54 protein-coding genes (2 of these 54 cut by a window edge) are annotated in these 55594 nt (G+C 72.1%); 34 read left to right on the top strand and 20 right to left on the bottom strand.

The genetic code is table 11. The features are described from left to right. Positions 1–742, bottom strand: partial view of a carotenoid oxygenase family protein gene (locus tag HD595_RS15270; RefSeq protein WP_253769532.1) — the 5' portion only. Its footprint begins 599 nt before the window's first position; the window shows 742 of its 1341 coding nt (coding positions 1–742); it begins with the start codon at positions 740–742; its stop codon lies beyond the left edge, outside the window. Beyond that, entirely contained in the window at positions 739–1974 is a 1236-nt protein-coding gene (locus tag HD595_RS15275) for an MFS transporter (RefSeq protein WP_253769533.1), read from the bottom strand. The genes HD595_RS15270 and HD595_RS15275 overlap by 4 nt, the downstream gene beginning before the upstream one ends. A gap of 73 nt (positions 1975–2047) precedes the next feature. Between HD595_RS15275 and HD595_RS15280 the strand changes: the two genes are divergently transcribed. After that, positions 2048–4702, top strand: a complete 2655-nt coding sequence (locus HD595_RS15280; RefSeq protein WP_253769534.1) for an AAA family ATPase — start codon at positions 2048–2050, stop codon at positions 4700–4702. Positions 4703–4885: 183 nt separating this feature from the next. Next, positions 4886–5356 (top strand): hypothetical protein, encoded by a 471-nt coding sequence (locus HD595_RS15285; protein ID WP_253769536.1) that lies wholly within the window; start codon positions 4886–4888, stop codon positions 5354–5356. Positions 5357–5368: 12 nt separating this feature from the next. On the opposite strand, the gene HD595_RS15290 is transcribed toward HD595_RS15285, so the two are convergent. Then, a complete protein-coding gene (locus tag HD595_RS15290; RefSeq protein WP_253769538.1) occupies positions 5369–5998 on the bottom strand; it encodes a GAP family protein in 630 nt (209 codons plus the stop codon). A gap of 93 nt (positions 5999–6091) precedes the next feature. On the opposite strand from HD595_RS15290, the gene HD595_RS15295 reads away from it, so the two are divergent. Genes HD595_RS15295 through HD595_RS15305 form a run of 3 tightly spaced genes read left to right on the top strand, consistent with a single transcriptional unit; the run spans position 6092 to position 8593 of the window. Continuing rightward, positions 6092–6883 (top strand): alpha/beta fold hydrolase, encoded by a 792-nt coding sequence (locus HD595_RS15295; RefSeq protein WP_253769540.1) that lies wholly within the window; start codon positions 6092–6094, stop codon positions 6881–6883. Positions 6884–6902: 19 nt separating this feature from the next. Further along, a complete protein-coding gene (locus HD595_RS15300) occupies positions 6903–8072 on the top strand; it encodes a PP2C family protein-serine/threonine phosphatase (protein ID WP_253769542.1) in 1170 nt (389 codons plus the stop codon). After that, on the top strand, positions 8069–8593 hold the full coding sequence (locus HD595_RS15305) for an AAA family ATPase (RefSeq protein ID WP_253769544.1): 525 nt from the start codon (positions 8069–8071) through the stop codon (positions 8591–8593). The genes HD595_RS15300 and HD595_RS15305 overlap by 4 nt, the downstream gene beginning before the upstream one ends. Positions 8594–8610: 17 nt before the next feature. Here the strand turns inward: HD595_RS15305 and HD595_RS15310 are convergent, their stop codons facing one another. Further along, positions 8611–9108 (bottom strand): Lrp/AsnC family transcriptional regulator, encoded by a 498-nt coding sequence (locus tag HD595_RS15310; RefSeq protein WP_253769546.1) that lies wholly within the window; start codon positions 9106–9108, stop codon positions 8611–8613. A 113-nt stretch (positions 9109–9221) separates the two neighbouring features. Here HD595_RS15310 and HD595_RS15315 point away from each other — a divergent pair, with 113 nt between their 5' ends. The 5 genes from HD595_RS15315 to HD595_RS15335 all read left to right on the top strand — a co-directional run bounded on the left by HD595_RS15315 (position 9222) and on the right by HD595_RS15335 (position 14559). After that, positions 9222–9680 carry a DUF2000 domain-containing protein gene (locus HD595_RS15315; RefSeq protein ID WP_253769548.1) on the top strand — a complete coding sequence of 153 codons (459 nt, stop codon included), beginning with the start codon at positions 9222–9224 and terminating at the stop codon, positions 9678–9680. A gap of 176 nt (positions 9681–9856) precedes the next feature. Beyond that, positions 9857–10582, top strand: a complete 726-nt coding sequence (locus HD595_RS15320) for a glycosyltransferase family 2 protein (protein WP_253769550.1) — start codon at positions 9857–9859, stop codon at positions 10580–10582. Positions 10583–10684: 102 nt separating this feature from the next. Beyond that, a complete protein-coding gene (locus HD595_RS15325) occupies positions 10685–11656 on the top strand; it encodes a ketopantoate reductase family protein (RefSeq protein WP_253769552.1) in 972 nt (323 codons plus the stop codon). Positions 11657–11836: 180 nt separating this feature from the next. Beyond that, positions 11837–12487 (top strand): hypothetical protein, encoded by a 651-nt coding sequence (locus HD595_RS15330; RefSeq protein ID WP_253769554.1) that lies wholly within the window; start codon positions 11837–11839, stop codon positions 12485–12487. A 170-nt stretch (positions 12488–12657) separates the two neighbouring features. Next, positions 12658–14559: a sensor histidine kinase gene (locus HD595_RS15335; RefSeq protein ID WP_253769556.1), complete on the top strand. Its 1902-nt coding sequence runs from the start codon at positions 12658–12660 to the stop codon at positions 14557–14559. An 18-nt stretch (positions 14560–14577) separates the two neighbouring features. Here HD595_RS15335 and HD595_RS15340 read toward each other — a convergent pair whose 3' ends face one another. Next, positions 14578–15321, bottom strand: a complete 744-nt coding sequence (locus HD595_RS15340) for an MBL fold metallo-hydrolase (protein ID WP_253769558.1) — start codon at positions 15319–15321, stop codon at positions 14578–14580. Between the two features lie 45 nt (positions 15322–15366). Between HD595_RS15340 and HD595_RS15345 the strand changes: the two genes are divergently transcribed. Next, complete coding sequence (locus HD595_RS15345; protein ID WP_253769560.1) at positions 15367–15771, top strand: DUF4440 domain-containing protein; 405 nt, start codon at positions 15367–15369, stop codon at positions 15769–15771. A 107-nt stretch (positions 15772–15878) separates the two neighbouring features. Here HD595_RS15345 and HD595_RS15350 read toward each other — a convergent pair whose 3' ends face one another. Then, on the bottom strand, positions 15879–16022 hold the full coding sequence (locus HD595_RS15350; RefSeq protein WP_175604221.1) for a hypothetical protein: 144 nt from the start codon (positions 16020–16022) through the stop codon (positions 15879–15881). A 463-nt stretch (positions 16023–16485) separates the two neighbouring features. Between HD595_RS15350 and rho the strand changes: the two genes are divergently transcribed. From rho to HD595_RS15365, 3 genes are all read left to right on the top strand, one after another. Beyond that, positions 16486–17622: a transcription termination factor Rho gene (rho, locus tag HD595_RS15355; RefSeq protein ID WP_308211153.1), complete on the top strand. Its 1137-nt coding sequence runs from the start codon at positions 16486–16488 to the stop codon at positions 17620–17622. Positions 17623–17671: 49 nt separating this feature from the next. Continuing rightward, positions 17672–18712, top strand: a complete 1041-nt coding sequence (locus HD595_RS15360) for a putative RNA methyltransferase (protein WP_253769562.1) — start codon at positions 17672–17674, stop codon at positions 18710–18712. Between the two features lie 138 nt (positions 18713–18850). Next, the gene (locus HD595_RS15365; RefSeq protein WP_253769564.1) at positions 18851–20614 is read left to right on the top strand and encodes a S9 family peptidase; all 1764 of its coding nucleotides are present in this window, start codon (positions 18851–18853) and stop codon (positions 20612–20614) included. 19 nt (positions 20615–20633) lie between these two features. On the opposite strand, the gene HD595_RS15370 is transcribed toward HD595_RS15365, so the two are convergent. Then, positions 20634–22178, bottom strand: coding sequence for a PP2C family protein-serine/threonine phosphatase (locus HD595_RS15370; RefSeq protein ID WP_253769566.1), 1545 nt, complete (start codon positions 22176–22178; stop codon positions 20634–20636). A gap of 119 nt (positions 22179–22297) precedes the next feature. Here HD595_RS15370 and HD595_RS15375 point away from each other — a divergent pair, with 119 nt between their 5' ends. The 3 genes from HD595_RS15375 (at position 22298) to HD595_RS15385 (ending at position 28375) form a co-directional block, all read left to right on the top strand. Then, the gene (locus HD595_RS15375) at positions 22298–26458 is read left to right on the top strand and encodes a HAMP domain-containing protein (protein ID WP_253769568.1); all 4161 of its coding nucleotides are present in this window, start codon (positions 22298–22300) and stop codon (positions 26456–26458) included. Positions 26459–26461: 3 nt separating this feature from the next. Then, the gene (locus HD595_RS15380) at positions 26462–27091 is read left to right on the top strand and encodes a response regulator (protein WP_253769569.1); all 630 of its coding nucleotides are present in this window, start codon (positions 26462–26464) and stop codon (positions 27089–27091) included. 129 nt (positions 27092–27220) lie between these two features. Continuing rightward, entirely contained in the window at positions 27221–28375 is a 1155-nt protein-coding gene (locus HD595_RS15385; RefSeq protein ID WP_253769571.1) for a VLRF1 family aeRF1-type release factor, read from the top strand. Positions 28376–28397: 22 nt separating this feature from the next. On the opposite strand, the gene HD595_RS15390 is transcribed toward HD595_RS15385, so the two are convergent. Both HD595_RS15390 and HD595_RS15395 read right to left on the bottom strand, forming a co-directional pair. Beyond that, on the bottom strand, positions 28398–29663 hold the full coding sequence (locus HD595_RS15390) for an NYN domain-containing protein (protein WP_253769573.1): 1266 nt from the start codon (positions 29661–29663) through the stop codon (positions 28398–28400). A gap of 187 nt (positions 29664–29850) precedes the next feature. Further along, the gene (locus HD595_RS15395; RefSeq protein WP_253781182.1) at positions 29851–33024 is read right to left on the bottom strand and encodes an RNA polymerase sigma factor; all 3174 of its coding nucleotides are present in this window, start codon (positions 33022–33024) and stop codon (positions 29851–29853) included. Positions 33025–33155: 131 nt separating this feature from the next. Between HD595_RS15395 and pyrE the strand changes: the two genes are divergently transcribed. Further along, a complete protein-coding gene (pyrE, locus tag HD595_RS15400) occupies positions 33156–33689 on the top strand; it encodes an orotate phosphoribosyltransferase (protein WP_253769576.1) in 534 nt (177 codons plus the stop codon). A gap of 57 nt (positions 33690–33746) precedes the next feature. On the opposite strand, the gene HD595_RS15405 is transcribed toward pyrE, so the two are convergent. Both HD595_RS15405 and HD595_RS15410 read right to left on the bottom strand, forming a co-directional pair. Further along, positions 33747–34163 (bottom strand): hypothetical protein, encoded by a 417-nt coding sequence (locus HD595_RS15405; protein ID WP_253769578.1) that lies wholly within the window; start codon positions 34161–34163, stop codon positions 33747–33749. 36 nt (positions 34164–34199) lie between these two features. Continuing rightward, a complete protein-coding gene (locus HD595_RS15410) occupies positions 34200–34910 on the bottom strand; it encodes a DedA family protein (protein ID WP_253769580.1) in 711 nt (236 codons plus the stop codon). Positions 34911–35033: 123 nt separating this feature from the next. On the opposite strand from HD595_RS15410, the gene fbaA reads away from it, so the two are divergent. The 3 genes from fbaA (at position 35034) to HD595_RS15425 (ending at position 37886) form a co-directional block, all read left to right on the top strand. Beyond that, a complete protein-coding gene (gene fbaA / locus HD595_RS15415; RefSeq protein WP_253769582.1) occupies positions 35034–36056 on the top strand; it encodes a class II fructose-bisphosphate aldolase in 1023 nt (340 codons plus the stop codon). Between the two features lie 34 nt (positions 36057–36090). Then, a complete protein-coding gene (locus HD595_RS15420) occupies positions 36091–36501 on the top strand; it encodes a DUF3151 domain-containing protein (protein WP_253769584.1) in 411 nt (136 codons plus the stop codon). A gap of 101 nt (positions 36502–36602) precedes the next feature. Then, positions 36603–37886, top strand: a complete 1284-nt coding sequence (locus HD595_RS15425) for an adenylosuccinate synthase (RefSeq protein ID WP_253769586.1) — start codon at positions 36603–36605, stop codon at positions 37884–37886. 19 nt (positions 37887–37905) lie between these two features. On the opposite strand, the gene HD595_RS15430 is transcribed toward HD595_RS15425, so the two are convergent. Further along, positions 37906–38598: a GNAT family N-acetyltransferase gene (locus HD595_RS15430; RefSeq protein ID WP_253769588.1), complete on the bottom strand. Its 693-nt coding sequence runs from the start codon at positions 38596–38598 to the stop codon at positions 37906–37908. An 86-nt stretch (positions 38599–38684) separates the two neighbouring features. On the opposite strand from HD595_RS15430, the gene HD595_RS15435 reads away from it, so the two are divergent. Beyond that, positions 38685–39107 (top strand): GNAT family N-acetyltransferase, encoded by a 423-nt coding sequence (locus tag HD595_RS15435; RefSeq protein WP_253769590.1) that lies wholly within the window; start codon positions 38685–38687, stop codon positions 39105–39107. Positions 39108–39197: 90 nt separating this feature from the next. Then, positions 39198–40103, top strand: coding sequence for a glycerophosphodiester phosphodiesterase family protein (locus HD595_RS15440; protein ID WP_308211155.1), 906 nt, complete (start codon positions 39198–39200; stop codon positions 40101–40103). Between the two features lie 19 nt (positions 40104–40122). Here the strand turns inward: HD595_RS15440 and HD595_RS15445 are convergent, their stop codons facing one another. Continuing rightward, on the bottom strand, positions 40123–41085 hold the full coding sequence (locus HD595_RS15445; protein ID WP_253769594.1) for an Lrp/AsnC family transcriptional regulator: 963 nt from the start codon (positions 41083–41085) through the stop codon (positions 40123–40125). A gap of 81 nt (positions 41086–41166) precedes the next feature. On the opposite strand from HD595_RS15445, the gene HD595_RS15450 reads away from it, so the two are divergent. Together HD595_RS15450 and HD595_RS15455 are read left to right on the top strand one after the other, a co-directional pair. Then, positions 41167–42030, top strand: coding sequence for an SDR family oxidoreductase (locus HD595_RS15450; protein WP_253769596.1), 864 nt, complete (start codon positions 41167–41169; stop codon positions 42028–42030). Then, positions 42027–43118 carry an FAD-dependent oxidoreductase gene (locus tag HD595_RS15455; protein ID WP_253769598.1) on the top strand — a complete coding sequence of 364 codons (1092 nt, stop codon included), beginning with the start codon at positions 42027–42029 and terminating at the stop codon, positions 43116–43118. The genes HD595_RS15450 and HD595_RS15455 overlap by 4 nt, the downstream gene beginning before the upstream one ends. Here the strand turns inward: HD595_RS15455 and HD595_RS15460 are convergent. Beyond that, a complete protein-coding gene (locus HD595_RS15460; protein ID WP_253769600.1) occupies positions 43099–43572 on the bottom strand; it encodes a hypothetical protein in 474 nt (157 codons plus the stop codon). The genes HD595_RS15455 and HD595_RS15460 overlap by 20 nt on opposite strands. Before the next feature lie 83 nt (positions 43573–43655). Here HD595_RS15460 and HD595_RS15465 point away from each other — a divergent pair, with 83 nt between their 5' ends. Together HD595_RS15465 and HD595_RS15470 are read left to right on the top strand one after the other, a co-directional pair. After that, complete coding sequence (locus tag HD595_RS15465) at positions 43656–44234, top strand: MarR family winged helix-turn-helix transcriptional regulator (RefSeq protein WP_253769602.1); 579 nt, start codon at positions 43656–43658, stop codon at positions 44232–44234. Continuing rightward, positions 44231–44614 carry a nuclear transport factor 2-like protein gene (locus tag HD595_RS15470; protein ID WP_253769604.1) on the top strand — a complete coding sequence of 128 codons (384 nt, stop codon included), beginning with the start codon at positions 44231–44233 and terminating at the stop codon, positions 44612–44614. Before HD595_RS15465 ends, HD595_RS15470 begins: the two co-directional genes overlap by 4 nt. 19 nt (positions 44615–44633) lie before the next feature. On the opposite strand, the gene HD595_RS15475 is transcribed toward HD595_RS15470, so the two are convergent. Then, positions 44634–45452: an SDR family oxidoreductase gene (locus HD595_RS15475; RefSeq protein WP_253769606.1), complete on the bottom strand. Its 819-nt coding sequence runs from the start codon at positions 45450–45452 to the stop codon at positions 44634–44636. A gap of 177 nt (positions 45453–45629) precedes the next feature. Here HD595_RS15475 and HD595_RS15480 point away from each other — a divergent pair, with 177 nt between their 5' ends. Further along, on the top strand, positions 45630–46259 hold the full coding sequence (locus HD595_RS15480) for a LysE family translocator (RefSeq protein WP_253769608.1): 630 nt from the start codon (positions 45630–45632) through the stop codon (positions 46257–46259). On the opposite strand, the gene HD595_RS15485 is transcribed toward HD595_RS15480, so the two are convergent. Both HD595_RS15485 and HD595_RS15490 read right to left on the bottom strand, forming a co-directional pair. Beyond that, on the bottom strand, positions 46256–46741 hold the full coding sequence (locus tag HD595_RS15485; protein WP_253769610.1) for a hypothetical protein: 486 nt from the start codon (positions 46739–46741) through the stop codon (positions 46256–46258). The genes HD595_RS15480 and HD595_RS15485 overlap by 4 nt on opposite strands. Before the next feature lie 155 nt (positions 46742–46896). Continuing rightward, entirely contained in the window at positions 46897–47595 is a 699-nt protein-coding gene (locus HD595_RS15490; protein ID WP_253769612.1) for a GbsR/MarR family transcriptional regulator, read from the bottom strand. A 227-nt stretch (positions 47596–47822) separates the two neighbouring features. Here HD595_RS15490 and HD595_RS15495 point away from each other — a divergent pair, with 227 nt between their 5' ends. The 5 genes from HD595_RS15495 to HD595_RS15510 all read left to right on the top strand — a co-directional run bounded on the left by HD595_RS15495 (position 47823) and on the right by HD595_RS15510 (position 51429). Continuing rightward, on the top strand, positions 47823–48794 hold the full coding sequence (locus HD595_RS15495; protein WP_253769614.1) for a hypothetical protein: 972 nt from the start codon (positions 47823–47825) through the stop codon (positions 48792–48794). Then, entirely contained in the window at positions 48791–49954 is a 1164-nt protein-coding gene (locus HD595_RS15500) for a serine hydrolase domain-containing protein (protein ID WP_253769616.1), read from the top strand. The genes HD595_RS15495 and HD595_RS15500 overlap by 4 nt, the downstream gene beginning before the upstream one ends. A gap of 81 nt (positions 49955–50035) precedes the next feature. Further along, a complete protein-coding gene (locus tag HD595_RS47235) occupies positions 50036–50323 on the top strand; it encodes a TetR family transcriptional regulator (protein WP_420540708.1) in 288 nt (95 codons plus the stop codon). A gap of 15 nt (positions 50324–50338) precedes the next feature. Next, positions 50339–50752, top strand: coding sequence for a hypothetical protein (locus tag HD595_RS15505; protein ID WP_253769623.1), 414 nt, complete (start codon positions 50339–50341; stop codon positions 50750–50752). A 128-nt stretch (positions 50753–50880) separates the two neighbouring features. Then, the gene (locus HD595_RS15510) at positions 50881–51429 is read left to right on the top strand and encodes a GNAT family N-acetyltransferase (protein ID WP_253769624.1); all 549 of its coding nucleotides are present in this window, start codon (positions 50881–50883) and stop codon (positions 51427–51429) included. A 178-nt stretch (positions 51430–51607) separates the two neighbouring features. On the opposite strand, the gene HD595_RS15515 is transcribed toward HD595_RS15510, so the two are convergent. The 3 genes from HD595_RS15515 to HD595_RS15525 form a co-directional block, all read right to left on the bottom strand. Next, complete coding sequence (locus HD595_RS15515; protein ID WP_253769625.1) at positions 51608–51907, bottom strand: helix-turn-helix domain-containing protein; 300 nt, start codon at positions 51905–51907, stop codon at positions 51608–51610. Positions 51908–52033: 126 nt separating this feature from the next. After that, entirely contained in the window at positions 52034–52840 is an 807-nt protein-coding gene (locus tag HD595_RS15520; protein ID WP_253769626.1) for a UTRA domain-containing protein, read from the bottom strand. 1362 nt (positions 52841–54202) lie between these two features. After that, complete coding sequence (locus tag HD595_RS15525; RefSeq protein ID WP_253769627.1) at positions 54203–55318, bottom strand: FAD-dependent oxidoreductase; 1116 nt, start codon at positions 55316–55318, stop codon at positions 54203–54205. A 62-nt stretch (positions 55319–55380) separates the two neighbouring features. Between HD595_RS15525 and HD595_RS15530 the strand changes: the two genes are divergently transcribed. Then, a protein-coding gene (locus HD595_RS15530; RefSeq protein ID WP_253769628.1) for a MarR family winged helix-turn-helix transcriptional regulator crosses the window boundary here: on the top strand, positions 55381–55594 show its beginning. Its footprint extends 239 nt past the window's final position; only the first 214 of its 453 coding nucleotides appear in the window; it begins with the start codon at positions 55381–55383; its stop codon lies beyond the right edge, outside the window.

A 55594-nucleotide genomic window follows, 5' to 3' on the forward strand; every position in this document is an offset into this window, starting at 1 on the left:
TCTCGAACCAGGTGACCGGCGCCGGTCCGGTCCGCGGCATGACGCCGATGCGGAAGGGCACGTCGTCGTGCCAGCGGTACGGGATGCCGGAGTGCTCGGCGTGGTCGAAGACCACCGGGGAGTTGATGAAGACGGCGTGCTCGCGGGTGATCGCGAAGTCGTGCATCAGCGACGGCCCGGAGCCGTCCACCACCTGCGACCGGACGATCTCGCCGGCGGCGTCGGCGACGTGATAGGTCAGGTAGGGCGGGAAGGGGCTGTAGGAGAAGAAGTGCAGCTCGCCGGTGACCGGGTCCTCCTTCGGGTGGGCGGTCATCGCGCTGGTCAGCTTGCCGCCGAAGTCGTGCACGCCGACCGTGTCCAGCTCGCCGGTGACCTCCCAGGGCAGGTTGGCCTCCTGGAGGGCGAGGTAGCGGCCGCCGTGGAAGATGATGTTGGTGGCGGCGGCGCTGACGTCCAGCTCGGTCCCGGTGAACGGCACGCCGTCCAGGAACGGGGTCCTGACCCAGCGGTTGCGGTACCACTCGGCGCGCCCGTCCGCCAGGCGCACGCCGTGGAGCATGCCCTCGCCGCGGAACCAGTGGCCGGGCGTGACGCCGGGCTTCGGGTTGTGGCCGTTGCGGAAGTAGCGGCCGTTCAGCTCCGGCGGCAGGCTGCCGCGCACGGTCAGCTCGTGTGCCGTGATCTCGTCGGTGACGGGTGCGAAGTGATCGCTGATGTACGGTTTGGCCCGTTCGTTCACGACAGTGTCGCCTTTCCGATCATGAGAAGGGTGATGACGGCGCAGGCCAGGAAGGCTCCGCCGTACGTGGGGAGAAGGGTCAGGGCGGACAGGCCGACGGCGCCGCCGACCTGCCGGGAGGCGTTGACCAGGCCCCCGGCCAGCCCGCTGTCCTCGGCCGGCACCCCGGCGGACGACAGCGCGGTTATCCGCACGAAGGCCACGCCCAATCCCGCGCCGATCAGGAGCGTCGGGCCGAGCACGTCGGCGAGGAAGGTCCCGTGGGCGGGCGTGCGGGCCAGCCAGGCGAGGCCGGCGGCCAGCACGAGCAGCCCGGCGGGCAACACGGCCCGGCCGGCCAGTCTGGCCGTCGCCCACGACGAGATGGTGATCATCAGGGCGAGGGGAAGCTGGGTGAGCCCGGCCTGCATCGGCGTGTACCCCAGGGTGCGCTGCTGGTAGAGGGGCAGGAAGTAGAACAAGCCCAGCCAGACCGCGCCCAGCATCGCCATCAACGCGTTGGGCAGCGCCACCCGCGCCATCCGGGACGGGAGCAGCGGGTCGCGGGAGCGGCGTTGCAGCACCGCGAACACCGCCAGCAGCGCCACCCCCGCGAGGGCCACCGGCCAGGCACTCGTCACGCCGTAGGTGAGCGCGACCAGGCCGCCGATGACGGTGACCGCGCCGGGCACGTCCAGCCGCCCGCCGCGGGGCGGGGTCGGCTCGACGAGGCGCCAGGTGGCGAGCAGGACGACCAGCGCGAAGGGGACGAGGACGGCGAACACCGAGCGCCAGCCGTACAGGTCCGTGAGCAGGCCGCCCAGCAGCACGCCCGCCGCGCCGCCGGCGCCGGAGACCGCGCCCCACACTCCCAGCGCCCGGCCGCCGGGGTAGAGGGTGAGGACCAGTCCCAGCGCGGTCGGGGCCAGCAACGCCGCGCCGAGCCCCTGCAGCGCCCTGGCGGTGATCAACGCCGCGTCGCCCGGGGCGACGGCCGCGGCCAGCGAGGCGAGCGCGAACAGGCCGGTTCCGATGAGGAAGACGCGGCGCAGGCCGTGCACGTCGCCGGCGCGCCCGCCCAGGAGCAGCAGCGCGCCGAAGACCAGCACGTACGCGTTGACCACCCACGACAGCCCGGCCTCGGACACGCCCAGCCCCGTGCGGATCGCCGGGAGGGCGACGTTCACGATCGACGTGCTCAGCACCACGAGGAACTGGGCCGTGGCCAGGGCCACCAGGGGCATGCGCTTCATGCCGCCACGGTCGCAGCGGGCCGGGCTCGTTCGCGTCGGTGGTTTTCACCTACCTGCGGCATGCTGTGGACATATGTTGATGGGTCGGGATCAGGAGGTCGCACGGCTGGAGGCGCTGCTCGCGGCGGCCAGGCAGGGCCGCGGGGGCGCGCTGGTGCTGCGCGGCGAGCCCGGCATCGGCAAGAGCGCGCTGCTGGAGCATGTGACGCGGGCCGCCGCGGATTTCCAGGTCATGCGGGCGTCGGGCGCCGAGTTCGAGATGGAGCTGCCGTTCGCGGCGCTGCACCAGCTGTGCGCGCCGGTGCTCGAACACCTGCCGGCGTTGCCGGCGCGGCACCGCCAGGCCCTGGAGGTGGCCTTCGGCCTGGACGCGGGCGCCCCCGACCCGTTCCTGGTGGGCGTGGCGACGCTGGGGCTCCTGGTCGAGCGGGACGGGCCGCTGCTGTGCGTCGTCGACGACGCACAGTGGCTGGACCATGCCTCGGCCCAGGCGCTGGTCTTCCTGGCCAGGAGGGTGAGCGCGGAGCGCGTGGCCGTGGTGTTCGCCGTACGGGAGCCGGCCGGGCCGGGCGTCCCGCCGGAACTGGCCGGGCTGCCCGGGTTGTCCCTCGGCGCGCTGCGTGAGGCCGATGCCCGCAGCCTGCTGCGCCAGGCGCTCCGGGCCCCGCTGGACGAACGGGTTCTCGACCGCATCCTGGCCGAGGCCCGTGGCAACCCGCTGGCCCTGCTGGAGCTGCCGAGGACCGCGGGCCTGGCCGGCATGGCCGGCGGCTTCGACCTCCCGCCGCCCGGCGCCGTCGAGCAGAGCTTCCGCTCCCGGCTGGAGAAGCTGCCGCCCGAGGCCAGGCTCTTGCTGACGATCGCCGCCGCCGACCCCGTGGGCGATCCGGGGGTGCTGTGGCGGGCGGCGGCGCTGCTGGGCGTCGAGGACGGGGCCACCGCCGCGGCCGCCGCGCTGCCGGGCACCGAGGACGGCGCCGCGCTGGTCGAGTTCGGCGCCCGGATCCGCTTCAGCCACCCGCTGGCCCGCTCGGCGGTCTACCGGACCGCCTCGGCCGAGGAGCGCCGGCGGGCGCACGCGGCGCTGGCGGCGGTGAGCGACCCGGCCGCCGACCCCGACCGGGTCGCCTGGCACCGCGCGCAGGCCAGCCCGGGGCCAGACGAGGAGGTCGCCGCCGAGCTGGTCCGCTCCGCCACGCGCGCCCAGGCCCGGGGAGGCGTGGCCGCCGCCGCCGCGTTCCTCGAACGCGCCGCGGCGCTCACCCTCGATCCGGGTCTGCGGGCCGACCGGGTGCTCGCCGCCGCCGAGGCCAAGCTGTCGGTCGGCGCCTTCGACGTGGCCGCCGAGCTGCTCTCGACCCTCGATCCCGGCGATCCCCGCGTCGACCTGCTGCGCGGCCGGCTCTCGTTCGTGCGCCACCGGGGCGGCGACCGGCCGGCCGGCTACCTGCTGCGCGCCGCGGGACGCCTGGCCGCCACCGATCCGGCCCGGTCACGTGCCTGTTATCTCGACGCGATCGAGATGGGCGTCTTCGCCGGCGGCCTGGACGAGGTGATCGCCGCCGCGCGGCAGGCGCCGCCCGCCCCGTCGGAGCGCTCCAGCTCCGACGTGGTTCTGGACGGCCTGGTCACGCTGGCCACCGAAGGGCATCGGGCCGCCGCCGGCATCCTGGGCCCCGTCGTGGGGGACGCCGACGCCGACGTGTGGATCAGGAGGCCCTCGCTCGGCTTCATGCTCGCCGTCGAGCTGTGGGACTTCGACGCGCTCCACGGCATCGCCACCCGCGTCGCCGCGGCCGGCCGCCGCTCCGGCTCGTTCCACATGCTGCCGATCGGGCTGGCCATGCTGGCCACCGCGACCGTGTACACCGGAGACCTCGGCGCGGCCATGGAGCTGATCTCCGAGGAGGAGGCGATCGCCGCGGCCACCGGCGCGGCCCCGCTGGTCTACCCGCGCATCCACCTGACCGCGCTGCGCGGCCGGCGCGAGGAGGCGGCCGAGCTGTTCGCCACGGTGGGCCCGCACATGACGCTCAGCGCGCAGTGGGCGACCGCCGTGCTCAACAACGGCCTGGCCGACTACGCGACGGCGATGAAGGCCGCCGAACGGGCCGCCGGGCACGGCGACCTCGGGCTGGCCGGGCTGGCGCTGCCCGAGCTGATCGAGGCGGCCGTGCGGTGCGGCGAGACGGAGAGGGCCCGCTCGGCGCTCGCGACGCTGAGCGAGCGGGCCCGGGCGGGCGGCCGGGCCTGGGGGCTGGGGGTCGAGGCTTACGCGCGGGCCCTGGTCCACGACGACGAGGAGTCCTACCGCGAGGCGACGTCCCTGCTGGAACCCACGCCCCTGGCGCTCTACCGGGCCCGCGCCCACCTGCTGTACGGGGAGTGGCTGCGGCGGCGGGGACGCCGCCGTGAGGCCCGCGCCGAGCTGCGCACGGCCCACGACCTGCTGTCCGGGTGCGGCGCCGAGTCCTTCGCGGAACGGGCGGCCGGCGAGCTGCGCGCGACCGGTGAGCACGCGCGCGGCCGGTCGGCGCGGACCTCCGACCACCTGACCGTGCAGGAGGTGCACATCGCCCGGCTGGTCGCGGAAGGCGCCACGTCCAAGGAGGTCGCGGCCAGGCTGTTCCTCAGCCCGCGGACCGTGGACGCGCACCTGCGCAACATCTTCCGCAAGCTCGGGCTCACCTCCCGCAGGCAGCTCCGCGGCCTCCCGGAGATCCGTTAGCGCCGTGAGGGGACCGTGTGCAAGCGGGCGGCCAGCGGATCACAAGCGCGGTTGCGTAGCTTGCCCGACATGAGAAAGCGCTTCGCCGCCCTTGCCCTGATTTCGGCCACTTCTATGCTCACAACAGCCCCGGCCTTCGCCGACTCGGCCGCCGAACAGACCCGGACCCTGTCCTTCCGGGGGATGACCCTGAAGATCCCCGCCGACTGGAAGGTGCACCGCAAGGGCGACACGGTCGTCGTGGTGACCGGGTTGCTGTGCGCCAAGCCGGAGGCGTTCGCCCCGGACTGCGAGAGCTTCTGGATCTTCGGCCCGAAGGCGTACGCGAACGTCCCCGTCGGCGGCGGCTCGATCACCTACACCGGCGAGCGCCAGTTCCACCCCTTCAGCGGCGTGATCCCCTGCCCGTACAACTCCCGGCTGAGCTGGATGCACGGCGAGAAGGCGTCCTACCGGGGGCTGCGCCAGGTGGGTCCCGGCCACAAGGCGCAGTACACCGTCTGGCCGAACACGTGCGTGACGAACGACACCGGGCGGGTGAAGTCGAAGTGGGACCAGCGGGAGTGGTTCCTGCCCAAGTCCAGGATCCTGGTGGTGGACGCCTGGAACACGTACGGGCTGCCGACCGTGCTCAAGCGGGCCACCTGGAGCTGACGCGCGCGGGGCTCACGCGAGGATGAGCACGATGAAGATCAGGCAGGCGAGGATGTTGATGAGCCAGCCGTGGGTGTTCGCCCACGTCCGCACCTGGGGCATGACCTTCCTCGCCCGCCGGTGGAAGATCAGCAGGGCCAGGAGGGGCAGCGCGGCGATCAGCACCGTGGCCGCGAGGAACGGCACGGCCGCCGCCAGGCTCTCGTGGGACTGCGCCAGGCGGGCGCCCACGGTGGCCATCACCATGAGGTCCGAGGGCATGAGCAGGATCAGCAGGAACCCGGTCGTGAAGGCCTTGCCCGGTCCGGCGTCCATGAGGGCGCCCAGCCACTTCGGCGGCTCGGCGCTCGCCCGGGTGACGTAGTTCTTGACCGCGAGGGCGGCCAGCAGGAGGACCAGCGCGATCTGGATGATCGTGCCGAGCGACCCGTGGTCGGAGGCGTGCCCGAGCCGTCCGCCCCCGCCGAACAGCAGGAAGACCCCGCGCAGGATCGCCACGCCGATCGTCGCGGCGAGGGCGACTCCCGCGAGGAACGCCAGCGACGCCCGTACGGGCCGCTCGGTGGTCGCCAGGATGATGGCCGACATGATCTGCGGCCCCATCATCATCGTGACGGCGAGCGGGAGAATCGCGAGATCCACGTCGTGGAGATGCCCATCGGGCGCGGGCTGATCGCACCCTTTGCCATCACCTGACAAGATTTGAGCGATTTTGATGGCCTATGCTCGGGAATCATGAGCGTGCTGGTGCGCAACCACGTCAAGGTCTCGGGCCGTCCGGACGGCAGGCCGCTGGTGTTCGCCCACGGCTTCGGCTGCGACCAGAACATGTGGCGCCTCGTCGCGCCCGCCTTCGAGGACACGTACAAGGTCGTGCTCTTCGACTACGTCGGCGCGGGACGCTCCGACCTGTCGGCCTACGACCCGCAGCGCTACTCCAGCCTCCACGGCTACGCGCAGGACGTCCTCGACATCTGCCACGAGCTGGACCTGACCGACGTGAGCTTCGTGGGCCACTCCGTGAGCTCCCTCGTCGGCGTGCTGGCCGCCAACGCCGAGCCGGACCGCTTCGCCGACCTCGTGCTCGTCGGCCCCTCCCCCCGCTACATCGACGACGACGGCTACGTCGGCGGCTTCAGCGCCCAGGACATCGAGGAGCTGCTGGAGTCGCTCGACAGCAACTACCTCGGCTGGTCCAGCCAGATGGCGCCGGTCATCATGGGCAACCCGGAGCGACCGGAGCTCGGCGAGGAGCTGGCCAACAGCTTCTGCCGCACCGACCCGGACATCGCCCGGCGCTTCGCCCGCGTCACGTTCATGTCGGACAACCGCGCCGACCTGGACAAGTGCCGCACGCGGGCGCTCGTCCTCCAGTGCGCGAACGACGTGATCGCCCCCGAGGCGGTCGGCCGGTACGTCCACGCGGCCCTTCCCGGCAGCGAGCTGGTGCTGATGCGCGCCACCGGCCACTGCCCGAACCTCAGTGCCCCCGAGGAGACGATCGCGGCGATCAAGGCGTTCCTGTGACGCGGGCTCCGGGGCCCCCGTGGACCTGACGAGCGGCTTCGAGGAGCTGTTCGAGGACGCGCCGTGCGGCTTCCTCGTGACGGACGCCGACGGCGCCATCCGCCGGGCCAACCGGACCTTCCTCACCATGACCGGGCACCGCGCCGAGGACCTGGTCGGCCGGGCGCGCGTCCAGGACCTGCTGCCCGTGGGCGACCGGATCTTCTACGAGACGCACTTCGCCCCGTTGCTCGCCCTCCAGTCCTCCGCCCGCGAGATCGCCGTCGACTTCCGCCGCGCCGCCGGCGACCGGCTGCCCGTCCTGCTCAACGCCGTCATGAAGGGCGACCCCGGCGGGCCCCGTGAGATCTGGATCTGCGTCTTCGCCGCCACCGACAGGCGCAGCTACGAGCAGGAGCTCCTGCTCGCCCGGCAACGGGCCGAACACTCCGAGAAGGAGGCCCGCGAGCTGGCGGGCATCCTGCAGGCCAGCTTCATACCGCCCGGCCTGCCCCACGTCGACGGCCTCGACCTGGCGGGCGTCTACCGGCCCGCCGGCCTCGGCGACGAGGTGGGCGGCGACTTCTACGACATGTACGAGACCCGCGACGGCTGGGCCCTGGTCATCGGGGACGTGTCGGGCAAGGGCGCGGAGGCGGCGGTGGTCACCAGCCTGGCCCGCTACACCCTGCGCGCCGCGCCCGCCCGCGAGCCGACCCCGTCGGCCATCCTGGCGTCGCTGCACCACGCGGTGGTCAGGGAGCGGACCGACCGCTTCGTCACGGTCGCCTACGCCCAGGTGTCGCTCGCGCCCGGCGGCGGCTGCCTGCTCACGCTGAGCCTGGGCGGGCACCCGCAGCCGGTCCACCTCACCGGGGGCGGCGCGTCCCGCGTGGGCCGGCCCGGCTCGCTGCTCGGCATGCTGCGCCGGCTGAACCTCAGCGACGTCACCGTGGAGGTGCGTCCCGGCGAGAGCGTCGTGTTCTTCACCGACGGCGTGATCGAGGCACGGCGCGACAGCGACCTGTTCGGCGAGGACCGGCTGGAGCGGGTGCTGCTGGAGACACGCGACGAGAGCGCCTCGGACATCGCGGGCCGGCTCCTCCAGGAGGTGTCCGCCTACCAGTCCGGCGTGCTCAGCGACGACGTCGCCATCGTGGTGCTGAAGGTGCCGAACGAGGCGACGGCGGTGGAGGGAGCGGGTTCGTGAAGGGCGTCGTGCTCATCACCGGGATCATGGCCGCGGGCAAGTCGACGGTCGCGCAGGCGCTGGCGGAGCGGTTGCCCCGCTCCGTGCACGTCCGCGGCGACCTGTTCCGTCGCATGATCGTCAACGGCCGGGCCGACATGGCGCCGGGCGACGCCGGGGAGGCGACGCGCCAGCTCCGGCTGAGGTATCGGATCGCGGCCGCCGCGGCCGATCTGTACGCCGGGGAAGGGTTCACGGCGGTCGTGCAGGATGTGGCGCTGGGTGAGGATCTGGGGCACCTCGTGTCGCTGATCACGGCCCGGCCGCTGCGGGTGGTCGTGCTCGCGCCGGACGCGGCCTCGGTGGAGCGGCGTGAGCGGGAGCGCCCCAAGACCGGGTACGGCGCGTGGACGGTCGCCGACCTCGACGGCGCGCTGCGGAACGGGACGCCGCGGGTCGGCCTGTGGCTGGACAGCTCGCGCCAGAGCCCGGCCGAGACGGTGGAGGAGATCCTGGCCCGCGCGGACGAGGCCCTGGTCTGATCCCGTGGACACCTGGGTCAGCGGGGCTTGCGGCCCGTGCGGGGGCGGCTCGGGAGCTCCGGCTCCAGCACCTCCAGGGATGTCCTGCGGATGTGGTCGTAGACGAGCGAGGTGCGCACGTCGGCGATGTTGCGGTGCCGCGACACGTGGTCGAGGACGAAGTCGCGCAGGTGCCCGGTGTCGCGCACGGCCACCTGGATGATGAAGTCGTCGCCGCCCGACACCACGAAGATCGCGACCGTCTCGGGCAGCGCCGTGATGTACTCGCGGAACCCCTCGACCGCCTCCCGGATCTTCGGGTGCAGCCGTACGTTGATCAGCGCCTGGACCGGGCGGCCGATCGCGGCCAGGTTGACCTCGGCGTGGAACCCCTCGATCACCCCGTTGGCGCGCAGCGAGCGCACCCGCTCCAGGCAGGTCGAGGCGGCGATGCCGATGCGCTCGGCCAGTTCCCTGTTGGTCTGGCGGCCGTCGCGCTGGAGCTCGGCCAGGATGGCCGTATCAAGTTCGTCCACGTACGCGCTCCCTGACGAATTTCCGAACTTCCTTCGGAAAGAGCGTATCTGCTTTGTCAGCTCAGCGGCGATGCTGTGAAACTCGCTTCACTAGTTCGGAGAAGGGAGCCTTCATGACCGCGCTCGCGCACCTCGACCACCGTCCCGACCTGCCGACCAAGGAGCTCCCGGTCAAGTGGGTCATCGTGATGGACCGCGACCTGCCCCGCGGGCTGCAGGCCAACGCGGCGGCGTGTCTGGCCGCGTCCACCAGCCGGGCGGTGCCGTCCATCATGGGCTCGGGCGGCGAGGACGCCTCCGGCGGGGCGCACGCCGGGCTGCCGTGGACCGGATGCACGGTGCTGGCCGCGCCGTCCGCGATCGTCCGCCGGATACGGGACGACGCCGCCCTCACGGCCGGCGTGGTGATCGCGGACATGGCGGCCATCGCGCAGCGGACCAACGTCTACGACGACTACCTCGCGGAGCTGGCCCGTACGGGGGCGCAGGATCTGGCGTACCTCGCCGTGAGCATCCTCGGACCCCGCGCGGACGTGGACCGCCTGACCGGCCGCCTGCCGCTCCTCCGCTAGAGACACACATTCGGGCGGGGAAGTCAAGGTCGCCGCACCGGGGCCGCGCAACCCCCCGCCGCGAGTGTGTCACCAGGTCACAGGATGGTGAACATGCCCTGATCGGGCATGGACTACCATGATCTCTTTAAGGCGAAGTCAAGCGGCTTGCATGCGCCGAGTTGCACCGTCTAGGCATGAACAAGGGGCCATTCACCGCCAGCGTCACCGTCGTCGTCCCCGCGATGAACGAGGCCGACAACCTGCCACACGTGTTCGCGACCCTGCCCGCCTGGATCGACGAGGTCGTGCTCGTCGACGGAAACTCCAGCGACGACACCGTCGCCGTGGCCCGCCGGCTGCGCCCCGACCTCCGGGTGGTCGCCCAGACCGGGCGGGGCAAGGGAAACGCCCTCATCGAAGGCTTCGCGGCCGCCTCCGGCGACATCATCGTCATGATCGACGCCGACGGCTCGACCGACGGCCGGGAGATCTTCTCGTTCGTGGCCGCCCTGGAGGACGGCGCCGACTTCGCCAAGGGCTCCCGGTACGCCCCTGGCGGCGGCTCCGACGACATCAGCCCGCTGCGCTCCCTCGGCAACCGGGCGCTGACGGGGCTCACCAACTGGCTGTACGGCACCCGCTACACCGACCTGTGCTACGGCTACAACGCCTTCTGGGCCCGGCACCTGGACGCGATGAGCCTCGACTGCGACGGTTTCGAGATCGAGACGCTCATGAACGTCCGCGCCGCCCAGGCCGGCCTGATCATCGCCGAGGTCCCCAGCCACGAGCGCAGCCGCATCCACGGCGAGAGCAACCTGCACGCCGTCCGCGACGGCTGGCGGGTGCTCAGGACGATCGTGCGCGAGCGCTTCCGCGGCGCGGCCATCCCCCGCACCCAGGTCGCCCTCGCGAAGTAGTCCCGAACGGGAGTCAGGAACGTCGCAGGGAAGCGGTCGCGAAGGCGCTCGCGCGGCGGCCCGGTCGACGGCCGCCCGGCCGACAGTGGCATCCTCGGAGCCATGCGCTACATCGTGATCGGAGCGGGAGCGGTCGGCGGCACCATCGGGGCCCGTCTCTTCCAGGCGGGGCACGAGGTGCTGCTGATCGCCAGAGGCGCCCACTACGAGGCGCTCAGGACCCGCGGCCTGCGCCTGCTCACCCCCGAGTCCGACGACACCCTCCCCATCCCCGCCGCCGACGGCCCGGTCGCCACGCGCGACGACGACGTGCTGGTCCTGGCTACCAAGTCGCAGGACACCGTCGCCGCGCTCGACCCCTGGCCGCGCCACCTGCCGGTGCTCTGCGCGCAGAACGGCGTCGACAACGAGCGGACCGTCCTGCGCAGGTTCGAGCGCGTCTACGGCATGTGCGTGTGGCTGCCCGCCCTGCACCTCGAACCCGGCACGGTCGCCGCCTACGGCATGCCGCACTCCGGGATGTTCCACGTCGGCCGTTATCCCCAGGGTGTGGACGACCTGGCCCGCCAGATGGTCGCCGACCTGAGCAAGAGCGACTTCGTGGCCCTGGCCCAGCCCGACGTGATGCGCTGGAAGTACGGCAAGCTGCTCGGCAACCTCGGCAACGCCGTCGAGGCCCTGTGCGGCCACGAGCCCGGCGCCGACGCGCTGCACGAGCGGGCCCGGGCGGAGGGCGCCGCGGTGCTGGAGGAGGCGGGCATCGCGTACACCTCCCAGGAGGAGGAGAGCGCGCTGCGCGGCCACCAGGTCGACGTGCGGCCCATCGGCGGCGCCCAGCGCGGCGGCGGCTCGTCCTGGCAGAGCCTCGCCCGCTCCAGCGGCACCATCGAGACCGACTACCTCAACGGCGAGATCGTGCTGCTCGGCCGCGAGTACGGCCTGCCGACCCCGGTCAACGAGGTGCTCCAGCGCGAGGCCGGCCGGTTCGCCCGGGAGAAGCTGCCGCCCGGGTCGATGCCGGTCGAGCGCCTGACCGCCCTCATCGACGAGCGTTCCGCAGCCGGATCCCGCTGAACCCGAGCGTGCCGGACGTCACCTCGTCCCAGAACGGCCAGAGCCGGTCGAGACCTGGCCGGGATCGGGGCTCATGACCGCCATCCTCACCTGGAACCCCTACCGGACAGGGCCTGCGGCGCATATCGGCCGCGCCGATGGGCAGAGGGGAGTCGCTCAGACGACAAGGGGTGAGTTCGGATGACCTTGCTAGGCCTGGTCCTGGTCCTTCTCGCCGGTGGTGCCGTCGTCCTGGTGGCCACCGAGGAGACGTCCAGGTACATCCTGTTCGGCTACACGTTACAGCTCGACCATGTCCAGATGTTCGCGGCCGGGGCGGTCACCGCCGTGGTGCTGCTTCTGGGCCTGTGGATGATGGTGGCGGGCACGCGCAGGTCCGCGCGACGCCGCCGGCGGATGCGCGCCGACCAGGCGCAGACCTCCGACCGGGTGGCCCGCCTGGAGGACGAGAAGCGGGAGCTGGAGCAGCGGCTCGAACGTGAGCGCGCCGCCGAGCACGCCGCGACCGACCGTGCGGCTGTCCAGCACGCCGTCGCCGACCGTGCCACCGCCGACCGCGTCGCGGCCGAGCGCGGTGCCGCCCGTGAGGCGGCCGGACGCACCGCCGCCCGTGAGGCCGGCCGTGCGGACGCCCGCGCCGCCGTCCGCGACGCCCGCGCGGCGGAGCGGGACGAGGACCGCGACACCGCGCCCTTCCCGCGCGACGGCGCGGACCGGGAGCCGGCGTACACGCAGGGGCGCACGCGGGGCCCGGCGCACGCCCGGGTGCCGGGCGCGCGGGTGCCGGGCGACCGCCTGGTGGCGCGCGGCCCCGAGGACACGCTGCCCTGACCGGCGGCGGTCCGGAGGACACACACGAAGGACACAGGTGAGCCGTGGCGGGCGTCCAGGACGCGCCCGCCACGGCTCACCGCTGTGCGGGCCGGCTCCTCGCACACCGGAGAAATCCCCCAGAAGGGGTGTACTCTGCGAGGCGATCTCACCATGCCTCCGGAGGTCGCATGCCCCCCACACGTGGCCGTCCCATCGCGCTCAAGCTGCTGGTCCTGCTGCTCGTCCCGCTCACCTCGCTGGTGGGCCTGTGGGCGTTCGCCGCGGCGCTGACCGGCGGCGACGGGCTGCGCCTCCTCCAGGTGAACGAGCTGGTCACCAACCTGTCCAACCCCGCCGAGCAGATCAACGTGCAGCTCCAGAACGAGCGCCTGGCCTCGGTGGAGTACCTGACGAGCCGGCAGGGCCGCCAGCTCCTGACCACGCAGCGCGCCCTCACCGACCGGACCGTGGCCGCCTTCCGGCAGCTCGCCGCCCGCGAGCGCGACCTCTCGCCGCAGATGGCCACGCAGCTCGACGCCCTGTACCGGGAGCTCGACGAGCTGCCCCGGCTGCGCCGCAAGGTGGACGGGACCGACCCCGCGCCGCTCCAGGTGATCGACGGCTACAGCCGGATCGCGGACGCCACGTTCCGCATGTTCGACGCCATGGTGCTGGTGCCCGAGCAGTCGCTCTACCGGCAGGCCAGGGCCGTGACCATGCTCGGCGAGGCCAAGGACATCCTGTCCCGTGAACGCGCGGTGATCGCGGTGGTGCTGGCCCGGGGGCGGATCACCAAGGCCGAGCGCGAGGCGTTCATCGGCATGGTGGGCACCCGGCGGCTGCTCTACACGCAGGCGCTCTCCCAGCTCGACGGCCGGCTGCGCGGCCCGTTCGAGGAGCTGGTGGCCTCCCCCGCGTACCAGGAGTTCCTGAAGGCCGAGGACGCCGTCAGGGGGCAGGCCGCGATGAACGGGCTGCCCGCGGCGGCGGCCACCTGGCCCGTCGACGGCGACAACCTGTGGGCGGCGACCGAGCGCAACCAGTTCCAGGCGGTGCGGGGCGTCCTTCGCCGGGTCACGCCCGCCGCCGACGGCATCCTCACCAAGATCGGCGTGGCGGGCGGCGCGGGCCTGCTCGCGGTCCTCACCTCGATCCTGCTGTCGCTGCGCTTCCGCCGCCGCCTCGGCGAGGAGCTGGCCAGCCTGCGCGACGCGGCCACCGAGCTGGCCGAGGTGCGGCTGACCGGGCTGGTCAAGCGGCTGCGCGCCGGCGGCGACGGGCCCACGGAGGAGGAGCTCGCGCCCTTGGAGGTCAAGGCCGACACCGCCGAGGTACGCGACATCGTCACGGCGTTCAACAGCGTGCAGCGCACCGCCGTCGAGGCGGCCGTGGACCAGGCGCGGCTGCGGCACGGCGTCAGCCAGGTCTTCGTCAACCTGGCCCGGCGCAACCAGACGCTGCTGCACCGCCAGCTCATGCAGCTCGACAGCATGGAGCGCCACACCGAGCAGCCCGAGATGCTGGCCGACCTGTTCAAGCTCGACCACCTCACCACCCGCATGCGCCGGCATGCCGAGAGCCTGATCATCCTGTCGGACCAGGCCCCGGGGCGCGGCTGGCGCAACCCGGTGCCGCTCGTGGACGTGCTGCGGGCCGCCGTGGCCGAGGTGGAGGAGTACCCGCGGGTGGAGGTGCTGCAGCCGCCGCAGGTGGCGGTGCTGGGCGGCGCGGTCACCGACGTCGCCCACCTCGTGGCCGAGCTGGTCGAGAACGCCACGCTGTTCTCGCCGCCGCAGACGCGGGTGGACGTCCGCTCGGCTCTCACGCCCCACGGGGTCACGGTGGAGATCGAGGACCGCGGGCTCGGGCTCGTGCGCGCCGAGCTGGAGGAGCTGAACGCCCGGCTGGAGGAGGTGCCGGAGTTCGACCTGGCGCAGAGCGACCGGCTCGGGCTGTTCGTGGTCAGCCGGCTGGCGGCCCGGCACGGCATCCGGGTCAGGCTCGGGCCGTCGCCGTACGGGGGGCTGACCGCGATGGTCGCGCTGCCCGCGTCGCTGCTGTCCGACCAGCCGGCCCTGGCCGGACGCTGACGCCCCCGCTTCGACGGCTCAGAGCTGGATGAACGGGTCGGCGAAGTGGGCCGTGGCGAGCACAGCGCGGGCGGCGCGCAGCTCGCCGAGGGCCCTCGCGCGCGTGGCCGCCGCCAGCTCCTGGTCGTCGTCGTAGACGTACGGCACGGCCGGGTCGGCGAGCTGCGCCGGGTGGAGCACCAGGTCACCGGTCACGGCGACGTCGCCGACGCGGACGATCTGGTGGCCCGGCGTGTGACCGGCGGTCAGGTGGACCCGCACGCCCGGCGCGACCTCCGTGTCCCCCTCCACGACGTGGAGGAGGTCCTTGAGCGGGGTGATCACCTGGTCGCGCATCGCGCCGCCGACGACGTCGAGGTCGGCGCGTTGCAGGACGTGGCGGGCGTTGACGAACACGGGCGCGCCGTCGTCGCCGACCGCGCCACTGGCGTGGTCGCTGTGCAGGTGGGTGAGGATCACGGTGCCGACGTCGGCGGGTGAGACGCCCGCCGCGGCCAGCTCGCCGGCCAGCGACCCGGGCACCGGCGCCCAGCTCGACGCCGGTGAGCCGGCGGCGCCGATGCCGGTGTCGACGAGCGTCAGCCGGCCGGCCGCGTCGCGGATCAGGAAGCAGTGGAAGTGGAGGACCCACGGCTCTTCCGCGAGGCCCGCTCCCGGGAACATCTCGGCCATGGGCCGCAGGATGGCCGCGCCCATGGGGCCGACCGCGTCGCAGAGAGGCGTCACCTCGACGCCCGAGACGATGAGGGGCTGGTGTGGCACCCGTCCAGACTAGAGTGAGGCGTTCCGTCCGCGAGAGGGGTGCCCGTGCCGGAGTCCAAGGCCGAGATCGACCGGCTCATGCGCGCTTTCATGGGGGCGTTCACCAACACCGGCGGCGCGCGGCCGGACGTCGGCGTCGTCCGCGAGCTGTTCATCCCCCAGGGGATGATCATCAAGAACGTCGGTGACGAGCTGGTGGTCTACGATCTCGACGCGTTCATCGCCCCACGGGAGAAGATCCTCACCGACGGGACGCTCACCGGGTTCTCCGAATGGGAGGTCGCCGAGCGGACCGAGATCTTCGGGTCGATCGCCCACCGGTTCAGCGAATACCGGAAGTCGGGCTTCCTGGACGGCGAGTGGTTCGAGGGCTCCGGCCACAAGACGACCCAGTTCGTCCGGACCCCCGCCGGCTGGCGGATGAGCTCGATGGCCTGGGACGACGTGTAGCTTCGCGGACCAGGGCGGGCCGGAGGGCGACGCCCGGCGCGCTCGTGGAGGGGGGCGCGGGACGACTCTGACGGGCCCTGGTCACGTACGGTCGCGGACGGCTGCTCCTAGGCGGCGACCGGGGTGCGCGGCACGTACTCGTTGTCGAGGTCGGCGGCGTAGACAGTGCGGCAGCAGTGCGCGCAGCGGTACATGATCGGGCCTTCGTCGAGCTCGTGGTGGCACCGAGGGCAACGGGTGCTGGTCTTCATGGGATCCCCCTATGGAATGCTGCTTGCCTACAGGAAAACCTGGCCGGATTGCAGGAGCCCTGCATCACGCTTGACACGATGACGCGGCGCGGCCGGGCGCTCCATGTCGTTGCGCGCGCCGCCCGTGTGTCCTTCGACGGCCTCGCGAGAAGAACATTGTGACGACCGCGCGGGGGCTCCCGCGTGCTACGACACGAGAACAGCCCGGGAATAGCCCATGCGGGCTAGGTGTTGCATGGCTCAGAACGTGTGATACGTTCCGAACGGCGTCGAGCTTCCGCTCCGCCGATCTTGTCCAGCGAACCACCTGCTTGTGCGGGGCCGGCTCGCTTCCATCACAGCCGGGTCATCCGCCCTTGGCGTACCGGTTCGCGGCATTCGCACTCAGCGATTCCCTGTGCGTGCCCTCACGGCCGCCCGCCGCCGCATCCTTCCTCGGCCTGCCCTTCGAAAGGGACCCATCATGTCTGTTCAGACCATCTCCCAGCAGCACACCACTTCTCGGCCCGCCGTCCCCCGGCAGCGTTCCGGGGCGCCCGCACGGCGGGTCGCCGGCCTGCTCGACCTGCGGGAGCGCGGCGCGTTCATCCGCGCCGGGCACCTGGCCGGTCCCGACGACGTCCGCGTCCCGCCGGACCGGGCCAGGCAGCTCGGGCTGCGCCCCGGCGACCACGTCGTCGCCGACGTCGCGGGCGGCAAGCTCGTGAGCGTCGAGTCGGTCAACGGCGCCGCCGAGTGGCGCGACCGGCCCGCGTTCGCCGACCTGACGCCCGTGTACCCCGACGAGCGGCTGCGCATCGAGACCGAGTCGCTGAGCACCCGGCTCGTCGATCTGTTCGCGCCGATCGGCAAGGGCCAGCGCGGGCTCGTCGTGGCCCCGCCGAAGGCCGGCAAGACCATGGTCCTGCAGGCCCTGGCCGCCGCCGTGGCCCGCAACCACCCGGAGGTCCACCTCATGGTGGTGCTCGTCGGCGAGCGGCCCGAGGAGGTCACCGAGATGCGCGCCTCCGTGCGCGGCGAGGTCTTCGCCTCCACCTTCGACCACCCCGACCGCGACCACGCCGCCGTCGCGGAACTGGCCGTCGAGCGCGCCAAGCGGCTCGTGGAGCAGGGCCGGGACGTCGTTCTGCTGCTCGACTCGCTGACGCGGCTCGGCCGCGCCTACAACAACCTGGCGCCGGGCGGCGGGCGCGTGCTCACCGGCGGCATCGACGCCTCCGCCCTCTACCCGCCCAAGCGCTTCTTCGGTGCCGCGCGCAACGTGCGGGACGGCGGCTCCCTGACGATCCTCGCCACCGCGCTCGTGGACACGGGCTCGCGCATGGACAACAGCCTGTACGAGGAGTTCAAGGGCACCGGCAACATGGAGCTCCACCTGGCCAGGGACCTGGCGGAGCGCCGCCTGTTCCCCGCGGTGGACCTGGAGGCGTCCGGCACGCGGCGCGAGGAGATCCTGCTGCCCGCCGGGGAGCGCGAGGTGGTGTGGCGGCTGCGCCGCATGCTCGCCGCGCTCGACCGGCACCAGGCGCTGGAGCTGCTGCTCGGCAAGCTCCGCGAGTCGAGGAGCAACGCCGACTTCCTCCGGGCCGCCGCGGCGTGACCCGGAGACCGGCCGACGGCCCCGGCCGGGCCCCCGGAAGAATAGGGGCATGCTCGCTGACATCATCGAATTTCTGGTCTGCCCTATTTGCCGAGAAAGGGTGACCATTGACCAAAACGCCGTACGGTGCGGCGACGGGCACGCGTTCGACATCGCCAAGCAGGGATACGTGAGCCTGCTCGTGGGATCGCGAGTGCCCGGGACGGCGGACAGCGCCGAGATGGTCGCCGCACGAGCTGATTTCTTGAGCAATGGGCATTTTGCACCGCTTGTCGAGGCTGTCGCCGAAAGTGTCGCGGCGCGCATTCTGCCCGGCCGTAGGAGCGCAGGAACGGCGATTCGTGAGAAAAGCTTCGCTGTCCCGGAAGACGGCGCGGGCACGAAGGCGTACGGTGGTCCCGGAGTGGATCCCGGCCGCCGGGCGGGGCCGTCCGGGCACGAGCCGGGCGCCGCGCGGAGACCGGTGATCGTGGACGCCGGAGCGGGCACCGGTCACTACCTGGCCGGCGTGCTCCAGGCGGTGGACGGAGGCATCGGGGTGGCGTTCGATGTGTCCAAGCACGCCGTTCGGCGGGCGGCGCGCGCGCATCCGAGGCTGGGCGCGTTCGTGGCCGACGTGTGGCGCCCGCTGCCCATCAGGAGCGGGGTGGCCGACGTGGTGATGGACGTCTTCGCGCCCAGGAACTCCGCCGAGTTCCGGCGCGTCCTGCGGCCCGGAGGCGCGGTGGTCGTCGTCACGCCCGCGCCCGAGCACCTCAGCCCCCTCGTCGGGGACCTGGGACTGCTGTCGGTGGACGAGGACAAGGAGCGGCGGCTGGCCCGCGGCATGGAGGGGTTCACCGAGGTGGAGCGGCGCTCCATCGCGTTCGACATGGAGCTGGACCAAGACGGGGTCACCGAGGTGGTGCGGATGGGCCCGAGCGCCTGGCACACCGATCCCGCCGAGCTCGCCGGCCGAATCGCCACATATATCGCGCGCGGCCCCGCGACGCCATCAGGAGCCCCAACAAAGCCGCGAAAAGTGAAAACCCGCGCCGCCTTTCACCTGTCTATCTTCGAGACCGTACCGCAGGCAAGGACCATTCCTTGACGGGCAAGTGGGGCTGGTGTTACTGATGAGGCATTTAGCCCGAAATTCCCCCACATTCCGCGAGTATTTCCGCGAGACAGGCGCAATACTGGACGGCAACCCGTGGCCGGAGGCGGGCGGCAAAGGGAGGCGCGCCGGATGAAGGCCGAGGAACGCTGGCAGGCCAGGTTCCGAGCGTCGCGCATGACGCTGCCGAACTGGGCGCGCCAGGCACCGAACAGGTCGATCTACCGCTCCAACGCCACCGGCACCTGGGAGGTCTACGCCTGGGACCGGGCCACCGGCGCCACCCGGCAGGTCACCGAGCGCCCCAAGGGCACCGCCCACGCCACCATCGACCCCACCGGCCAGTGGATCTACTGGTTCGCCGACACCGAGGGCGACGAGTTCGGCGTGTGGTGGCGCCAGCCGTTCGGCGGCGGCACCAGCGAGTTAGCCGCGCCCGACCTGGCGCCCGGCCAGCCGGGCGGGATCGCGCTGTCGGCCACCGGCCAGGCCGCGATCAGCCTGGCCAGCGAGGGCTCCTTCCGCATCCACCTCGTACGCCCCGGCGAGCCCTCACGCCTGCTCTACGAGCACCCCGACGCCGCCTGGGTGGCGGACATGTCCCTCGACGGCCAGCTCATCGCCATCAACCACGGCGAGTACGGCGACTTCCGGCACCCGGCGCTCCGGGTGGTGCGCCAGTCCGGCGACACCGTCCGCGAGCTGTACGACGGGCCCGGCAAGGGCGTCCTCGGTCTGCGCTTCGCCCCCGTGCCCGGCGACCGCCGGCTGCTCGCCCTGCACGAGCGCCGCGAACGGCAGGAGCCCCTGGTCTGGGACCCCGTCACCGGCGAGCAGCGCGAGATCTGGCTGCGCGACTCGGGCGACCTGACCGCCGAGTGGTACCACGACGGCCGCGGCCTGCTGATCCTGCGCGACAACCGGGCCCGCACCCACCTGCACCGCTACGACCTCGGAGGCGGCGGCCTCACGCTGATCGAGACGCCGCACGGCGTGATCGAGGAGGCCGCGCCGCGGCCCGCCGGGCACGTCGAGTACTCCTGGTCCAGCGCCTCGCGCCCGCCGGTCATCAAGTCGAGCAACGGCCAGGTCGTCATCAACGCCGGCGGCCCGCCCGCGCCGCCCAGCGTGCCCGTGGAGGACCTCGACGTCCCCGGCCCCGGCGGCCGGATCCACGCGCTGATCTCGCGGCCCGAGCACGGCGGCGGGCCGTTCCCGACGGTCTTCATGCTGCACGGCGGCCCCACGGCGCACGACCACGACGCCTTCTCCCCCGAGGTCGCGGCCTGGGTGGACGCCGGGTTCGCCGTGGTGCGGGTCAACTACCGCGGCTCCACCGGCTACGGCTCCGCCTGGCGCGACGCGCTGCGCGGCGACGTGGGCCACATCGAGCTGCAGGACGTGGCGGCCGTGCGCCGGACGGTCGTCGAGCGCGGCATCGCCGATCCCGAACGCGTCATGCTGACCGGCACCGCGTGGGGCGGCTACCTCACGCTGCTCGGCCTCGGCACCCAGCCCGACCTGTGGGCCGCCGGCATCGCGGCCGTGCCGATCGCCTGCCACCAGACCTCGTACGAGGACGAGGCCGAGAGCCTGCGCGCCTACCACCGGGCCCTGCTCGGCGGCTCGCCCGACGAGCAGCCCGAGCGCTACGCCGCCAGCTCCCCCATCACGTACGTGGACCGGGTCCGCGCCCCGGTGCTCATCCTGGCCGGGGAGAACGACACGCGTTGCCCGCTGCGCCAGATCGAGAAGTACGTGGGCAGGCTGGCCGCGCACGGGCACCCGTACGAGGTGTACACCTACGACGCGATCCGCGGCTCGCTGGTGGTGGCCGAGCGGATCGCGCAGATGAGCCTGCAACTGGAGTTCGCCCGCAAGCACCTGCGCCACTGAGGACGCCCTGGAGAGAGGGTCAGCGGGCGCGCAGGACCACGATCGCGAGGTCGTCGGCGCTCGGCTCGCTGGCGAAGTCGGCGACGCCCCGGCGGATGCGCTCCGCCACCGCCCGCGCCGACAGCCCGGCGCACTCGGCCAGCAGCTTCGCCAGGCCGCCGTCGTCGTCGAGCAGCCGGTCGCCGGAGCGGCGCTCGGTCACGCCGTCGGTGACCGCGAGCAGCACGTCGCCGTGGTCGAGGTGCACGGTGTCGGCCTCGAACACCACCTCGGGGAAGACCCCCAGCAGCGACTGCGGGGTGCTCACCGACTCGACCTCGCCACTGGCCTTGAGCCGCAGCGCCTCGGGGTGACCGGCCGACACCATCCGCAGCTCCAGGCCCGTCGCCACCGGCGTGATGTCGCCGTGCAGCAGGGTCAGGAACCTCGCCCGCTCCCCCTCCTCCAGGATCGCCTGGTTGAGCCGGCCGAGCACCGCGGCCACGCCGTACCCCTCGCGGGCGAGCAGCCGCAACGTGTGGCGGGCCAGGCCGGTCACGGCCGCCGCCTCCGGGCCGGTGCCGCACACGTCGCCGATCGCGAAGCGCCACGAGTCGTCGCCGGCCTTGAACAGGTCGTAGAAGTCGCCGCCGACCTCGTTGAACTCGCCGGCCGCCTCGTAGATGACGCCGTAGTCGAGGCCGGGCACCTCGGGCTCGTTGGGGGGCAGCAGGCTGCGCTGCAGCGCCCGGTTGGCGGCGGCCTGCTGCGCGTACAGGCGGGCGTTGTCCATGGCGAGCGCGGCGCGCCGGCCGATGTCCTCGGCGAGCTGGATGACCTCGTCGGGGAACCGGTCGGAGCGGCCGAGGAACATCACGCCGAGGCCGCGCCCGCGCGCGGTCAGCGGGACCGTCAGCACCTGCGAGTCGGCCGTGTGCATGATGGACGGCTGCTCCTCGACCGCCTCCGCGTCGATCTCCTCCAGCTCCTGGCGCAGCCCGTCGATGCGGGCCTCGTCGGCGTGCCACACGTAGACCAGGCGCATGGGCCCGTCGGCGTTGTCGGAGGTGTAGACGGCGCACCAGCTCGACAGCCTGGGCACCACGACCTGGGCGATGATGGCCGGCACCATGTCGGGGTTGAGCGTGCCCGCGAGCAGGTCGCTGGCGTCGGCCAGGAACCCCAGCCAGTGCGGGCCGCGCGAGGTCTCGGCCTGCCGATCGGGTACGACTGTTTCCATGGAGCCGGGTAGCGTGAGACGTGCCCAGTGGACGTGCCCGTCGCGAGAGAAGGTGATCCCCCATTCCGCCACCGTCACAGAGGGGGCCTTCGGATCGCCCTGGGGCGCGTTGCGCTGCCTCAGCTCCACCTGGACGGCGTCGCCGTGGTGCTTCCACACCACCTCGAACGGCTCGTCGACCACCTGCTCCGCCAGATCACCCGTGACCTGCTCCGCGGTGTGCAGCAACAGCCCGCCCACGGCCCACGCGGTCATCACCTCGCGCGTGAACCGCATCGCGGCCGGCACAGCGGTCTCTCCGGGCGCGAAGGTGGCGGCGAGCACCGCCTGAGGAGAAGCAGTCATCCCACCGTGCCTACCACACTTCCTACTGACTTGGGGTAAATCCAAGGACAGGACTACGAGCTACACAACGTGACAGACTTGAACCACTCAAGCGGCACCCCGCGCGTCAAGGAGGGCCCATGACCACGGTCAGGACCGCACCCGTATCCGAGGAGAAGGTCTACAGCGAGGCCGATCTCGTGCCCATCCTGGAGACGCTCTTCTCCTGGCGCGACGGTGACTTCCGGCGTCGGGTGCCCCACGCCAAGCCCGGCATCCTGAGCGAGGTCCGGCTGCTCCTCAACGAGGTCGCCGACCGCCGTGAGCATCTGGCCAACGAGCTCAACCGGGTGCGCAAGGAGGTCGTCAAGGAGGGCCGGTTCGGCGAGCGGCTGACGCCAGGCCCCGGAGTCGGCGCCTGGTCCGAGGGCGTCGAGTCGGTCAACATGCTGATCGACGCCCTGGTGAGCCCGGTGAGCGGCGCGGCCGACGTGATCGACGCCGTGGCCAAGGGCGACCTGTCGCGGCGCATCGACCTCGACCGGTCGGCCCGCGGCGAGGTGCGCCGCCTGGGCAAGGCGATCAACGGCATGGTGGACCAGCTCGCCCTGTTCAACTCCGAGGTGACCAGGGTGGCGCGCGAGGCGGGCACGGAGGGCCGGCTGGGCGGTAGCGCCAACCTGCGCGGCATGTCCGGGAGCTGGCGCGACCTGACCGAGGCCGTGAACACGATGTCGTCGCGGGTGGCCGCGCAGGTGCGCGACATCGCCGTGGTGACCACCGCCGTGGCCAAGGGCGACCTGAGCCGCAAGGTGACGGTCGACGCCGTGGGCGAGATGTTCGAGCTGAAGAACACCGTCAACACCATGGTCGACCAGCTCTCCGGGTTCGCCGAGGAGGTCACCCGCGTGGCCCGCGAGGTGGGCACGGAGGGCCAGCTCGGCGGCCAGGCGCAGGTGACCGGCGTGTCGGGCGTCTGGAAGGACCTCACCGACAACGTCAACTTCATGGCCAACAACCTCACCAGCCAGGTGCGCAGCATCGCCACCGTGGCGACCGCGGTGGCCCAGGGCAACCTGTCGAAGAAGATCACTGTTGACGCGCAGGGCGAGATCCTCCAGCTCAAGGACACCCTCAACACCATGGTCGACCAGCTCTCGTCGTTCGCCGACGAGGTCACCCGGGTGGCCCGCGAGGTGGGCACCGAGGGCAAGCTGGGCGGCCGGGCCGAGGTCAAGGGCGTCTCCGGCGTCTGGAAGGACCTCACCGACAACGTCAACTCGATGGCCGCCAACCTGACGTACCAGGTGCGCAACATCGCCCAGGTGACCACCGCGGTCGCCAACGGCGACCTCACCCGCAAGATCGACGTGGACGCCCAGGGCGAGATCCTGGAGCTCAAGTCCACGATGAACACGATGGTGGACCAGCTCTCGTCGTTCGCCTCCGAGGTGACCCGCGTGGCCCGCGAGGTCGGCACCGAGGGCCAGCTCGGCGGCCAGGCGCAGGTGCGCGGCGTGTCGGGCGTCTGGAAGGACCTCACCGACAACGTCAACTCGATGGCCAACAACCTGACCTCGCAGGTGCGCCAGATCGCGGCCGTGTCGTCGGCGGTGGCCCAGGGCAACCTGTCGAAGAAGATCACCGTTGACGCGCAGGGCGAGATCCTCCAGCTCAAGGACACCCTCAACACCATGGTCGACCAGCTCTCGTCGTTCGCCGACGAGGTGACCCGCGTGGCCCGCGAGGTGGGCACGCAGGGCGAGCTCGGCGGCCAGGCGCGGGTGCAGGGCGTGTCGGGCGTCTGGAAGGACCTCACCGACAACGTCAACTTCATGGCCAACAACCTGACGTACCAGGTGCGCAACATCGCCGAGGTGACCACGGCGGTCGCCAACGGCGACCTGACCCGCAAGATCGACGTGGACGCGCAGGGCGAGATCCTCGCCCTGAAGACCACCATCAACCGCATGGTGGACCAGCTCTCCTCGTTCGCCTCCGAGGTGACCCGCGTGGCCCGCGAGGTGGGCTCGGAGGGCCAGCTCGGCGGTCAGGCCCGCGTCGAGGGCGTCGAGGGCACCTGGAAGCGCCTCACCGAGAGCGTCAACGAGCTGGCCGGCAACCTCACCACGCAGGTGCGCGCCATCGCGACCGTGACCAGCGCCGTGGCCCGGGGCGACCTGACCCGCTCGATCGCCGTCGAGGCCCAGGGCGAGCTGGCCGAGCTCAAGGACAACATCAACTCCATGGTGGCCAACCTGCGCGAGACCACGCAGGCCAACCAGGAGCAGGACTGGCTCAAGTCCAACCTGGCCCGCATCTCGCGGCTGATGCAGGGCCACCGCGACCTGTTCGAGGTGGCCAAGCTGACGATGAGCGAGCTGACGCCGCTCGTCTCGGCCCGCTACGGGGCCTTCTACAGCGTCGATCCCGAGGGCGACCACGAGCTGCTGCTGATCGGCGGCTACGGCGTGCGTCCCGATCGTGGCCCCCGCCAGCGGTTCGCGGTCGGCGAGGGCATCGTCGGCCAGGCCGCGGCCGAGGGCCGGCACATCGTGCTCGACGACGTGCCGCCCGGCTACATCACCATCGACAGCGGGCTCAGCTCCTCGACGCCGGCGCAGATCGTGGTGCTGCCGATCCTGTTCGAGAACCGTGTGCTGGGCGTGCTGGAGCTGGCCTCGTTCACGCCGTTCGGCGAGGTCCACCTCGACTTCCTGACGCAGCTCGTCGAGACCATCGGCGTCACCATGAACACGATCATCGCCAACTCCCGCACCGAGGACCTGCTGACCGAGTCGCAGCGGCTCACCCGCGAGCTCCAGGAGCGCTCCGACGAGCTCCAGCGGCAGCAGGAGGAGCTGCGCCGCTCCAACGCCGAGCTGGAGGACAAGGCGGCGCTGCTGGCCAAGCAGAACCGCGCGATCGAGATCCAGAACTTCCAGATCGAGCAGGCCCGCCGCACGCTGGAGGAGCGGGCCGAGCAGCTCGCCGTGTCCTCGCGCTACAAGTCCGAGTTCCTCGCGAACATGTCGCACGAGCTGCGCACGCCGCTCAACAGCCTGCTGGTGCTGGCCAAGCTGCTGACCGAGAACGCCGAGGGCAACCTGACGCCGCAGCAGGTCGAGTTCGCCCGCACGATCCACGGGGCCGGCTCGGCGCTGCTCCAGCTCATCAACGACATGCTCGACCTGTCCAAGGTCGAGGCGGGCCGCATGGACATCCACCCGATCCAGGTGTCGCTGCCGAAGATGGTGGACCTGCTGGAGGCGGCGTTCTCGCCGCTGGCCGCCGACAAGGGGCTGTCGTTCAGCGTGGACGTGGCCGCCGACGTGCCGCAGGAGCTGCGGGCCGACGAGCAGCGCCTCCAGCAGGTGCTGCGCAACCTGCTGTCCAACGCGGTGAAGTTCACCCCGCGGGGCGAGGTCAAGCTGCGGGTCGCGCCCGCGCCGCCCGGAGTCGCCTACGACGACGAGACGCTGCACGACGCGACCGACCTGCTCGCGTTCCAGGTGATCGACACCGGCATCGGCATCGCGCCGGACAAGCGGGAGCTGATCTTCGAGGCGTTCCGGCAGGCCGACGGCACGACCAGCCGCAAGTACGGCGGCACGGGGCTCGGCCTGGCGATCTGCCGCGACATCGCCCGGCTGCTGGGCGGCGAGATCCACGTGGACAGCGAGCTGGGCAAGGGCAGCACGTTCACGCTGTACCTGCCGGCCTCCTACAGCGGGCCGCTGGCCGCCGCCGAGGGCGACGCCGGCCGGCGCCAGCTCATGACCAGCCCGGTCGAGGAGCCGGCCGCGCCGGAGCCGCCCATGCCGATGGACCTGCCGGAGCTGGTCGAGACGCCGACGGAGACGCCGCAGTGGCAGGGCGAGGACCCGCTCAACGGCGCCAAGATCCTCATCGTGGACGACGACATCCGCAACGTGTTCGCGCTCACCAGCGTGCTGGAGCGGCACGGCTCGACGGTCGTCTACGCCGAGAACGGCCGAGAGGGCATCGAGCAGCTCGAACGCAACGAGGACGTCGCGCTGGTGCTGATGGACATCATGATGCCGGAGATGGACGGCTGGGCCACCACGTCGGCGATCCGCCGCATGCCGCAGTTCGCCGATCTGCCGATCATCGCGTTGACCGCTAAGGTCATGCGGGGCGATCGTGAGAAGAGCATCGCCTCGGGCGCGTCCGACTACGTGCCCAAGCCGGTCGACGTGGACCGTCTGCTCGAACGACTGCGCGGTTGGCTCAGCCGTGGGCGGGTGTCGACCACCACGGACCCAGCCGAAGGGGCGTGATCCATGACGGATCGAGCCAAGATCCTCCTGGTCGACGACCGCGAGGAGAACCTGATCGCCCTTGAGGCCATCCTGAGCTCGCTCGACCTGGTGCCGGTGCGTGCCCGGTCGGGCGAGGAGGCGCTCAAGGCCCTGCTCAACACCGAGTTCGCGCTCATCCTGCTCGACGTGCGCATGCCGGGCATGGACGGCTTCGAGACGGCCGCGCACATCAAGCGGCGCGAGCGCACCCGCAACATCCCGATCATCTTCCTGACCGTGGTCGACAGCGCCCCCGACTACGCCTTCCGCGGCTACGCGGCGGGGGCCGTCGACTACCTCACCAAGCCGTTCGACCCGTGGGTGCTGCGGGCCAAGGTGTCGGTGTTCATCGAGCTGTACAACATGAACAAGCGGCTGGCCGAGCAGTCCGCGCTGCTGCGCGAGCGGGTGACGGGCGAGCTGCCGCCGGGTCTCAGCGAGCCGGCGTCGGTGCTCCCGGAGCTGTCGCGGCGGCTGACCGCGGTGGAGGAGGAGCTGGCCCGGGTCCGGGAGCTGGCGCGCAAGTCGCCCGACCCGGCGCTGTCCATCCCGCTGGGCGACCTGACGGAGCGGGTGACCGCCCTGCGGGCCGGGTTCGACGCGCTGTCATAACCTGCCGGGAAATGTCTAAGTTGCGGGCTTTGAAGTAAAAACACGGGAGAATGTCCCCCAACGTGGGGATTTATGCATATTTCGGTTCTCTACAGTCGGAAGGATCCGATGCAGAGGAGAACCGATCTGATGCATGATGATGGCTTCCTCCGCGAGCTCGTCGCCATGAAGGACGAGATGGGCGTCGTGTCGCTGTACGTCACCGCGGGACCGCGGGTGGACCCGGGGATCCGGCCCGCCTGGGAGATCCGGCTCCGCGACGAGCTCGCCGCCATGCGCGCCCAGGTGTCGGCCTGGCCCGAACGGATCCGGCGCTTCACCGTGCTGGAGCACCTGGACGCCCTCGAACCGGAGATCGACCGGCTGGTCGACCCCTCCGAGCCCGGGATCGGGCGGGCGCTGTTCGCGCCGGTCTGCTCGGACGAGATCCAGCGGACGTCCCTCCAGATCCCCTTCGGCACGTGCGCGGTGCTGGAGTCCACCGCGTACGTACGCCCCATGCTCACCGCGATGGCCACCGGCGCCCCCGCCGGCGTGGCCGTCGTCGGCCGGGACGGCGTCCGGCTCGTCGACTACCGGTACGGCAAGGCCGAGGAGGTCTACCGGTCCGCGTACGACCTGGACTCCGACGACTGGCGCGAGATGCGCGGACCCGCGCGGGCCGGCACGGACCAGCGCTCGTCGGTCCACCGCGACCTGTTCCGGCGGCGCGCCGAGGAGAACCTGGTGCGCCACCTGTACGCGGTCGCCCCCGAGATCACCGGCCGAGTCGACGCCCTGCGCTGGGAGGACGTGCTGCTGGTCGGCGACCCGCGGCTCACCTCGGCGCTGGCCGGGGCGCTGCGCCCCCTCGACCCGGTGCGGGTGGACAAGGTCGTGCCGGACGGGCCGGCCACCGACGTGGTGAGCCGGATCGTCGAGGAGCTGGTCACGGTGCGCGTCCGGCGCGACGCCGCGCTGGTCCAGCGGGCCGTGGACACCACGCTGTCCGGCGGGCGCGCCGTGCTCGGGGCGGCCCAGACGCTCGCGGTGCTCAACGAGGGCCGGGTGGGCCGCCTGATCGTGGACGAGAACGGGCACTGGCACGGCGGCCGCGGGCCGGACGGGTTCCTCTACCCGGCCGACCAGGTGCCGCAGGGCGTGGTCACCACGGACGAGCCCGACCTCGGGGAGCGCATGATCGAACGGGCGCTGGAGAGCCGGGCCGAGGTGACGATCGTCCACGCCCACGCGGCGGGCGCCCTGGCGCCGTACGGCGGGGTGGGCGCGCTGCTGCGCTGGTGAGGACCCGGCTCCTTCGGTTTCTTCAGTGGCGGGCGCGTTCGAGGGCGTCCCAGAAGCCGCGGCGCAGGGCGTGGCGGACCTCGTCGTGCAGCAGGAAGTCGATCGGCAGCGACGAGCCCTGCAGCAGCCTGGCCTCCAGATCCGACGGCATGCGGGGCTTGCGCGCCAGCACGGCCTCCAGCCACAGCGCGGGCGCGTCACGTGCGACCGACTCGCCGAAGTCGTGGCCCTCGCGGTGGGCGGCCTTCACGGCGTCGGCCAGCGTGGTGGCCTGCGAGGTCGAGGGCGGCGTCGGCGGCGTGGACTGCGGGCCGGTGAACGCGCCGAACGGCTGGTAGGACCCGTTCGACGGCTGCGCGGGCTGCGGCGGCTGCTGGTAGGCGCCGTTGGACGGCTGCGCGGCGAACTGCCCGGTGGACGGCGTCTGCTGCGCCGCCGGCTGCTGCTGCGGGATGGGCCCGGTCGCCGGCGCCTGGCTCGCCGGCTCCTGGTGGTAGTAGGTGGGCGACGGCGTCGAGGGCTGTCCGCGACCGGCCGACGGCTGGGACTCGGGCTGCGCCGGAGGCGTGGCGGGAAGCGCCGGTGAGGGCGTCGTCGGCGGCGCGGCGTGGCTGCCGCTCGGCTTGGGCGCGGGCAACGGCGTGGGCAGCGACGAGGACGGCGGCGGCGCGGGCGGCAGCGAGTGGGTCGCGGCGTGCGCGGCGGCGTGGCCGTTGGAGAGCGGGTGGTGGCCGTTGGAGACCTCGCTGATGCCGGTCACCAGGTTGACGAACGGCCGCAGGTGGACGTTGCCCAGCTCGATGAGGTCGTCGCCCTCCTGGCGCAGGGCGCGCGAGACGGCCCAGGCGCCCTCGGTGGCGATGTGCACCACGGTCACCCTGATGCCGAGGTCCTGCGCGTCGCAGACGACCTGCGCGAGGTCCTCGTCGCCGCTGACGACGACCGCGTCGCAGATGGCGTTGTTGCGGGCGAGCGTCATGAGGTCTCGGTGGACCTGGGCGTCCACGCCCTCGCGCCGGCCCGGCCGGATGCGCGACAGGCGCAGCTTGAGGCCCGGGATGTCGGCGAGGACGTCGTGCTCCGGGGTGCGCCGGCCCTCGACCGTCGCCTCGTACCAGTAGCAGCGCAGCAACGGCAGCCCGGTGCGCTCCCGCGCGAGGTTGCTCATGAGCTGGAGCAGACCCGGGTAGTCCCACGCGACCGCCTCGCGATGTCGGGTCCCATGCACGGCCATCGCGCCGTCGGCCAGCAGGTAGCCGGCGTCCACGAACAGCGCGCAGCGATCCACTGTGACACCGCCCCTTTCCTGATGGTCCGACCTCACTGGCTCTGCACCGTCAGAGCCGGACTGGCGGCCCTTTCTCAGGGTAGTGAAAGCGGGTGATCGTCCGAGGGTTAATCCCGACGATTCGCCACTGGCCCGGGCATACGCCAGATGATTCATGAAGACCGTACCAGTTTGTCCGGGTTTATGGTTACTGACGCGTACGGGCGCTGACAGCGGCAATTCCAAACAAAATCGCATCTTTCTCGCTGGTAATGGTGAGGGCGGGATCGTCCCCGAGGTCCGCCTCGAACGTGTCCACGTCCACGCCGAACGTCATGCCCGCGACCCCGTCGGAGGAGCCGTCGAACGGGTTGGCGGCCTCGCGGTCGCCGCCCGCCGGCACCAGCGGACCGCCGCCCGCCGACACCGCGTCGCCGTCCAGCTCGGCGTCGCCCTCCCACGTCACCAGCCGCACCCGTGCCGGCGTCCGCCCCGACGCCGTCCCGCCGGGCGTCTCGCCGGACGTACTGCCTGGCGTCGCCGCGCCGGGCGGCTCGCCGGAAGACGCGCCGGGTGTCCCGCCGAGTGATCCGCCGGGCGTCCGGCCGGGGGCGAGGCCGTCGAGGGGGACGCGCAGCGCGGCGCCCCCGTCGCCGGTCGCGACGGCCTCGTCCAGGACGACCGTCCTGGTGTACGGCCTGGCGGGGTCGGTCGCGATGACCACGAGGCTCCACCCCGCGTGCCGGGACACCCCCGGCTCCATGGGCGCGTCGGCCGCCCACCACGCGCCTTCCCTCCTGGAGGCGGCCACCAGGCCGGTCACGTCGGCGAACGCCTGGTAGGCCGGGCCCGACGGCAGCCTGGCGTCCTCCACCTCGTCCGGCCGCACCGGCTCGTACCTCCGGTGACCCGGCGGCCTGAGCCTGATCGGCCCCGGGACGCTCCCGCCGGCCGACCAGTAGAGCCCCGCCCACACGATCCGGCCGCCGCGCGGCATCCGCAGGCGCGCGGCGCTGGAGGCGGCCGTGGAGCCGGTCCGGTCGGCGTCGAGCGGGACCATCGACCACAGGTCGTTGTCGCGTCTGGCGCCCTCGCGCCGCCTCGCCGCGGAGCAGCCGCTCTGGCCGCCGGGGCAGGTCAGCAGGGAGTTGCCGATCGCCATGACCGCGACCTTGCCCTCCGTGGCGAACCTGGCGGGCGCCCCCGACGGTCGCACCCCCGTCGCGGACCTGGCCGCCGTCCGCATCCGCCCGGCCCTGATCCGTACGGCCGGAGCCGCGCCGTCCCCTGCGCCGGCCGCCACCTGGACGCGCAGGAACAGCACCGTGCTGCCGCCGGCTTCCAGGGGCCCTCGGACGCACCGCGCCCCCTCCGGCACCGCCCGGCACGTCCACCCGGCGGCCGCGCCGTCCGGCTGACGGGGGGCGGGCGATCCGCCGGACGACCTCGGGGAGCCGGTGCCGTGACGGTGACGACGCGTGGACGCGCCGCCGTCGGCCGCCCCCGCTCGGCCTGGCGCGGCGTCGGGGCCCGGTGAGGTGCCGAGGCGTGGCGGGATCCCCAGGTCTGGCGGGGTGTCCTGGCTTGGTGAGGTGCTGCGGTGGTTTGGTGAGGTGCCGTGGCTTGGCGGGGTGCCCAGGTCCAGCAAGCCGCCCAGGTCCGGCGCCGCCTCCCGGCCCGGCACGCCGCCCAGATCCGGTGACGTCTCCCGTCCCGGGGCATCGCCGTGCTCCCCCGGCCGGTCACGCCCCGGGGCCCCGTCGTGCTCCCCAGGCCGGTCGCGCCGCGGAGACCTGCCGGGGTGCGGCGAGTCGTCGCGGCCCCGGGACCCGTCCTCGGGTGGGACGGCGTCGCGGGGTGGCGTGCGTCGTGGCGAGGTGGTCGCCGGGCCCAGCACGGCGCCGTGGCCGCGGCTGCCCGGGGGCATCATCGTGATCCCCGGAGGCAGGTCCACCATCGCCCGCACACCCGCGCTCGCCCCCCCGCCGTAGTTGCGCAGCCGTATCGCCACGATGCCGGACCGGCCCCGCACCAGCGCCCCGAGCGGCTCGATCGTGGCACGCAGGCGCGCCCCGCCCCCGCCGGTCTCCGGGGCAGGCGGTGAGATCGGGTCGGGCTCGACCACGGTCAGCGGCGGCTGCCCGGACCCGACCGGGTGCGCCATGGGCGAGGTGGCGATCCGTTCGACGGTCCGGTTCCCTGAGGCGACGGCGAACGTCGTGGCCGCGGCGACCGCCACCGCGGCGCCGCCCGCCATGGCCACCCGCGGGCTCGCCGCCACGCGCTGAAGCCAGCCGACCAGGCGCGGGCTCCGGCGCGCCCCACAAGCGCCGGCCTCCCCCTCACCGCCTCCACCCTCAGCGTCTCCACCCTCAGCGTCTCCACCCTCAGCGTCTCCACTGTCAGTGCCCTCGCCGCCCGCCCGCTGCTCCGCTCCCGCGCGGTCGGCCACGGACTCCCAGAAGGCGAGGTCCTCCTCCTCCGCTTCCGCCCCCTCGTCCGTGTCGGCCTCGTCGCCGTCCACGCCCCAGAACGCGTCCTCCTCGTCCGCCCGCCGGGGTGTCACCGTGACCCGCAGCAGCGCCGACGCCGGCGCCCCCGCCGAGGCGCGCGACGGATCGGCCGCGTACTCGGGGAAGGCCGGGCCGGCCAGCAGGGGCCCGACCACCACCCGGAGCCCGGCGCCGATGTCCGTGAGCTCGGTCAGCACCGCGTGGCAGCGGGCGCAGCCCCGCGCGTGCGCCCGCACCGCCCTGGAGCCGCGCCGCGCCAGCCCGCCCCGCACGTGCGCCGCCATCCTGCCCAGCACCGGCACGCACGCCGGGGCGGGCGAGGCGGACAGGTACAGCCGCACGTACGCCTGCCTCAGCCCCTCCCTGGCCTGGTAGGCCAGCGGCGACACCTCGCCCCGCGACAGCCCCAGCAGCGGCGCCACCTCGGCGGGCCCGGCGCGTTCGACCTCGACGTGCCACAGCACCGCCCGCCACCGCTCGGGCAGCGACAGGAACGCCCGGGCGAGCATCGACCTCTCCAGCCCCGCGAGCGCCGGGTCCACGAACGGGACGGCGGGGTCGAACGGCTCGTCCGGCGTCACCCGGCGGCTCTCGACCCGCGCCCGGTCGTGGACGGTGCGCCGCACCACGGTCAGCAGGTACGCGCGGAAGGCGTCCTCCGGCCCGGCTCCCCGTCCGACCAGGTCGAGGATCCTGGTGAACGCCTCGGCCACCACGTCCTCCACCTCCGCCTCCCCGCGGACGAGGCGGCGGGCCAGCGCGCGTGCGGCGGGCGCGTGACGGTCCTGGAGCAGGCGAAAGGCGGCGGCATTGCCCGCTTTGACGGCTTCGAGGAGCTCGGCATCGCTCTGTGGTGATGCAATACACATGGTCACCTCGCGATTACGATTCGTTGCCTCGCCGAGTCATTCCGCAGCCACGGGCGTGGTCAAACCCCCGGCGCGGCTTTACCTGCGGACCGGAGGGAACGCGCCCCGATCAGGCCCCTAAGCTTGGGCGCATGACGGATCGCGACGACCTGCTGGCCGAGATCGAGAACAAGGCCGTGGTCCACGGCAAGGTGGTGCTCTCCTCCGGGCGGGAGGCCGACTTCTACCTGGACCTGCGCCGCATCACGCTCGACGCCGTGGCGGCTCCGCTCGTGGGCCGGGTGATGCTGGACCTCACCGAGGACCTCGGCTACGACGCCGTGGGCGGGCTCACGCTGGGCGCCGACCCGGTGGCGGCGGCGATGCTGCACGCGGCGGCGGCGCGGGGACGCAGGCTGGACGCGTTCGTGGTGCGCAAGGCGCAGAAGGCGCACGGCATGCAGCGGCGCGTGGAGGGCCCCGAGGTGAAGGGCCGGCGGGTGCTCGTGGTCGAGGACACCTCGACGACCGGCACCTCGCCGCTGACGGCCGTGGAGGCGCTGCGCGAGGCGGGCGCCGAGGTGGTGGCCGTGGCCACGATCGTCGACCGCGGCGCGGCCGGGCGCATGGCCGAGGAGGGGCTGGAGTACCGCAGCGCGTACACGCTCGCCGACCTGGGGCTCTGAGCGACCCGATCGGGGCCCCGGCCCCGATCCTGACCGGGGCTCCCGGCCCCGATCGCGTCAGGGCGCCTTGACCGTGAACGCCTCGCGCTCGCCCGCCTTGCCCGGGGCGCGCGGCTTGCCGTTCGCGGTGACCCGGACCGTGGCCGCGTCCGTGAGCACGACGTCGAGCTCCGGCTGGAAGTAGCGCGCCTCCTCGCCCCTGGTCATGTCGCGGTACTGGAGCACGTCGCCGCCCGGCACCCGGACCGTGACGAGGGGGCAGGTGTCGGCCACGCATTCGAGGCGCACGGTCGGCACCTGGGCGGCGGCCGTCGGCTCGGCGGTGGCGCGCTGCGGCTCGGCCCGCTCAGGGGTGTCGAGCGACAAGAACAGCGCGCGCCCGCCGATGACGAGAAGTGTCGCGACCCCGGCGGCCGCGAGAACGGCGAGCGCGAGGCGGGCGAGGCCCATCGGATCTGACCTGTGGCGTCCCACACACCGGAGAGTACATCCGGGAGGGGCAGGTTCCGGTTACGGGTTGTCGGTGCCCGTGGGGATGCGGTGATGCTTGCCCGTGGGCACCGGCGCGGCCTTGGGGTGGCGGCGCCGCTTGATCACCTCGAAGATGATCGGGATCAGCGAGATCAGCACGATGAGGAAGACGCCCGGCAGGATGTACTTGTCGATCTGCTTGGGGTCGACCTTGTTGCCGAGGAAGTGGCCGAGCAGCAGCAGGCCCTCGACCCACACCACGCCGCCGATCACGTTCCACACGAGGAAGCGCTTGGCGGGCATCTCCAGCACGCCGGCGACCGGGTTCATGAAGGTGCGGACGATGGGCACGAACCGGGCCAGCACCACGGCCTTGGCCGGGCCGAACTTCTCGAAGAACTCCTCGGCCCGCGCGACGTGCTCGCGCTTGAACAGCCGCGAGTCGGGCTTGTCGAACATCCGCCGCCCGAACCGCGCCCCGAGGAAGTGGCCGAGCTGGGCGCCCGCGATGGCGCACAGCGGGGTGCCGATCAGCAGGGTCGGGAAGGACAACGGCTCGATCCCCATGCCGACCGCCACGGACGCGGAGCTGAAGATCCCGGCCGCGACCAGCAGCGAGTCGCCCGGCAGGAAGAAGCCGAGCAGCAGACCCGTCTCGGCGAAGATGATGGCCAGAACGCCGATCGTCGCGAAGGCGCCGAGGATCGTGAGCCACCACGTCGGGTCGAGAAGATTCAAGAGCGAGTCCACAGGCTGAGCCTACCCTTAGCACAGGGGCTCGACGGGTTACGCGCGAGGCGTTGTCACTACCACGCGGGGTAGCGGACGGTAATACTGGGCAACGCCGAGCCTCACTTCTCAGGGAGATGAATCATGCCGATAGCCACTCCAGAGATCTACGCGGAGATGCTGGACCGAGCCAAGGCCGGCGGCTTCGCCTATCCCGCCATCAACGTGACCTCCTCGCAGACGCTCAACGCCGCGCTGCGCGGTTTCGCCGAGGCCGAGAGCGACGGCATCGTCCAGGTCTCCACCGGAGGCGCCGAGTTCCTGTCGGGCGCCACGGTGAAGGACATGGTGACGGGCGCCACCGCGCTGGCCGAGTACGCCCGGGTGGTGGCCGACAAGTACCCGGTGACCGTGGCCTTGCACACCGACCACTGCCCGAAGGACAAGCTGGACGGCTTCATGCGGCCGCTCATCGACATCTCCCTCGAACGTGTCTCGCGCGGCCTCGACCCGCTCTTCCAGTCGCACATGTGGGACGGCTCGGCCGTTCCGCTGGAGGAGAACCTGCAGATCGCGCAGGAGCTCCTGGACAAGTGCGCGCGGGCGCGGGTCATCATGGAGATGGAGATCGGCGTCGTCGGCGGCGAGGAGGACGGCGTCGTCGGCGAGATCAACGAGAAGCTGTACACGACGCCCGGCGACGCGCTGGCCACGGCCGAGGCGGTCGGGCTCGGCGAGCGGGGCCGCTACCTGCTGGCCGCCACGTTCGGCAACGTGCACGGCGTCTACAAGCCGGGCCACGTCAAGCTGCGGCCGGGCGTGCTGAAGGAGCTGCAGGAGGCGGTGGGCGCCAAGTACGGCAAGGAGAAGCCGTTCGACCTGGTCTTCCACGGCGGCTCCGGCTCCTCGCTGGAGGAGATCCACGAGGCCATCTCGTACGGCGTGGTGAAGATGAACATCGACACCGACACGCAGTACGCCTTCACCCGGCCGATCGCCGACCACATGTTCCGCAACTACGACGGCGTGCTCAAGGTCGACGGCGACGTCGGCAACAAGAAGGCCTACGACCCGCGCTCGTACGGCAAGTCCGCCGAGGCGGGCATGGCCGCCCGCGTGGTCGAGGCGTGCCAGCACCTCAAGAGCGCTGGGACGAAGATCTCCTAGCCACGTCCGGGGCCCGGCGGGTATGACTTGTCCTATGGACAACCTTCTCGCCGGGCCGCCCCCGACCTACCTGCCGGACCTGCCCGAGGCCAGGGAGGCGCTGGAAGCCGGGGCCAAGCCCTCCGACGTGGCCGCCCGGTTCCCTGCCCACCCGGCGGCCTGGGCCGCCCTCGCGGAGGAGTACTTCGCGCAGGGGCACGCCGTGACCTCCTACGCCTTCGCCCGCACCGGCTACCACCGCGGGCTCGACCAGCTGCGCCGCAACGGCTGGAAGGGGCACGGGCCGATCCCGTGGGAGCACGAGCCCAACCGCGGGTTCCTGCGCTGCCTGTACGCGCTGGCCAGGGCGGCCCAGGCCATCGGCGAGAAGGACGAGGCCGAGCGGTGCGTGCAGTTCCTCAAGGACAGCGACGAGGCCGCCTACGACGCGCTGACGGCCGGATAGCCCCCTTGGGACAGACAGGCACAGTCGGGTAGTCTCTGCACGCAAGAGCCCCTGTCGCGCTTGCGCCAGGGGTTTCGTTTTGTGCTCGGGAGACTAGAACCATGCCGGCTGTCGTTCTCGTGGGCGCCCAGTGGGGCGATGAGGGCAAGGGCAAGGCCACCGACCTGCTCGGAGGCGACGTCGACTACGTCGTCCGGTACCAGGGTGGCAACAACGCGGGCCACACCGTGGTCATCGGCGACCAGAAGTACGCTCTGCACCTGCTGCCCACGGGGATCCTGTCGCCCGCCGTGGTGCCGGTGATCGGCAACGGCGTGGTCATCGACCCGCGCGTGCTGCTGGACGAGATCGACGGGCTGGCCGCCCGCGGCATCTCGGCCGAGCGGCTGCTGATCTCCGCCAGCGCGCACCTGATCATGCCCCACCACCGGGCCCTGGACAAGGTCACCGAGCGCTACCTCGGCAAGTCCAAGATCGGCACGACCGGGCGCGGCATCGGCCCCGCGTACGGCGACAAGATCTACCGCATGGGCGTGCGCGTGCAGGACCTGCTCGACCCGGGCATCCTGGCCAAGAAGATCGAGTCGGCCCTGATCGAGAAGAACCAGGTGCTCACCAAGGTCTACAACCGGCGCGGCATCGAGCCGGAGCGGGTCCTGGAGGAGTACCTCGGCTACGCCGAGCGGCTCAAGCCGCACATCGCCGACACCTCGCTGGTGCTGTCGAAGGCGCTGGACGACGGCAAGCTCGTGCTGCTGGAGGGCGGCCAGGGCACGCTGCTCGACATCGACCACGGCACGTACCCGTTCGTCACCTCCTCCTCGCCCACCTCGGGCGGCGCGTGCGCCGGCTCCGGCATCCCGCCGACCCGGCTGACGAAGGTGATCGGCATCCTCAAGGCGTACACGACCCGTGTCGGCTCCGGCCCGTTCCCGACGGAGCTGACCGACGAGATGGGCGACTGGCTGCGCACGACCGGCGGCGAGTACGGCGTCACGACGGGCCGCAACCGCCGCTGCGGGTGGTTCGACGCGGTCATCGCCCGCTACGCCACGCGCATCAACGGCGTGACCGACTTCTTCCTCACCAAGCTGGACGTCCTGTCGGGGCTGGAGACGATCCCGGTCTGCGTGGCGTACGAGGTGGACGGCGTGCGGCACGAGGAGATCCCGATGACGCAGACCGACTTCCACCACGCCAAGCCGATCTACGAGGAGCTTCCCGGCTGGCAGGAGGACATCACGGGGGCCAAGACCTTCGAGGACCTGCCGGCCAACGCCCAGGCGTACGTCCGGGCGCTGGAGGAGATGAGCGGCGCGCCGATCAGCGCGGTGGGCGTGGGCCCGGCGCGCGACGCCACCCTGGTCCTGCGCCCGCTGACCTGAGGTCGTCGGCGCTGACCGGTTATCCGGCGAGGACCGCGGCGGTCATGGGCGTGTGGACGGCCCAGCCCAGGGTCTCGTAGAGCGAGCGGCCGGCGGGGGTGGCGACGAGCACCCCGTCGGCGGCGCCGCCCGCCGCGGCGGTCGCGGTCAGGGCGCGCATGACGACGGTGCCGAGGCCGCGCCGCCGGTGGTGCGGCGCGGTCTCGACCTTGTCCACGACCGCGGTGGCGCCGGCGATGGCCAGCTGCCCGCGCGCGGCCATCTCGCCGGCGGTGGTGAGCAGGCGGGCGACGGTGACGCCGGCGCGGGTGGTGACGGCCAGCGTGTAGCCGTGGGGCGCGGCGACGCCGGCCCGGGCGGCGGCCGTCATGCCGGTGACGCCCCTGGTGCGCGGCACGGGGTCGAGCGGGATGGTCATCAGGTACTCGGGCTCCTGCACGTCCCAGGCCGGGGGCAGCCAGGGCGCGACGTCCTCGCGCGGCGCGCAGAGCTTCAGCCAGGTGCCGGGGACACTCGGCAGGGCGGCGAGACGGCGCAGGATGGCCGGGGTGGGCGCCGGGACGACGTGGCGCACCATGTGGCCGGGCAGTCCGACGTCCACGCGCAGGCCCCACGGCTCGTGCACGGGTGTGGGGGCGTCGCGGGAGACCACCCAGCCGTAGACCCATGCCCGTACCGGCTCCGGCCGGACCGTTTTGAGAGCCCCCGTCATGGCGGTCAGCTTATTGCACGAAGATTGCAACTATCCAGGCAAAAAGGGCATGCGACGCCTCACATCGGACACCTACCCTCGACCCCATGGACATCCGCCGGGTCACCGCGTTCGAGGCCGTCGAGGCGGCCGGCCACCTCTTCGACGCCACGCCGCGGCGGGAGGCCACCACCAGGTTCCTGGCCGACGAGGGGCACCACCTCCTCATCGCGTACGTGGACGGGACGCCCGCCGGGATGGTCACCGGCGTGGAGATGACGCACCCGGACAAGGGCACGGAGATGTTCCTGTACGAGCTGGGCGTGGACGAGCGCTTCCGCGGGCGGGGCGTCGCGCGGGCACTGGTGCTGGCCCTGGCCCGGCTGGCCAGGGAGCGCGGCCTGTACGGGCTGTGGACGGCCACGGGCAGGGACAACGCGCCGGCCCTGGCCACGTACGCGGGCGCGGGCGGCGACCCGGAGCCGGACCAGGTGATCTACAGCTGGACCTTCGACGGCCCGTCCCACTGATCTCCCCGGCCCACGCATCGGGATATTGCGGGCAAAAAGGATGCGGCGTGGCGGTGCTGCAAGGCGGCGGGCGCCCGGTAGGGTCCGGGTGTGCGCGTTGAGATACATGGCCATCGGGGGGCTAGGGGCCTCTGGCCCGAGAACACGTTGCCCGGCCTGAGCCGCACGCTGGAGCTCGGGGTCCACGCACTGGAGCTGGACGTCGCGCTCACCGCCGACCGGCGGCTCGTGCTCACGCACGACCTCACGGTCTCGGCCGTCACGAGCGCCGACACGCGGCCGGTACGAGCCGGCGACCCGGCGTACCCGTACGTCGGCAAGCCCATCAACTCCCTCACCCTCGCCCAGCTCCGCACCCTCGACGTGGGCGTGCGGCTGCCGCGGCACCCCGACGACCCGTTCGCGATCACCCAGGTGGCGATCCCCGAGACCCGCATGCCCACGCTGGGCGCGGTGCTCGGCCTGGTCAACGCCTACGAGGCCGACGCCGTGCGCCTGCACGTCGAGCTCAAGTCCGACCCGACCAGGCCCGAGCTGACCGCCGACCCCGAGCTGTTCACCGGGCTCGTGATCGAGGAGCTCGACCGGCACGGCCGGCTGGACAACGTGGCCATCCTGAGCTTCGACTGGCGCGTCATCACGCAGGCGGCGGCCATGGCGCCCGGCACGCGGCGCTTCGCCCTGATCGAGCCCGACACGCTGCACTGGAACGGCGAGCTGGGCGACGACGTCCCCGCCGCCGCCCGCGACGCCGGCGCCACCACGCTGTCGCCCGAGCACGTGATGGTGGACGAGCGCCTGATGGCCCAGGCCGCCGCGGCGGGGCTGGACGTGGCGGTCTGGACGGTCAACGACACCGAGTTGGGGGCGCGCATGCTCGACCTCGGGGTGTCGGGGATCGTGACCGACTACCCGGACCGGATGCGGGAGCTGTGGCGCGATCGCGGCCTGCCGCTGCCCGGCCCGGTCGAGCCGCTTCGGCCCGTTTCCGTCTGAGCTCTTACGGCAGGACGGCTTACGGGAGGACGGCGCCCATCCGCTTGACGGTGCGGATGACCGGCGACGTCTCCAGCTCCCGCACGCCCTCCAGGGGCGCGACCCGCTCGGTCAGGTACCGGTACAGATCCTGCGTGTCGCGGCAGGTCACCCCGGCCATGAGGTTGCTCGGCCCGGTGATGGCCGCGGCCACGTCCACCTCCGGGTGCGCCGCCAGCGCCGCCCCGACCTCCGCCAGCCGCGACGGGCGCACCTTCATCCACAGCCACGCCTCCGCCCGGTGGCCGAGGGCCCGTGACGGGATCTCGACGTCGAACCTGAGCGCGCCGGCGGCGCGGAGCTGGTCGAGGCGCCGCCGTACCGTGGACTGCGAGCAGCGCCCGGCCGCCGCCAGCTCGCCGTAGCCGGCCCGCCCGTCCTGGGCGAGCACCCGCAGCACGGCGCGGTCCTGCTCGCCGAGGGAGACCGCCGCCGGAACGGCGTCCTGCGGGGGGAGGTGGCGCAGCCGGGCCGCCTGGTCGTCGGACAGGACGGCGACGCGGCTGCGCCAGCCCGCGTACATGTGGAGGAACGCGTGCGCGGTCATGGCGACGACCCGGGGCGTGCGGGGCAGCTTCTTCAGCAGCAGCTCGCCGCCGTCCTCACCGGCCGCGTGGACGCCGCAGACGATCTCGGTGCCGCCGGACATCAGGCGCACCCACACCGTGTCGTCCCGCCGGGCCAGCGCCTCGGCCACGGGCCCGGCGGCGTCGGGCGTGCAGACCAGCCGCACAGCCCAGGAGGTGTGCCCGTACAGGGTGCCGTCGAGGACGCCGACGACGCGCAGCAGGCCCTCCCCGCGCAACCTCCGGTAGCGGCGGGCGATCGTGTGCTCCGAGACGCCCAGCACCTCGCCGATCCGGTTGAACGCGGCCCGCCCGTCGAGCTGCAGGGCGTGCACGAGAGCGAGGTCGATGGCGTCAAGCGAGCCGCTTTTCTCCATATTTCATGATTTCACGATGGAAACGGGCGCTCGACCGGCTCTGAGGTGCCTCGTCCGGCCCGCCGCGACGATCGTTGGCTCATGAGCACTTACCTGGTCTTCGGATCCACCGGCAACGTCGGCAGGAGGGTGGTCGAGCGGCTCTCCTGGTCGGGCGCCGCCGTGCGCGCCACCAGCCGCCGCCCCGAGTCCGCCCGGCTCCCCGAGGGGGTCGAGGTGGTCGCACCCGACCTGACCGCGCCCGGCGTCATGGACGGCGTCGAGGCGGTGTTCCTCATGTGGCCGTTCCACTCGGACGAGCTCGCGGCCCCCTACCTCGACGCGATCAAGCGCGGCGCGCGGCGCGTCGTCTTCATGACCGGCGGCGGAGTGCGTCCCGAGCTGCCGCCCGGGCGGCAGCCGAACCCCGTCGCCCGCTGGCACGCCACCGTCGAGCACCTCATCCGGGAGTCGGGCCTGGAGTGGACGGTGCTGAGCCCCAGCACGTTCATGGTCAACACCCTGTGGTGGGCCGACCAGATCCGGGCCGGCGACACCGTCCGGGGGGCGTACGGCTCGGTGGCGATGACGCCGATCCACGAGGACGACATCGCGGCTGTGGCAGTGAGCGCGCTGACCGGCCCCGGGCACGCGGGACGCCGCTACACCCTGACCGGCCCGGAGGTGCTGACGCAGGCCGAGCAGGTACGGGTGATCGGCGAGGCCGTCGGCCGGCCGCTGCGCTGGCAGGAGCTCACCCGCGAGGAGGAGCGCGCGCGGCTGCTGGCGGACCCGTCCTTCCCGGACTCGTTCGTGGACGAGCTGCTCGACGGGTACGCGACGATGGCGTCGGCCCCGCCGCCGTCCGTCACCCCGGCGGTCGAGGAGATCACCGGGACGCCACCCGCCACGCTCGCCGCGTGGGCCGTCGAGCACGCCGCCGCGTTCGAGAGGTTCCTGCCGTGAAGGTGATCGTGGCCGGCGCGGGGGTCGGCGGGCTGTGCCTGGCCAACGCGCTGCGCGGGGCCGGGATCGAGGTGTCCGTCCACGAGCGCGACCCCGCGGTGGGCACCCGCCGCCAGGGGTACCGGCTGCACCTGGGCGACACGGGCATCGAGGCGCTCTCCTCGGCGCTGCCGGCCGGGCGGTGGGCGGAGCTCCTGGCCGGCGCGCACGTGCCGGAGCCGCGCTTCGTCCGCCTCGACCCGAGCCTGAACGTGCTGGACGTCCTGGAGCACGGCGGCCGGCACCTGTCCGTGGACCGCGAGACGCTGCGCCGGACGCTGCTGGCGGGCGTGGCGGACGCCGTCACGTTCGGATCCCGCCTGACGGGCTTCGAGATCCGGCCGGACCGGGTGACGGCGTCGTTCGCGGACGGGTCCGCCGTCACGGGTGACGTGCTGGTGGGGGCCGACGGGATCGGCTCCGCCGTGCGAGCGCGGTACCTGCCGCACGCCCGGGTCGTGGGCACCGGCCTGGTCCAGCTCTACGGCAAGATCCCGCTCGGCCTGGCGGACGGCATGGGGAACGTGTTCACCGCGATCACCGGGCCCGGCCACCGGACCGTGGGGGTCGCGCCCACCCGGGGCTACGCGACGTGCTCCTTCGGCGCCCGCGCCGAGGACCTCCCGCCCGGCCTGGACCTGATGACCCAGGAGGATCTGCGCGCCCTGGTCCTGGAGAGGACGCCCGGCTGGCACCCCCGCGTCCACGACATGATCACCCGGTGGAGGGAGATCATGCCGCTGGAGGTGCGGACCAGCGTGCCGCTCCCGCCCTGGCCGGCGACGCGGGTCACGCTGCTGGGCGACGCCGTGCACGCGATGAGCCCGGCGGCCGGGGCCGGGGCCAACGTCGCCCTGCGCGACGCGACGACTTTGGCCGCCGCCCTCGCCGGCTGCGCGGATCCGCTGGAGGGGGTGCGGGCGTACGAGGCGGAGATGACCGGGTACGGCTTCGCCGCCGTGCGGACCTCCGCCGCCAACGGGGCCCGCTTCCTCGGCCAGGACCCCCTCCCCGAGGAGGCCGCGGGGGTCAGCACAGGGTCGCGGTGATCCTGGAGGTCACGTCGACGGCGGCGGCGCTGCCGGCGTAGGTGAGCTTCCGGACGCGCGCGCTGAGGGTGTAGTCGCCATTCCCCTGGCAGGCGAAGCTGACGGGCCATGGCCTGACCGTCGTGCCGTCGTCCTGCTGGTTGACGGCCTGGAAGGAGCCCGATTTGAGGGTCTGCGTGCCCTTGCTCAGGACGTACGTGCCCTCGATGACGCACTGACGGTGTTCGTCGCCGATGATGGTGCGCCGCGCGCAGGTGGGCGGCTCCACCGAGGCGACCGGGGCGGGTGAGCCGGTGAGGCAGACGTCCCACTGGGCCTGGACGCCGGAGGTGGTGATGGCGGTGGACCTGCACTGGGCGGCCGCGTGGGCGCTCCCGGCTCCGGCCACCGCCGTCAGGGCGGACGGGACGAGCAGGGCGAGGACGAGAAGCGCGTCCGTCGTACGACGAGTCATGACCGCAGGCAATCGCCCTCGGGCGGCGCCTGGACAAGGAGACTCGCCATATTGGGAAGTACGTACTAATCTTTCTCCTTACCATGAAGGACGTACATAATTACGACCGCGACCCCGACGGGTCCCTCTACGACCCCCGGGTCAGAGCCGCCATGGCCGGCTTCGCCGGTGGCGACCCCGCCGACCCCCTCACCCTGCTCACCTGCGAGGCGGGCGCCGCCGTCCGCACCGCCTACCACTCCGTCGAGCGCATGCGCGCGCACGGCTCCCAGGGCCGGGGAGTCAGTGCGGGCGCGCTCGACCTGCTGCTCCGGCTGAACGGCAGCGACCAGGGCATCAGCATCGGCGACCTCGCCCGGGCCGCCGGGGTCAGCTCCCGCAACGTCACCGGCCTGATGGACACCCTGGAGAACGACGGGCTCGCCCTCCGGGTCCCCGACCCGGGCGACCGGCGCTCGGTGCTGGCCCGGATCACCCCCGCCGGACGGGCCTGGATCGAGGCGTTCCGCGAACCGTCCCGGCTGGCCATGCGGGCCATGTTCCAGGGGTTCTCCGCCGAGGAACTGGTCGTCTTCCGCGACCTCTGCCTGCGGCTGGCCGCCAACCAGCACCAGCTCGCCGACCGCCTCTCCCACCTCTCCCAGAACGGGGACCAGCCATGACGACCGTGACCGCCGCGGAACAGACCCGGCGCACCGTGCGCGGCTACCACGAGGCCCGCTTCCGCGGGGAGGTGGGCGCGGCGGCCGAGCACCTGGGAGAGCCGTTCCGCTTCCAGAGCCCGTTCATCACCTCGGACGACCGGGAGGGCCACCTGGCGACCCTGCCGGGGTTCGTGTCGATCGTGACGGGCGTCGACCTGATCAGCGAGCTGTACGGGGACGCGGAGGCGACGCTCGTGTACGACGTGCACACCGCGACACCGGTCGGCACGCAGCGCACGGCCGAGCACTTCCGCCTCGCCGACGGCAAGATCACCTCGATCATGCTGCTCTTCGACGCCGCGCCGTGGCAGCCGATGAAGGCGCACATCGAGCCCTGAGCCCCGCGTCTTGAGGGGCCTACCTCAGGAACTCCCGCGCGCCCCGCAGCCGCGTCCGCAGGACCTGCTGCGTCGCCGTGCAGTCCAGCCGCACGTCGAGCGGGCCGGGCACGTCCGTGTCCGCCCGCCGGCCGCGCGCCAGCCGCGCCGGATCGAGCCCGTCCCGGCGCGCGACCAGACAGCCGAGCTCGTACCGGCTCACCGCGTCGGCCCCGGCCACGTGGTGGATCCCCCGGCGATCGGACCCGGCGAGCTCCAGCAGAGCCGCCGCCAGGTCCTCGACATGCACCGGGCAACGCACGTCGTCCGTGAACAGCACGCCCTGTCTCTGACCGGTCGCCAGGGCCCGTACGAACGACTCATGGCCGGACCGGCCGTCACCGACGATCAGTGACGTCCGGACGACCACCGCGCCCGGCGCGATCGCCCGCACCGCCACCTCGGCAGCCGCCTTCGCCGCCCCGTACGGGGAGACCGGGTCCGGCACGCTGTCCTCGGCGTAGGTGACCGCCTCCCCCGAGAAGACGGCGTCGCTCGACACGTGCACCAGCCGCCCGCCCGCCGCCGCGACGGCGAGGGCCACGTGGGCGGCGCCGTCCGCCGTCGCCGTCCAGTCCGGCTTGCGGTACGCGGTGTTGACGACGACGTCCGGTGCGAGCGTGCCGACCAGCTCGGCGACCGCCTCCCGGTCACGGACGTCGAGAGGCGACCGGGCGACGCCCGGGGTCGCGCCGGGGCGGGTCATGAAGGTGGCGGCCACGGTGTGGCCGGCGGCGAGCGCCCGCCGGGCCAGCTCGCCGCCGAGAAAGCCGGTGCCCCCGACGATGAGCAGCCTCATGGGCGATCACCTGTCCTTTCCTTCCGTCGCGTGCCCGGGCGTACCTCCCTCATGATGACGGCGGCGTCGCGACTTGGCGCCGAATGCCGCAAAGCGGTCATCTAGTGTTATGTCGGGCCGTCGCGGCAAGGCTCGTGGCAGGACTCGCGGAAGGGAAGACGGATGCTCCTGAGTGGCATGATCGCCTTTGCGATCGCCTCCCTGCTCATGTCCATGATTCCCGGGCCCACCACCGTGGTGATCCTGCGGCAGTCCATCCGCGCGGGCCGGTCGGCGGGAGTGGCGACCGTGCTCGGCAACGAGACCGGGTGGCTGGCGTGGTGCCTGGGGGCGGCGTTCGGCCTGTCCGCGCTGCTCGTCGTGTCCGAGCTCGCCTTCGACGTCATGCGGATCGTCGGCGCGATCGTCCTGGTCTGGTTCGGCGCGAGGATGCTGTGGCAGGCGCGGCGCGCCGCCGAAGGAGCCCCGTCCGGAGACCTGACCGCGCCGGCGCCCGCCGGCCCCTCGTTGTGGAGCTGCTACCGGTCGGGGCTGCTGACCAACCTGGCCAATCCGAAGGCGGGCGTGTTCGCGCTCTCCTTCCTGCCGCAGTTCGTGCCCGAGGGCGCTCCGGCGCTGCCGACGCTGCTGCTCCTGGCGGTGGCCTCGGCCCTGATCGACCTGGCCTGGTATCTGGGGATCGTCCGGCTGGTCGGCGCGGCCGAGGGGTTCTTCAAGCGACCCGCCGTACGCCGTCGCCTGGAGTACGTGTCGGGCACCCTGCTGATCGGCCTGGCCGTCCGCCTCGCCCTGACGAGCAAGCCCTAGCGCGACTCGGTCGGTCTGGCCGCGGTCGCATCCCGGTGGGCCAGCATCATGAGGCCACCCGCCTGCAGGTTCGCCGCGACGAACAGGATGAACGCCCCCAGGCCGAGCCAGCCGGCGAACCGCTGAGGAGCGCCGGTGGCGCCGCCGTCGCCGATCATGAACGTCCCCCACACGCCGAGGGTCGACAGCACGGCGTACGGATACACCACCCACAGGACGGCCGACAGGACCAGCATCACGCGCCTGGTCCACCCTCGTGACCGGCGCAGCAGCAAGGCGACGAGGCCCAGGCAGACCGTGACCGCCCCGACCGGGATCGCCAGCCTCCGCACCGCTCTCCGCATCATGGCCATGTCGTCAGCCAGGCCCTCGGGAGGCGCGGCGAGCTCGATGTGGTCCTGGATGGTCGCGTCGACGGCGTACCGGATGGCCACGTAGAGGCCGGCCGTGTAGACCGCCGAGAGGACGAGCCCCGACATCATCAGAACCGGCCCACGCCGGAAGACGGCGATCACGCGGCGGGGACGCGGAAGCCACGAGGACGCGCCAGGTCCACTCAAGGAACGACCACCCCCTCAGAGGTCCAGTGATCATAGCGAGTGGGGCGCGGACATGGAGGCCGCTGGCATCGCACCGCTCAGACTCGGCCGGTCGTACGGCCGGCGGTGTAGGCCGCGCGCCACTGCTCAGCCGCTTCGAGCATGGCGTGGCCGACGTGGTGGAAGAAGTCCCCGATGTCGCGCAGCCTGGCCCCGGCGGGTGAGGTGGCCCCGAGGGTCTCCGCTCCCTGACGGGCGAAGTCGGCCAGCAGGGTGTTCTGGCGGGCGCTGGCCATCCAGCCGCGGAACCAGGCGTCGGCGTCGATGACGTAGCGGTCGCGGCGGCGGCGCGGGTCGCGGTCGCGGCGGATGAGCTCCTGCTGTTCGAGCTCGGCGACGGCCTTGGAGATGGAGGCCGGACTGACCTGGAGGTGCCGGGCGAGCTCGGCCGCGGTGAGGCTGCCGCTGTCGGTGAGGTAGAGGGCGGCGAGCACACGAGCGGTCATGCGCGACAGCCCCGTGCTGATCATGATCTCGGTGAACCGCTCTTCCAGGTCGCCGACCGCCCCGGAGCCGCGGTCCGCGGGGACCGGCTGACTCCGGCGGGCGCGTTGCCGCGTGGCCTGGTGCGCCTCGTCGGCCCGGTAGCCGTCGCGACCGCCGTTGCGGGCCACCTCGCGCGTGATGGTGGACAGCGGCCGGTTCAGGCGAGCGGCGATCTCGGTGTGGCTGAGCCCCTCGGCCAGGCCGTCGGCGATCCGCCGGCGGTCCTGGTGGGTCAGTCTGCCTCCGGGCATGGACGGCGCCTTCCTGTTCGCGCGGAGCGGTGACAAGGGAGTCTTGCATTCGCCCCCATCTCATTGCAAGTCTGCGCGCATGCGTTCACGCTCACACCATTGCAAGTCGCTGACTTTCCACGGTTAATCAGCGGATCTGATGTTGACGAAGTAGTAAATGCAAGTTAGCTTTTGCTCTGTCGCGAACATCAGGTGGCGCGACGTCAGACGCCGTGACGGGAGTCCCCATGAAGTCCTGGCATCGCCCGCTGCTGGTCTGCGCCGGGCTCATGTCCGCCCTGATCCTGGTCAGCCTCGTCGGCCTGGTGACCGACGGCCGGACCCTGCTGGGCGAGTCGGTGTGGGTCAAACCGTTGAAGTTCGGCTTCGCCTTCGCCCTCTACACCGGGACGCTGGCCTGGCTGATCTCCAAGCTGACCAGGGGCAGGCGCCTGAGCTGGTGGCTCGGCACCGTCTTCGCGCTCGGCGCGACCGTCGAGGTCGGCGCCATCACCACCCAGGCGGCCCGCGGTACCTTCAGCCACTTCAACGCCGACCAGAGCGACCCCGTCACCCTGGCGCTGGTCCCGGTTCTCACCACCGGGGTGATGACCCTGCTGATCGTGCAACTGATCATCGCCGTCATGGTGCTGGCCCAGCGCGCCGCCGGCCCCGCGCTCACCCTCGCCATCCGCGCCGGGCTCGGGCTGGCCACCGCGGGCATGCTCATCCCGGTCTACTGGATGGTCGCCGGCCTCCACCCCCGTACGGTCACCGACGCCAACGGCGCCCGCATACCGATGTACCAGGGCCACGGCATCGGCGACCCCGACGGCCACGGCATGCCCCTCACCAACTGGAGCGTCACCGGCGGCGACTTCCGCGTCCCGCACTTCTTCGCCCTGCACGGCATCCAGGTGCTGCTCGTCGTCACCGCGGCCCTGGCCGCCCTGGCCGCCCGGCACGCCTGGCTGCGCGACGAGCGCGTCCGCGCCCGCCTGGTGGGCTGCGCCGCGCTCGGCTACAGCGGCCTGGTCGCCGTGGTGACCTGGCAGGCCGGACGCGGCCAGTCCCTGATCCACCCCGACACGGCCACCCTCGCCGCCCTCGCCGCGGTGGTGGCCGTCACCGCGCTCACCACCACCTGGACGGTCCTCGCCGCCGGACGAGCGGCCACCCTCCGAACACCTCTCATGGCCTCTGAAAGGAACTCGACATGATCGCATCGCGCACCGCCAAGACCGGACTGCTCATCGCCGCCACCCTGGTCGCCACGGCCCTGCCCGCATCCGCGTCGCCCGCCGCCGGACATCCCGAGGTGCGGCGAGTGCTCGACCGAGCAGTGGATACGAAGATCGCCCCCGGCATCGTCACCGAGATCCAGGACGGCGGCAGCCGCTGGTTCGGCTCGGCGGGCGTGTCCGACACCAGGACCGGTCGCAAGCGCCACCAGAACGAGAGGTTCCGCATCGGCAGCACGTCCAAGTGCTTCACCGCCGCCGTGGTGCTCAAGCTGGCGGCCGAGGGCAGGCTGAGCCTCGACGACACCCTGGACAGGTGGCTGCCCGACCTGTTCGACGGCACCGCCTACGAGCCCGGCGAGATCACCGTCCGCCAGTTGCTCAACCAGACCAGCGGCATCTACGCCTACACCGACGACAGCTCCTTCTTCCAGCGGGGCGTGGGCGAGGAGTGGTTCAAGCACCGCTACGACACCTACTCGCCGGAGCAACTGGTGCGGATCGCCCTCGAACACCCGCCCACCGGCAGGCCCGGCGAGCGCTTCAGGTACTCCAACACCAACTACATCCTCGCCGCCCTGATCGTGGAGAAGGCGACCGGCAGGACCTTCGCCCAGGAGCTGAACCGGACCGTCATCCGTCCCCTGGGCCTGACCGGCACCTCCCTGCCCGGCACCGACCCCACGATCCGCGGCCCCCACCCTGTGCACTACTCCACCCTCTTCTCCACCGACCCCCAGCCTCAGATCCACGACACCACGGAGATGAACCAGTCCTTCGCCTGGACCGCCGGCGGCATGATCTCCACCACGACCGACCTCAACCGCTTCTTCTCCGCCCTGCTCGGCGGCCGTCTCCTGCCGGCCGCCCAGCTTCAGGAGATGCTCACCACCGTCCCCACCGACGGTTCGGGCTGGATCCCCGGCACCAGGTACGGCCTGGGCGTCTTCGAGCAGAAACTGCCGTGCGGGGTGACCGTCTGGGGCAACGCCGGCGCCACCTACGGCTCCTGGAGCTACGCCATGGGCACCCGGGACGGCAGGCACCGCGTCGCCAGCCACGTCAACGGCGACTGGGCTCCGCTGAGCGTCTTCGCCGACGTGCTGTCCGCCGAGTTCTGCCCGCCCACGTCCCGATAGCCGGCGACCGCACTGCGGGATCCCGCGGGCGACGACCGACGAACCATGGCGCTTTTCGACCGTACGGTCTAACTTCAGACCATGCGGTCGAAAGAGTCGGAGACCCCCGGCCGTACCCGGCGAGCCAGACGCGAGGACCTGATCGCCGCCGCGATCCAGGCGATCAGCCAGGACGGCCACCGAGCCGCCTCGCTGGAGCGCATCGCCCGCGAGGCGGGCACCAGCAAGGGAAACGCGCTCTACCGCTTCTCCTCCAACGACGTTCTTCTATCTCCTCACGCATCCTCAGATGGACGTCGAGCACTCCATCAGGGAGACCGTCGCGCTCTTCTTGCGCGCCGTCCAGCCCACCCCACCCCCGGCCGTTGATTCGGAGGATGCCTCATGACCACGCCCAGCTCACCTGACGGGTTCGCTCATTCCGGCCTCCGCACGGCCACGATCCTCGTCACCGCCTACACCGCGCTGAGCCTGCTCACCGTCGCGGCGATCGCCGTCCTCTCCGCCGTCGCCCCGTCCCTCGTCAGCCCGCAGGCCTGGGTGCGCGGCGTCATCGTGGCGGCGACGTCGATCCTCACCCTCGTCTTCGCCCGCCGCGCCCGGCGCGCGGGCGCCCGGGCGCTGCTGCGGCTGCGGATCGTGCTCGTCGTGATCCTCGTCGCGGTGGTGGGAGTGCTGCTGTTCGTGACACTGCCGGGCTGGATGGTCGCGGAACAGGGCGTATGCGGGCTGTTGCTGCTCTGCGCGGCGGTACTCGCGTTCCGCGCCTCCCCGGCGGGCCCGGCGGACGGGCGATGAGCGAGCGGGCGCGAATGAGCTGATCGCGGCGAACGCGGCATGGCGCGTCCGTCTGCGTACCCGGCAGAGAGCATCGGTCAGGATCAGCTCGGTTTGCCGCTGGACAACCGGTCGGATAGGAATCTCGCATGCTGAAGGGCAGTAAGGTCGCGCTCCGGGCCCGGCACGAGGAGGACATCCCGATCCTGCACGCCGAGCTCCACGACGACGTGGTCACCGCCTCGCGCGCCGTGGGCCGGCCGTGGCGGCCGATCGCGCCCGACTCGAAGGAGTCGCAGTTCGTGGTGGACGACACCGCACAGGGGCGCGTCGCGTTCTCCGTGGTGGAGCTGGACGGCGGCACGCTGGTCGGCACCGCGACGCTGTGGGGCATCGACGACCACAACCGCTCCGCGCACATCGGCCTTGGGCTGCTGCCGTCGGCCCGCGGCAAGGGCTACGGCAGCAACGTGGTCGCGGTGCTGTGCCACTACGGCTTCGTCGTGCGCGGCCTGCGGCGACTCCAGATCGAGACGCTGGCGGACAACACCGCGATGCTGCGCTCCGCCGAGCGCAACGGCTTCGTCCGCGAGGGCGTGCTGCGCTCCTCGGCGTGGGTGATGGGCGAATTCCTCGACGAGGTGCTGCTCGGCCTCCTCGTGCAGGAGTGGAAGCGGGAAGGTTCACGGAGTTCTTGAGTGGCTGTCCCTCTTGGCGGCGAGCTGGGCGGCCTCATGCCGGCGTCCCTTGCTCCTCGGTCATGAGGCGGCAGAGGGTTCGTGCTCGTTCGACCGGGTCGCCCATCTGCCCGACTTGCACGTCCATCAAGGCATTGCCTCCTCAGCAATCGGCAGCCTCCAGGACAGACGCAGGATCTCAACCGACTTCGCGAAGCGGCTCGAGAGTGACGCTCAACCGAAGTTCCAACGCTTTTGCCAGGCGTTCCAAGAGGGGAATGGTCGGCATGGTGCCGCCGGCCTCGAAGCAGGCCACGGCAGGCTGCAGAAGCCCTGCCCGTTGCGCGAGCTCGGCTTGTGTGAGGCCGAGCTGCTCTCGGCGGGTCCGCACGGCCTCACCCAGTTCGAAGCGGATGCGGGCGGCTTCGTAGCCCGCTCGGGCATCAGGGCGACTCATGATCTCGGCGCGCTTCTCGGACCATGGCTTGCGCTCCGCCATAGTGATCACTCCTCGCCAGCCGTGTGTGCCTCTGCCAGGCATCGCCGCATGCCCGCATCGCCGCATGCCCGCATGTCCGCCTGGTCATCGCCGCTCGCGCGCGAGCCCATCCGGGATGATGGTCGGTCAGAACTCGTCGTACCCGGAGACCTGGCCGATCGGGAAGATGTGCCGGCTCGCGGCGCAGATCGTCTCCAGGACGTGGACGGGTGTGTCCTCCGTCGAATAGCTCGCGCGGAGTACCTGGACGATCCACTCGCCGGACTCCAGCTCCAGCGTCTCGCGCTCGAACGGTGTGGGCGGCCGGGCGGTCAGGTTCTCCTCCGCGTGGCCGAACGCGTACCCGAGCGCTGTCAGCGCGGACTGGAGCGACGGCTGGACGAACTCGGGCTCGGCGATCCGCGTGCCCTCGAACAGGTCGGCACGGAAGTAGCTGGTCGCGATGCGCACGGGTACGTCGTTCGCCGTCATCATCTTGCGCCGGGCGATGATGTCCATACCGGGCTCGACCCGGAGACACGCCGCCACATGCTCGCTGGACGGCTCCGTGCCCACGTACAACATCCGCCGACCGGCTTTGAGGCCTTGCCGCTCGGCCTCGGCGAGAAACAACGACTTGGAGCCACGAACGGCGGGCTCGGTCGGCAGCGCGCGCTGTACCAGCACCCGGGGCGCGGGCGAGGCAGGCCCTTCGGGCGCGCGAGCGGCGGGCCCTTTCCGCATCTGCGAGATGCGGCCTGGTGACACGCCGAGCCGTCCGGCGATGTCCTCCAGACTCATGCCGGACTCGCGGGCCTCCGCGATGGCCTGACGGCGCATCTTCGCCGCTTCGGTGACCAGGCCCTGCTCCTCGGTCATGAGACGGCTGAGGATTCGTGCACGTTCGACCGGATCGCCAACCTGCGCGACTTCCCTCAGCGTCTTCACGTCCATCAGGGCCTTGCCTCCTCGGTGACCGGCAGCAGCCGACTTTAGCCCCTCTATTGCAGGGGGCGCAGTCGGGCATCTACGCTCGACTTTAGCCCCCCTATAGTGGCGGGCTTAAGGAGACCCCCGCCCGTCGGAGCACGGTGCTGGCACACCGCCGACAGACAGGGGTCTGAAGCGCATCGAGAGCTTTGGGGCGTCCACGATGCAGAACCAGATTACTGCCGTGCCTGAGAACGGCAAGGAAACGCAAGCTCAGCTATCCGCGGGCCTCCTGCGCGACGCCCTCCGGGCGGACCATGGCATACCGGCGGACACACATGACGGCTACGACCTCGCCCTGGTCTCGGTCTGGGTCGGGCTGGTCGTGTGGTGCGACGGGGCGTGGTTCTGGTGGCGTGCGGGTTGGGATGACCGGCGCAAGCGAGTGGTGTACGCACGGCATCCGGCGACAGAACCATCACGAGCCGCACGCCGAGTGGCCTTCCGATTTGCCGACCTTCGCAGACGTCACCCAGTTTCGGGGGTGATCGACGATCTGTCCCGTGCCGCGTCCCCGCCCGCATGCGAAGGAACAGAATGAGGGCGCCGTCGCCGCGTATCGGTGCACGGGTCAAGATCGTGGGCACCTCTCACAGTCCGGCGAGGACACGCGGCGCGACTGCGCGACTGCTCGGACGACACGGGACAGTTGTTGAATCGCTTCGTAACGCAGCCCTGGCCCTGGTCAAGCTCGACAGCGAACCACATGGGGTGACCGGGAGGACGCGATGCTGGCAGATCCACTGGGAGGACCTGCTCGTCTGCCGGGCCCAACAAATGACGGATGGAGATACCGAAAGTTATCGGTTGGGACTGTCCGGCCTGGACCGCGAGGCCGTACAGCACGCAGTCGCGGTCGGCGAGGCGGCTGGCCTCTGCGGGCAACCAGTGCTTCCTCTTCCGGTGCTCGGCTGGTCGCTGCGGTTCATGCCCACGTCGCGCCGAGCGTGTCCGGCCTGTGTGTGCCTGAGCGAGCGGCCCGTGGACGACAGGTGATCACTGGTCTCCGCCTGACGTGGGAGGAAGCGCTGCAGGACCGGGGGTGTGGGGGCCGGTAGGCCCCCACCTGGGGCGAAGCCCCTGGTAGAACGCCCGAGCGGAGCGAGGACCTGCAGGGGCCGGGGCTGTGGCCCGGCTGGGAGGGCGTCTGAGCCCCGTGGCGCGAAGCGCCGCACAGCGAAGCCCTTTGCGCGAAGCGCCCCATTGCGAAGCCCTTCGCGCGTAGCGCCCCCGGGCGAAGCCTTCTGCGCGAAGCGCACCCAGAAGGGCGTCCGAGCGGAGCGAGGCCCTTTTGCCCCAGCCTTCATCAGCCTTGTTTCGTCAGGCTTATGAGGCCAGGCGGTTGCTGAAGCGGGCGAGCATGGCCGTCTGGGATGTCTCGGGGAACATTCGACCGATCAGCGGTGGGATGCGCCAGTTGGCCGGGTTGCGCTTGGCCAGCCGGGACACCAGGGAGATGTGCGGGTAGCGGGCCTTCTCGTACGCGCGCAGCCGTACCGCCGGATCGTCGTCGCCCTTGGCGAGTTCGCGCCCGAGCACCCAGGCGTCCTCAAGGGTCTGGTTGGCGCCCTGGCCGAGGGTGGGCGGCATGGTGTGGGCGGCGTCGCCGACCAGGGTGATGCGGCCCTTTCCCACCACCGGCCGGACCTTGTTCCAGTGGTGGCCGAAGAACTCGAGGTCGTCCTCGGAGGCGGCGGCGAGCACCTCGGGGACGGGCGACGCCCAGTGCCCGAACCGGTGCCTCAGCTCGGCCAGCGGCGCGGCGGGCCTGGGGTCGGCCGGCGACCAGCGCACGTCGAACCACCACTGGAGCAGGCCGTCGCCGGCGGGCATGAGCCCGCACGCGCCCTCCGGTCCGGTGATCATGAGGTGGCGGTGGGTGTCCGTGATCTCGATGTCGATCGGGCTGAGGCCCTGCCAGGTGCCGAAGGTCGCCGGCTGTACGGCGCCGTCGCCCCACAGATGGCGTCGTACGGCGGAGTGGTGGCCGTCGGCCCCGACGAGCAGGTCCCCCTCGGCCGTGGACCCGTCGGCGAAGGTCACCGTCACCCGGCCCTGGTCCTCGCTCACGCCCGTGCAGCTCATGCCGTGGTGGATGAGGTCGTCGGGCAGTCCGGCGGCCAGGCGTTCCGACAGGTGGCGGCGCGACACGGCCTTGGTCACGAAGCCGAAGCGCTCGGCCGCGTGGGCGATGTTCATGCTGGTGCGTAACCGGCCGTCGGAGGTCAGGGCGTCGATCCGGTCGATACGGGCTCCGGTGCCGTCCAGGCTGACGCCGAGATCGTTCAGGATGGCGTTGCCGTTGCTCCAGACGAGCAGCGCCTTGCCGCCCGTCCGCCGTTCCGGAGCCTGCTCGTAGACCCGTACCCGATGGCCGGCGGCCAGCAGCACCCGTGCCACCGCGAGTCCGCCCACCCCGGCGCCGATGACGAGAACGTCCATATCTCCTCCACTTCGGAGTATCTCCGCTTCGAAGATATATCGGTGTGGAGTAGGTTCGGAAAGTGGCCCACAGGAATCCAGGAGAGACGGTCTTCCGGGAGTTCGTGATCGCGGTCCTCCTCCACAACGAGGCGATCGCCGACCGGCTCGGTCTGCAGGTGCTGGACGTCACCGCCCTCATGCTGCTGGAGACGCGCGGGCCGCTCGCCGTGGGGGCGATCTCCGAGGCCCTCGGGCTGCCGTCCGCGTCCACGACGCGGCTGATCGACCGGCTGG

Source organism: Nonomuraea roseoviolacea subsp. carminata, assembly GCF_024172185.1.
GTDB lineage: Bacteria > Actinomycetota > Actinomycetes > Streptosporangiales > Streptosporangiaceae > Nonomuraea > Nonomuraea roseoviolacea.

Coding starts and splice junctions, on each gene's coding strand:
- HD595_RS15385 (WP_253769571.1), top strand. CDS start 27,221: ATGCATGATGATGGCTTCCTCCGCGAGCTCGTCGCCATGAAGGACGAG.
- HD595_RS15425 (WP_253769586.1), top strand. CDS start 36,603: ATGCCGGCTGTCGTTCTCGTGGGCGCCCAGTGGGGCGATGAGGGCAAG.
- HD595_RS15420 (WP_253769584.1), top strand. CDS start 36,091: ATGGACAACCTTCTCGCCGGGCCGCCCCCGACCTACCTGCCGGACCTG.
- HD595_RS15435 (WP_253769590.1), top strand. CDS start 38,685: ATGGACATCCGCCGGGTCACCGCGTTCGAGGCCGTCGAGGCGGCCGGC.
- HD595_RS15490 (WP_253769612.1), bottom strand. CDS start 47,595: ATGCCCGGAGGCAGACTGACCCACCAGGACCGCCGGCGGATCGCCGAC.
- HD595_RS15360 (WP_253769562.1), top strand. CDS start 17,672: ATGCTCGCTGACATCATCGAATTTCTGGTCTGCCCTATTTGCCGAGAA.
- HD595_RS47235 (WP_420540708.1), top strand. CDS start 50,036: ATGCGGTCGAAAGAGTCGGAGACCCCCGGCCGTACCCGGCGAGCCAGA.
- HD595_RS15320 (WP_253769550.1), top strand. CDS start 9,857: ATGAACAAGGGGCCATTCACCGCCAGCGTCACCGTCGTCGTCCCCGCG.
- HD595_RS15430 (WP_253769588.1), bottom strand. CDS start 38,598: ATGACGGGGGCTCTCAAAACGGTCCGGCCGGAGCCGGTACGGGCATGG.
- HD595_RS15515 (WP_253769625.1), bottom strand. CDS start 51,907: ATGGCGGAGCGCAAGCCATGGTCCGAGAAGCGCGCCGAGATCATGAGT.
- HD595_RS15370 (WP_253769566.1), bottom strand. CDS start 22,178: ATGACTGCTTCTCCTCAGGCGGTGCTCGCCGCCACCTTCGCGCCCGGA.
- HD595_RS15485 (WP_253769610.1), bottom strand. CDS start 46,741: ATGATGTCGGGGCTCGTCCTCTCGGCGGTCTACACGGCCGGCCTCTAC.
- HD595_RS15365 (WP_253769564.1), top strand. CDS start 18,851: ATGAAGGCCGAGGAACGCTGGCAGGCCAGGTTCCGAGCGTCGCGCATG.
- HD595_RS15520 (WP_253769626.1), bottom strand. CDS start 52,840: ATGGACGTGAAGACGCTGAGGGAAGTCGCGCAGGTTGGCGATCCGGTC.
- HD595_RS15480 (WP_253769608.1), top strand. CDS start 45,630: ATGATCGCCTTTGCGATCGCCTCCCTGCTCATGTCCATGATTCCCGGG.
- HD595_RS15330 (WP_253769554.1), top strand. CDS start 11,837: ATGACCTTGCTAGGCCTGGTCCTGGTCCTTCTCGCCGGTGGTGCCGTC.
- HD595_RS15460 (WP_253769600.1), bottom strand. CDS start 43,572: ATGACTCGTCGTACGACGGACGCGCTTCTCGTCCTCGCCCTGCTCGTC.
- HD595_RS15325 (WP_253769552.1), top strand. CDS start 10,685: ATGCGCTACATCGTGATCGGAGCGGGAGCGGTCGGCGGCACCATCGGG.
- HD595_RS15395 (WP_253781182.1), bottom strand. CDS start 33,024: ATGTGTATTGCATCACCACAGAGCGATGCCGAGCTCCTCGAAGCCGTC.
- HD595_RS15505 (WP_253769623.1), top strand. CDS start 50,339: ATGACCACGCCCAGCTCACCTGACGGGTTCGCTCATTCCGGCCTCCGC.
- HD595_RS15335 (WP_253769556.1), top strand. CDS start 12,658: ATGCCCCCCACACGTGGCCGTCCCATCGCGCTCAAGCTGCTGGTCCTG.
- HD595_RS15510 (WP_253769624.1), top strand. CDS start 50,881: ATGCTGAAGGGCAGTAAGGTCGCGCTCCGGGCCCGGCACGAGGAGGAC.
- HD595_RS15375 (WP_253769568.1), top strand. CDS start 22,298: ATGACCACGGTCAGGACCGCACCCGTATCCGAGGAGAAGGTCTACAGC.
- HD595_RS15500 (WP_253769616.1), top strand. CDS start 48,791: ATGATCGCATCGCGCACCGCCAAGACCGGACTGCTCATCGCCGCCACC.
- HD595_RS15315 (WP_253769548.1), top strand. CDS start 9,222: ATGACCGCGCTCGCGCACCTCGACCACCGTCCCGACCTGCCGACCAAG.
- HD595_RS15470 (WP_253769604.1), top strand. CDS start 44,231: ATGACGACCGTGACCGCCGCGGAACAGACCCGGCGCACCGTGCGCGGC.
- HD595_RS15275 (WP_253769533.1), bottom strand. CDS start 1,974: ATGAAGCGCATGCCCCTGGTGGCCCTGGCCACGGCCCAGTTCCTCGTG.
- HD595_RS15350 (WP_175604221.1), bottom strand. CDS start 16,022: ATGAAGACCAGCACCCGTTGCCCTCGGTGCCACCACGAGCTCGACGAA.
- HD595_RS15285 (WP_253769536.1), top strand. CDS start 4,886: ATGACCCTGAAGATCCCCGCCGACTGGAAGGTGCACCGCAAGGGCGAC.
- HD595_RS15445 (WP_253769594.1), bottom strand. CDS start 41,085: ATGGAGAAAAGCGGCTCGCTTGACGCCATCGACCTCGCTCTCGTGCAC.
- HD595_RS15525 (WP_253769627.1), bottom strand. CDS start 55,318: ATGGACGTTCTCGTCATCGGCGCCGGGGTGGGCGGACTCGCGGTGGCA.
- HD595_RS15475 (WP_253769606.1), bottom strand. CDS start 45,452: ATGAGGCTGCTCATCGTCGGGGGCACCGGCTTTCTCGGCGGCGAGCTG.
- fbaA (WP_253769582.1), top strand. CDS start 35,034: ATGCCGATAGCCACTCCAGAGATCTACGCGGAGATGCTGGACCGAGCC.
- rho (WP_308211153.1), top strand. CDS start 16,486: ATGTCTGTTCAGACCATCTCCCAGCAGCACACCACTTCTCGGCCCGCC.
- HD595_RS15280 (WP_253769534.1), top strand. CDS start 2,048: ATGTTGATGGGTCGGGATCAGGAGGTCGCACGGCTGGAGGCGCTGCTC.
- HD595_RS15295 (WP_253769540.1), top strand. CDS start 6,092: ATGAGCGTGCTGGTGCGCAACCACGTCAAGGTCTCGGGCCGTCCGGAC.
- HD595_RS15380 (WP_253769569.1), top strand. CDS start 26,462: ATGACGGATCGAGCCAAGATCCTCCTGGTCGACGACCGCGAGGAGAAC.
- HD595_RS15495 (WP_253769614.1), top strand. CDS start 47,823: ATGAAGTCCTGGCATCGCCCGCTGCTGGTCTGCGCCGGGCTCATGTCC.
- HD595_RS15450 (WP_253769596.1), top strand. CDS start 41,167: ATGAGCACTTACCTGGTCTTCGGATCCACCGGCAACGTCGGCAGGAGG.
- pyrE (WP_253769576.1), top strand. CDS start 33,156: ATGACGGATCGCGACGACCTGCTGGCCGAGATCGAGAACAAGGCCGTG.
- HD595_RS15465 (WP_253769602.1), top strand. CDS start 43,656: ATGAAGGACGTACATAATTACGACCGCGACCCCGACGGGTCCCTCTAC.